Origin of the sequence: Microbacterium sp. ZW T2_14 (assembly GCF_044987405.1) — a bacterium.
Taxonomy (GTDB): domain Bacteria; phylum Actinomycetota; class Actinomycetes; order Actinomycetales; family Microbacteriaceae; genus Microbacterium.
In genome coordinates this window covers 1-49,862 of record NZ_JBJDRK010000039.1, presented here as the reverse complement: position 1 = coordinate 49,862, position 49,862 = coordinate 1, and the positions used below count along the sequence as shown (strand labels likewise).

The window sequence follows — 49,862 nt, the reverse complement described above, 5'->3', positions numbered from 1 at the left end:
GCTGGGCGCCGGGACGCGCGCCGATCAGTACCTCGGACTCAGCGGCGGCGCGGGAGCGCGGCTGCACCGGGCCGCCGTTGAGCAGCAGCGTCCGCCGGGGCGTGCCGAACGCCTCTGCCGCGGCATCCAGCTCATGCGCCACCTGCGCGCGCAGCAGGACGTCGCTGCCGAGCAGCTCCTCGAGCTGAGCGATCTCCTTCTTGAGGTTGTCGCGCTCGGTCTCCAGCTCGATGCGGGAGAACTTCGTCAGCCGGCGCAGACGCAGCTCGAGGATGTACTCGGACTGCGCCTCGGACAGGTCGAAGACGCTCATCAGTCGCTGACGCGCCTGCTCGCCGTCGTCGGAGGTGCGGATGACCTGGATGACCTCGTCGATGTCCAGGATCGCGATGAGGAGGCCCTCGACCAGGTGCAGCCGTTCCTTGCGCCGGGTGAGGCGGTAGCGGCTGCGCCGCGTGACGACGCTGATGCGGTGGTCGAGGTAGACCCGCAGGAGCTCCCGGAGTCCGAGCGTCTGCGGCTGTCCTTCGACGAGGGCGACGTTGTTGATGCTGAACGAGTCCTCGAGCGGCGTCAGCCGGTAGAGGTGGTCGAGCACCGCCTGCGGGTCGAAGCCGGTCTTGATGCCGATGACCAGGCGCAGACCATGGTGGCGGTCGGTGAGGTCGGTGACATCTGAGATGCCCTGCAGCTTCTTGGCGTTGACGGCGTCCTTGATCTTCTCGATCACACGCTCCGGGCCGACGAGATACGGGAGCTCGGTGACGATGAGACCCGTGCGCCGCGGGCCGAGGGACTCGATCGACACCTTGGCCCGCGTGCGGAAGCTGCCGCGACCGTTCGCGTAGGCATCCTTGATGCCATCGAGACCGACGATGATGCCGCCACCGGGAAGATCGGGGCCGGGTACGAACTCCATCAGCTCTTCGACGGTCGCCTCGGGGTTGTCGAGCAGATGCGTCGCCGCGCCGACGACCTCGATGAGGTTGTGCGGGGCCATGTTCGTCGCCATGCCGACGGCGATGCCGGTCGTGCCGTTGACGAGCAGGTTGGGGAACGCCGCCGGCAGCACTTCCGGCTGCTGGAACTGGCCGTCGTAGTTCGGGATGAAGTCGACGACGTCCTCGTCGAGGTTCTCGGTCAGCGCGAGCGCCGGAGGGGCGAGACGAGCCTCGGTGTACCGGGGCGCGGCCGGCCCATCATCGAGGGAGCCGAAGTTGCCGTGTCCGTCGACCAGGGGGACCCGCAGCGAGAACGGCTGTGCGAGTCGCACCAGCGCGTCATAGATGGGGGCGTCACCGTGCGGATGCAGCTTCCCCATCACCTCGCCCACGACGCGGGCGCTCTTGACATGACCGCGGTCGGGCCGCAGGCCCATGTCGGCCATCTGGAACAGGATGCGTCGCTGCACCGGCTTCAGCCCGTCGCGCGCGTCGGGGAGCGCGCGCGAGTAGATCACCGAATAGGCGTATTCGAGGAACGACGTCTGCATCTCGGAGGAGACGTCGACGTCCTCGATGCGTCCGTGGTCGGCGGGTGAGGAATCGGTGCGGGAAGCGGGCATGTGTCGATGAAGCCTCGGGTGACGGCGGGAGCGGTGGGGCTCGGCTGCGGTGTGCGAGACTGGCCCCGATGTCCCTCAGCCTACCCGCGGACCCGCCGCGCGCCCGGAGCCTCACCCGTGTCGTGCCCGAGATGTCGGCGGCGCTGGAGGGCGGATCGGAATGGTTCGCCCCGGCGCGCAGCGCCATCGTCTGGGTGATCGACGGCCTCGGCGCGTTCAACCTCGGCGCCCGCGCCGGTCACGCCCGATTCCTCAGTGAGGCGCGCACGAAGCGCGATGCCGCCCGCACCGTCTTCCCCTCGACCACGGCGGCCGCGCTGACCAGTCTGCTCACAGGTGCCCTGCCGGGGGAGCACGGCATCGTCGGCTATCGCGCCCGCGTTCCCGGCACCGATGACGTCGTCAACATGCTGCGCGGGTGGGACACCGATGGCCTGCCGCTGTCCTTCCAGCGCTCCGCGCCGCTGTCGGCCACACTCGGGCGGCCCTTCTTCGCCGTGTCGCGCAACGAGTACGCCCGCACCGGCTTCACGGCGGCGACCCTCGGCGACGCCGAGTTCCACGGTGTCGACGACCTCGACGAACGCGTGCGCGTCGCCGCCGACCTGGCGGCGCGGCATCCGGGCTCGCTCGTCTATCTGTATGCGGCGGACCTCGACGCGGTGGGCCACAAGCGCGGCTGGGAGTCAGACGAGTGGGTGGCCGCTCTGGAACGGGTGGATGCCGCGGCCCGCCGGCTCGCGGCATCGGTCGACCGGGGCACCGGTGTCGTCGTCACCTCCGATCACGGCATGATCGACGTTCCCCGGCACCGCCACATCCTGCTCGACGACGCCGGTGACCTGCTCGACGGCGTCCGGCTCATCGGCGGCGAGCCGCGCATGCTGCAGCTGTATGCCGAACCCGGGCAGGCGGATGCCGTGCTCGCACGGTGGCGCGAGTCCGAGGCTTCCCGCTCCTGGGTCTTCTCGCGAGCCGAGCTCGCGGCATCGGGACTCATCGGCGCGGTGGACCCGGAGGTCGCCGCACGCCTCGGCGACGTGATCGTCGCCGCACGCGCGGGGATCGCCTACTACGACGACCGGCTCGCCGACAAGGCACCCCAGAAGATGGTCGGGCAGCACGGCTCGCTCACCGATGAGGAGCGCGTGGTGCCCCTCATCCGGCTCGGCGCTTTCGCCTGACCGCGCGTCAGTCCTCCGAGCGGGCGCCGAAGACGATCTCGTCCCACGACGGCATCGACGTGCGGCCCTTGCGACGGCCCGCCTCCGCGACAGCGGCAGGGGTGGGCTGGTGCTCGGATGCCGGCGGCTCGTCGTCGCCGGACGCCTCGTCGTAGCCCGGCTCGAGGGCGTCGAACAGCGCGACCGGCGCGGAAGACCGCTGCGGTGCCGCCGCTTCGTCGGCGCCCGGCAGCGGCTCGCGCTGACCACGGCGGCGGCGCAGCGCCTCGAGCAGATCGGCCGTCTCGGCCGAGGTCACGACCGTGGGCTCAGTGGCCCGCTTGATCGCGGCCTGCTGGACGGCCGGCGCGGCGGGTGCCGGGATCTCCGGCGACTCGATGTCGGCGTCGGGAAGCCCTCGCGGCCCGAAAGCGCCGCTGTCGAATCGTGAGTCATCCTTCGCCGGCACCGCGTCGAGCGCGCGCAGCCGGGGGATCAGCCCTTCGGGCAGCGCGCCCTGACGGGACAGCTGGATGGCATCGGAATTCAGCGGTGAGAGCGTGCTGCGGCGCGGATCGAAGCCCCAGCGAGCATCGTGCCCGATGTCGTTGGCCGTGAACTCCAGCTTGACGGTCCAGCCGGTCGGCGCCTTCCAGCTGGTCCACCGTTCGCCGATGGCACCGGCCTCGGCCAGCTTGGCGCGCACGGCCGAGCCGAACGTGGTCTGGCCGTCGCCCTCGAAGTCGCCGCCGAGGAGCACGGGGACCGCGAGCGCCTGGCCCACGACATGCTCGCGCTCCGCCAGTACCGGGCCTTCGAACCGGACGACATCCTCCACACGGGCGCCCAGCAGCTCGGCGACCTCCCGCGCTGACAGGCCCGAGCGGATGTGGGCCTGGATCTCGCGCGGGCTCGCGCGCGGCGTCTGCACGTCCGCATCGCGATCGCGGCCGACCTTGCGCAGCTCGCCACGCAGCACGTCGTCGACATCGAGCGAGAATCTTTCACCGGACTCGGTCGCCAGGATGAGCTTGTCGTCCTCGGTTCCGATGACCTTGAGCTGTTCCATGCGAACGCCCCCTAGTTTTCCCTCGGGCTCACGGCTGTACTTGCGCTTCGGGCTCAGAGCAGTGGTTCGCTGCCTGATCCGCCCCATCGTGTCACAGGGAAGTACGGTGATCGGGAATATCCGGCGCGTGCCGCGAGTTTCACGCGACGCACGGGGGCGACACCGCCGGACGCATTTGCGAAAAGGGGAACCGTCGTGCAAACTATCGCCGCCCGCAAGGGCGAGCGCAATCCGCGATACCCGGAAGTTGAGACGTTCACGCATGGCCACCGATTACGACGCCCCCCGCAAGACCGAGGATGACAGCGAGTCGATCGAAGCGCTCAAGGAGCGCGTCCCCGACAAGCTCTCGGGCTCGGTCGACGTGGAGGATTCCGACAACCCGTCGGGGTTCGAGCTGCCCGGCGCCGACCTGTCGGACCTCGAGCTCGACGTCGTCGTCCTCCCTCCCCAGGAGGATGAGTTCACCTGCTCGAACTGCTTCCTCGTGAAGCACCGTTCGCAGCTCGATCACGAGACCGCCGACGGCCCTATGTGCGTGGAGTGCTCCGCGTGATCTGAGCCCGCCGCACAGCGGCGGACAGTCGATCCGGCGTCCGCGAGGAGATCACCCACGCGGTCGTCGGGTCGTCGGCATCGGTCACCGGGATGACGACGAGTCCGTCGATCCCGCCCCGGATCAGATGCCACGACCGCGGGTCGAGACCCGCACCGCGCGCATGGCGCGCATCGTCGCCGAGGTGCACCTGCGGCATTCCGAGGAACTCGACGTCGATGTGAGCGCGCCCCGCGCGCAGCTCGCCGTCCCGCACCTCGACCACCGGAGCGGCTGCGATCATCAGCGCGATCAGCACCACGCCGACTGCAGCACCCACCACGAGCGCGATCGTCCGGTCGATGGGGCTGATCACGAGCGCCGCCATCGGGGCCACCAGCGCTGCCGCCACGAGGATCCAGAGCGAGGGCCCCAGTCGCTCGCGGTAATGCGGCTCCTGATGGCCGTGAGTGAGCCCGCTGCGGGCATCGGCGTGACGCATGGAGTTCTGCATTACCCTCGTTGGGTGACTGAAACGGTGGACGTCCCCATTATCGCCTCCGACGTCCCGGTGTACGCGCACCCCGGTGATGCCGGCGCCGACCTGGTCGCCGCCGAGGCGGTGCACCTCGAGCCGGGCGGCCGCGCAATGGTCGGCACCGGCGTGCGCATCGCCCTCCCCGACGGTTACGTCGCCTTCGTCGTGCCCCGGAGCGGCCTGGCCGCCAAGCACGGCATCACGATCGTCAACGCCCCCGGCACGATCGATGCCGGATATCGCGGTGAGATCAAGGTCATCCTGCTCAACACCGACCGCGAGCACGCGCACGACATCTCGGTGGGCGATCGCATCGCCCAGCTCATCGTCATGCCGGTGCCCCGCGCCGTATTCATTCCCGTGGAGACCCTGCCCGACAGCGTGCGCGGCGAGGGCGGGTTCGGCTCCACGGGCTACCAGAAGGACGGAGTCCTCGCATGACAGACCCCTCATCGGCCGACGGACCGCGCAAGGTCGCGCCCGAGGACCGCGCCAGCACCGGCCCGTTCGACGAGTCCGAGGCCAACCCGGTGCGGCCGTACATCGACCTCGGCGGCATCAAGATCCTGCCGCGCGAGGGCCTCAACCTGCGACTGGAGGTCGAGGAGCAGACCAAGCGCATCGTCGCCGTCGGTCTCGACTACTCCGGCTCGACGCTGCAGGTGCAGCCGTTCGCGGCACCCCGTTCGGCCGGCCTCTGGGAAGAGACGCGCGAGCAGATCCGTCAGCAGATCCGGCAGCAGGGCGGCCGCGTCGAGGAGCGTGAGGGCCCGCTCGGCCCCGAGCTGCTCGCCGAGGTGCCCGTCATCGCCGGACCGGACGGCACCGCGGGCAAGCGTCTCGCGCGCTTCGTCGGTGTCGACGGCCCCCGCTGGTTCCTCCGCGGCGTCATCGGCGGCGCCGCGACGTCCGACGTCGAGGCGGCTGCGGCCGTCGAGGATCTGTTCCGGTCGATCGTCGTCGTCCGCGGCGGATCTCCGATGCCGCCGCGCGATCTCATCCCGCTCCGCATGCCCGCCACGCCGGGCTCGGCGTGAGCGACGCCGCGCGCCCCGGCGACGCGGATCCCGAGCGGACCCCGGACGCTTCTGCCGACGCCGTGGAGGCGACGCCGGATGACACCGCCGCTGCGGCGTCCACGTCGGAGATGCTCGGCGCCGCGCTCGGCGGTGCCGCCCGGCGCGCCGGGCTCGACCCGGCCGAGGGCGCCAGCACCGGCCACGTCGTCTGGAAGGCGATGGGCGGCTGGCGCGGCATCCTGGAATCCGTCCTTCCCGGGGTCGTCTTCCTCGTGGCGTGGACGTTCACGTACGACGCGGACACCCGCTCCGGCAACCTGCTGCTGAGCCTCGGCCTGTCGGTCGGCCTCGCCGCCGCGTTCACGATCGTGAGGCTCATCCAGCGTCAGTCCGCGAGCGCGGCCATCGGCGGTCTGATCGCGGCCGCTGCCGCGGCCGGACTGTCGCTGTGGACGGGCAGGGGAGAGGACAGCTTCATTCCCGGCTTCCTCACGAACACGCTCTACGGCACGGCGTTCCTCGTGTCGGCGCTCGTGGGATGGCCGCTCATCGGCCTCGCGGTCGGATTCCTGATGGGGGAGGGCACGGCGTGGCGGGCAGATCGTCGCAAGCGACGCGTCTTCTTCTGGTTGTCGCTCGCGTGGGCCGCCCTCTTCGCGCTGCGCCTCATCGTGCAGCTGCCGCTCTACTTCGCGGGCGACGTGACGGCGCTCGGCACGCTCAAGCTCGTGATGGGACTGCCGCTGTTCGCACCGCTGGTCGCGGTGACGTGGCTCGCGGTGCGCGCGCTCTATCCTCGCGCGCCGAAGTGATACATTTATCTTGACATCAAGATAGTTTTCCCCCGATCCGTTAGGTCGACCTCACTAGCCGCGGGCTTCGGGGCGGGGGAAGATGGGGATGCCGGACTCCGGCACGATCCCGCCGCCGACGAAGGAGACAGACGTGTCCACGGTTGACAGCTTCGGTGCGAAGAGCACCCTGACGGTCGGCAGCACCGACTACGAGATCTTCCGCATCGACAAGGTCGCGGGCTACGAGAAGCTCCCGTTCAGCCTGAAGGTGCTGCTCGAGAACCTGCTGCGCACCGAGGACGGCGCCAACGTCACCAAGGAGCAGATCGAAGCTCTCGGGTCGTGGGATGCCGCAGCCGAGCCGAACACCGAGATCCAGTTCACGCCCGCTCGCGTCGTGATGCAGGACTTCACCGGCGTTCCGTGCATCGTCGACCTCGCCACCATGCGCGAGGCGGTCACCGCACTCGGCGGCGACCCGACGAAGATCAACCCGCTGTCGCCGGCCGAGATGGTCATCGACCACTCGGTCATCGCCGACCTCTTCGGCACCGAGAACGCCCTCGAGCGCAATGTCGAGATCGAGTACGAGCGCAACGGCGAGCGGTACCAGTTCCTGCGCTGGGGCCAGACCGCGTTCGACGACTTCAAGGTCGTCCCTCCGGGCACCGGCATCGTCCACCAGGTGAACATCGAGCACCTCGCGAAGGTGATCTACGACCGCTCCGTCGGCGGCGTCCTGCGCGCCTACCCCGACACCTGCGTCGGCACCGACTCGCACACGACCATGGTCAACGGGCTCGGCGTCCTCGGTTGGGGCGTCGGCGGCATCGAGGCAGAGGCGGCCATGCTCGGCCAGCCGGTGTCGATGCTCATCCCGAAGGTCGTCGGCTTCAAGCTGTCGGGCGCGATCCCGACCGGCGTCACGGCCACCGACGTCGTGCTGACCATCACCGACATGCTGCGCAAGCACGGTGTGGTCGGCAAGTTCGTCGAGTTCTACGGCGAGGGCGTGGCCTCGGTGCCGCTCGCCAACCGCGCCACCATCGGCAACATGAGCCCCGAGTTCGGCTCGACCGCCGCCATGTTCCCGATCGACAGCGTGACCGTCGACTACCTGCGCCTCACCGGCCGTGACGAGCAGCAGCTCGCCCTGGTCGAGGCGTACGCGAAGGAGCAGTCGCTCTGGCACGACCCCTCGCGCGAGCCGGTCTTCAGCGAGTACATGGAGCTGGACCTGTCGACGGTCGTCCCGTCGATCGCCGGTCCCAAGCGCCCTCAGGACCGCATCGTCCTCTCGCAGGCGAAGCAGCAGTTCGAGACCGACCTCACCAACTACGCCGAGGTCGACCACGACCTGGTCGACCTCGAGGGCTCGGAGTCGTTCCCGGCCTCCGACCCGCCCGGAAACTCGCCCGAGGACGAGTACAGCAGCCACGAGCACCACCACCACAGCCACGCGCCGGCGACGGCGTCGAAGCCGACCCCGGTGACGCTGGAGGGCGGCGAGAAGTTCGTGCTCGACCACGGCGCGGTGACGATCGCCGCGATCACCTCGTGCACGAACACGTCGAACCCGTCGGTGATGCTCGCCGCCGGCCTGCTGGCTCGCAACGCGGTGAAGAAGGGGCTCAAGGCCAAGCCGTGGGTCAAGACCACGCTGGCCCCCGGGTCGAAGGTCGTCACCGACTACTACGAGAAGGCCGGCCTCACCAAGGACCTCGAAGAACTCGGCTTCTTCACCGTGGGCTACGGCTGCACCACGTGCATCGGCAACTCGGGCCCGCTCATCGAGGAGGTCTCGGCGGCGATCAACCAGAACGACCTCGCCGTGACTGCCGTTCTCTCCGGCAACCGCAACTTCGAGGGCCGCATCAACCCCGACGTGAAGATGAACTACCTTGCGAGCCCGCCGCTCGTGATCGCCTACTCGCTCGCGGGTTCGATGAACTTCGACTTCGAGGTCGACGCGCTCGGCACCGACCAGGACGGCAACGACGTGTTCCTGCGGGACATCTGGCCCGACTCGGCCGAGGTGCAGGCCACGATCGACTCGTCGATCAACAAGGACATGTTCACCCACCAGTACGCGAGCGTCTTCGAGGGCGACGAGCGGTGGCGGACCCTCCCGACCCCGACGGGCGATGTGTTCGAGTGGGATGATGCGTCGACGTACGTGCGCAAGCCGCCGTACTTCGACGGCATGACGATGGAACTGACCCCGGTCACCGATATCTCGGGTGCCCGTGTGATGGCCACGCTGCTGGACTCGGTCACCACCGACCACATCAGCCCGGCCGGAAACATCAAGGCCGACAGCCCGGCGGGCAAGTACCTCGCCGAGCACGGCGTCGATCGCAAGGACTTCAACTCGTACGGCTCGCGCCGCGGCAACCACGAGGTGATGATCCGGGGGACGTTCGCGAACATCCGCCTGAAGAATCAGCTGGTGCGCGCGGTCAACGACGGCGCCGAGGTCGAAGGCGGCTTCACCCGCGACTTCACGCAGGAGGGTGGCCCGCAGTCGTTCATCTACGACGCCAGCCAGAACTACCAGGCCGCGGGCACGCCGCTCGTCATCTTCGGCGGCAAGGAGTACGGCTCCGGCTCGTCCCGCGACTGGGCGGCCAAGGGCACGAGCCTCCTGGGCGTCAAGGCGGTCATCACCGAGAGCTTCGAGCGCATCCACCGCTCGAACCTCATCGGCATGGGCGTCGTCCCGCTGCAGTTCCCGGCCGGTGAGAGCTGGGCGTCGCTCGGACTCGACGGCACCGAGATCGTCTCGATCTCCGGACTCGAGCAGCTCAACGAGGGTGTCACCCCGAAGACGGTGCGCGTCACCGCCGAACCGAGCGAGTTCTCTGCGCCCGGCAAGGCCACTGTCGAGTTCGACGCGGTCGTCCGCATCGACACGCCCGGTGAGGCGGATTACTACCGCAACGGCGGCATCCTGCAGTACGTGCTGCGTTCGCTGGTCTGACAGCTGATTCACGGGGGACCGGATGCCGCGGCATCCGGTCCCTCCTTCATGCCCCGGGTAGACTTGCAGAGCCCTTCCCGGGCCGGAAAGGAGCGGGGATGTCGCTGCTGTCGTCCATCACCGGACCCCGCGATCTCGACGGACTGACCGCCGATCAGCTCGAGCAGCTCGCGAGCGAGATCCGCGGGTTCCTCGTCGAGAACGTCGCACGCACCGGCGGTCACCTGGGCCCCAACCTCGGTGTCGTCGAGTTGACCATCGCCCTTCACCGCGTCTTCGATTCGCCGAACGACCCGATGATCTTCGACACCGGGCACCAGTCGTACGTCCACAAGCTCCTTACCGGGCGACAGGACTTCACCAATCTGCGCGCGCGTGACGGTCTGGCCGGCTACCCCCAGCGCTCGGAGAGCCCGCACGACGTCGTGGAGTCCTCCCACGCGTCCAGCTCGCTCAGCTGGGCGGACGGCGTGTCCCGCGCGCTCACCCGCACCGGGCGCAAAGACCGGCACGTCGTCGCCGTCGTCGGCGACGGTGCGCTGACCGGCGGCATGACGTGGGAGGCGCTCAACAACATCTCCGACGACAACGACCGCAACCTCGTGATCGTGGTGAACGACAACGGCCGGTCGTACGCCCCCACCATCGGGGGCATGGCCCGCTATCTCAACCGGGTCCGCACGGCGGAGTCCTACCGCACCCTTCATCGCGGCTCCGACGACCTGTTCCGCAAGCTCGGTCCCGCCGCACGGGCGGTCTACCGCGGCGTGCGCGGCGGCACCCACGGGTTCCTCTCGCGATTCACGAACAACGCGGCGCTCTACTCGAACCTCGACATCAAGTACCTCGGCCCCGTCGACGGTCACGATCTGCCGACGCTGATCGAGACCCTCGAGCTCGCGAAGTCGTACGGCGCTCCGGTCATCGTCCACGCCATCACCGAGAAGGGCCGGGGCTACGCTCCGGCGCTGGAGGACGAGGCCGACCAGTTCCACGCGGTCGGCAAGATCGACCCGATCACGGGCGAATCGCTCGGCGCGACCGGCGGCCTCAGCTGGACCGACGTCTTCGCCGAAGAGCTCGTCACGGTGGGTGATGCGCGCGACGACGTGATCGCGATGACGGCGGCCATGCTGCGCCCGACGGGGCTCCTGCCGTTCGCGCAGCGCTTCCCGGACCGCGTGTACGACGTCGGGATCGCCGAACAGCATGCCGTCGCGTCCGCGGCCGGTCTCGCGTTCGGCGGGCTGCACCCCGTGGTCGCCATCTACGCGACGTTCATGAACCGGGCGTTCGACCAGGTGCTGATGGATGTCGCCCTCCACCGCGCCGGCGTCACCTTCGTGCTCGATCGTGCCGGGGTGACCGGTCCCGACGGCCCGAGCCACCACGGCATCTGGGATCTGGCGATGCTGCAGATCGTGCCGCACATCCGCATCGCCGTGCCCCGCGACGGCGTGCGCCTGCGCGAGGAGCTCCAGGAGGCGGTCGCCATCGACGATGCGCCCACGGTGATCCGCTTCCCGAAGGGCGCGGTCAGCCCGGAGCTGCCCGCCGTCGAGCGCCTGCACGACGGCGTCGACGTGCTGGTGCGTTCCGACGCGGACGACGTGCTGCTGATCGGCATCGGCCCCATGGCGCACACCGCCGTCGAGGTCGCCGAGCGCCTGCGGGCACAGGGCATCGGCGCCACCGTGGTCGACCCCCGGTGGGTCGTGCCGGTACAGCCCTCCATCGTCGAGCTCGCGGCATCCCACCGTCTCGTCATCACGATCGAGGACGGCATCCGCGTGGGCGGCATCGGCACGCGCGTACGCCAGGTGCTGCGCGAGGCCGGCGTCGACACGGCGGTCGACGAGCTGGGCGTGCCCGACGAGTTCATCGACCATGCGAGCCGCGAGCAGATCCTCGACGGGGCGGGACTCACGCCCGCCAAGATCGCGCACGACGTCGTGGCGCAGGTGCTCGGCACCCGCATCCCGGTGGCCCGCGGCGCCCAGAGCGGCGACCCGACACGGACCGGTGAGATCCCCACGCTCCCCGATCTCGCGCGCAGCCGCGACGACCGGGCCTAGACGGACGAGAGCCGCGTCGCGAGGACGGATGCCGCGGCATCCCATTCCGCGTTCTGCGGGTCCGCCGGGCGCGGCGTGATCGCCTGCGACAGCAGGTAGCCGTCGGTGAGCGCGTCGCCCGTCACGATGACGCGCAGCAGCTCGATCCCGCAGTCCGTGCGCACGAGGTCGGCGCACGCCGCGACGAGGCGCGGCGACAGCAGGTCGTTCGGCGGCAGCACCGCACCGTCGAGCTCGTGGACGAGGTCGCGCAGCGCCGCCCCCACGATGTTGCCCGCGCGCTCCTTCACGTTGACCACGTCGAGCTCGAGCACGCGGAGGTCGTGCCCCGAGACGATCGGCCGCCAGTCGAAGGACGCGTGCACGAGATGCTGGTGCCCGCTGGCGGCGGTGAGGCTCCGTGCGGGAAGGTCGGTCGATCGCGCCCGCACATCGACCATCCGGTACCAGTACACGATCGGGAACGCACCGTGGGTTCCGGGCCGCAGCACCATGACCTCACCGCGCCCGTCGTCGGCGCCGCGGACGCGTCGGATGATCGGCTTGCCGTTGCGAGTCCGGATCGCGGTCGATCCCTCGTCCACCGTCACCAGGAACAGCTTCATGAGCGCGGGTACGACCACGAGCAGCGTCAAGGCGGCGCCACTCGTCTTCACCAGGACTCCCAGCGCGCTGCCGCTGAACATCCCCGAGATCACATCCAGCATCCGGACACCTCCCGTTCTGACCACCGTTCAGGGACAGGATGCCCTGCGCGCCGGTGTCCGATCGCCCGAGAGGCGGCCTGGCGCCGACTGTTCACGCATCGGACGGATCACGTTCCGCGAATCGAGGTCGGGCGTTCCCCGCATTTCTCGCCCCGACGCGCCACCCGCATCACCCTGCCCGTGCGCACACAAGCGCGCAGGGCGCACCCTCCTCGGAGGATGCGCCCTGCGCGAGACCGACGCGCGGTGTCAGCCGGCGATGCCCTTGATCACCGGGTGGTGGAAGGTGTCACCGAAGACCCGCTCGGATGCGCCCTCGCGGTCGAGGTACGGTGACGCGCCGCCGTCGATGAACGGCCAGCCGGCACCGAGGATGAGGCAGAGGTCGATGTCCTCGACCTCGGGGACCACGCCCTCGTCGAGCATGATCCTGATCTCCTGCGCGAGGCCGTCCTGCACGCGGGCGAGAATCGTCGCAGCCGACGCGGGCGACGAGCCGACGGCCGGCTTGAGCAGCTTCTCGGCCGCCTTCGTCCAGCCGGTGACGCGGCCGCCCCTGTCCTTCTCGACGACCTCCGGCAGCTCCGCGAGGGCATGGAAGTTCTCGTTCGCGTAGAACCGGTCGGGGAACGCGTGCACCATCGTGTCCTGGACGTGCGCGGCCACCTTCCAGCCGACGAGGTCGATGAGCTGGAAAGGGCCCATCGGCAGACCGAGAGGCGCGAACGCCTTCTCGACGTCGGCGATCGGGGTGCCCTCGTAGACGGCGCGCGCCGCCTCGCCCATGACCTTCGCCAGCAGGCGGTTGACCACGAAGCCCGGCGCGTCGCCCGTGAGCACCGCATTCTTCCCGAGGTTCTTGGCGACCACGAACGCGGTCGAGAGTGCGGCATCCGACGTCTGCGGCGTCTTCACGATCTCGATGAGCGGCATGACCGCCACCGGGTTGAAGAAGTGGAAGCCCACGAGACGCTCGGGGTGAGCCAGCTTCGCGCCGATCTCCTCGACCGACAGCGACGAGGTGTTGGTTGCGAGGATCGCGTCCTCGGCGATGATCTGCTCGATCTCGCCGAACACCTGCTGCTTGACGCCGACCTCCTCGAACACCGCCTCGATGACGAAGTCGCAGTCCGCGTACAGGCTCTTGTCGGTCGTGCCGGTCACGAGCGCCCGCAGCCTGTTCGCACTGTCGCCGTCCAGGCGTCCCTTGGCCTCGAGCTTGCCGATCTCATCGTGGATGTACGCCACGCCCTTGTCGACACGAGCCTGGTCGAGGTCGGTGATGAGCACCGGAACCTGCAGCTTGCGCACGAACAGCAGGGCGAACTGGCTCGCCATGAGGCCGGCCCCGATGATGCCGACCTTCGTCACCTTCTTGGCGAGGGCCTTGTCGGGCGCGCCGACGGGGCGCTTGGCCCGCTTCTGCACAAGATCGAACGCGTACATGGATGCCGCGAACTGGTCGCCCGTGACGAGCTCGGCAAGGGCCTCGTCCTCACGCGCGAAGCCTTCGGCCTTCGTGCCGCTCTTCGCCTTGTCGAGGAGCTCCAGCGCCGCGTACGGGGACTTCGGAACCGTCCCGATCTTGGACTCGAGCATGCCCCGAGCCATCTTGATGGCGATCGGCCACTTGGTGAGCCGCTCGATCTTGCCGGGCTCGTTCTTGCGGTCGACCTTCGTCTTGCCGGTGAGCACGCCGTCCGCCCAGGCCAGGGAGTCCTCGAGGTAGTTCGCGGCGGGGAAGATCGCGTCGACGATGCCGTAGTCGTACGCCTGCTGTGGCTTCAGCATGCGGTTCTGCTTGAGCGGGTTCGAGATCACCACCTCGAGTGCGTTCTCGATGCCGATGAGGTTGGGCAGCAGATACGCGCCACCCCAGCCGGGGATGATGCCGAGGAACACTTCGGGCAGCGCGATCGCGGCGGCCGAGGCATCCACCGTCCGATACGTGGAGTTCAGCGCGATCTCGAGGCCACCACCGAGTGCGAGGCCGTTCACGAAGGCGAACGTCGGCACGCCGAGCTCGGACAGCTTGCCGAACACCTTGTGGCCGAGCTGCGCGACCAGCCGCGCGTTGTCCTTCGAGCCCACCTTCGAGATGTCGGACAGGTCGGCGCCGGCGGCGAGGATGTACTGCTTGCCGGTGATGCCCACCGCCTGGATCTCGCCGGCGGACGCGCGCGCTTTGAGGGCGTCCAGCGTCTCGCCGAGCTGGGACATCGTGGCCGGGCCCAGCGTGTTGGGCCGGGTGTGGTCGCGCCCGTTGTCGAGCGTGACGAGGGCGAGCACCTTGCCGGAGGCGAGACGGATGTCGCGCACGCGCGAGTGCGTGATCACCTCGCCTTCGGTGACGGCGAGGATGGGGGAGAAGTCGATCCCCGCGTACTGTTCGGAAACGGTGTTCGTCATTCGTGCCGGCCCTTACTTCTTCCGCTTGCCGTCGTAGTGGGGGTTCTCCCAGATGACCGAGCCGCCCTGACCGAGGCCCACGCACATCGCGGTGAGGCCGTAGCGGACGTCCGGGCGCTCGGCGAAGTGCGCCGCGAGCTGGATCATCAGGCGGGCGCCCGACGCTGCGAGCGGGTGTCCGAAGGCGATCGCGCCGCCCCACGGGTTCACGCGAGGATCGTCGTCGGCGATGCCGAAGTGATCGAGGAGCGAGATGACCTGGATCGCGAACGCCTCGTTCAGCTCGAACAGTCCGATGTCGTCGATCGTGAGGCCGGCCTTCTTCAGCGCCTTCTCGGTCGACGGGATCGGACCGATGCCCATGATCTCGGGCTGCACGCCCGCGAACGCGAACGACACCAGCTTCATCTTGGGGGCGAGGCCGAGCTCCTTGACGGCGTGCCCGCCGGCCAGCAGCGACATCGTCGCACCGTCGGTGAGCGGCGACGAGGTGCCCGCCGTCACGCGCCCGTGCGGGCGGAAGGGCGTCTTGAGCGCCGCGAGATCCTCCATCGTGGTCTGCGGCCGGCGACCTTCGTCCTCGGTCGCGAGAGCCCACGAGCCGTCGGCGTCCTTGATGGCGACGGGGACGAGGTCGGGCTGGATCTTGCCGGCGTCGTATGCGGCCTGCACCTTGTGCTGGCTGAGCATGCCGTATCGGTCGGAGCGCTCCTTGGTCAGGTGCGGGAAGCGGTCGAAGATGCGCTCGGCCGTGACCCCCATGTTGAGGGCGCCCGGGTCGACCATCTTCTCCGCCACGAACCTCGGGTTGGGGTCGGCGTTCGCGCCGATCGGGTGGTGGCCCATGTGCTCGACGCCGCCCGCGAGGGCGACGTCGTACATCCCGATGCCGATCGAACCGGCCATCGTGGTCACGCTCGTCATCGCCCCCGCGCACATGCGGTCGATCGCGAAGCCCGGGACCGTCTCGGGAAGCCCGGCCAGGATCGCGACGCTGCGGCCGAGGGTGAGCCCCTGGTCGCCGGTCTGCGACGTGGCGGCGATGGCCACGTCATCGATGCGGTCCTTGGGAACGCCCGGGTTGCGCTCCATCAGTCCGATCGTCGCCTTGACGGCGAGGTCGTCCGCGCGGGTGTTCCAGTACATGCCTTTCTCGCCGGCGCGCCCGAAGGGGGTGCGCATTCCATCGACGAAGAAGACGTCCGAGATCTCGGCCACTCTGCCTCCAAAAATAGGGATGCCGTCAGCCTAGGAGGGGCCCGCGAGCGGCTGGAATCGGGTGGCGGAAACCTACGAAGCCGGTTCGGACGCCTCCGCGGGCTCTTGCACGGAATCGACAAAGGCATCGGCGATAACCTGTGCAGTCTGCTCAATCTGCCACGGCCGTGCGCCGAGAGACGCGAGCGCATCGCCGACGGACGCGGCGGTCGGCGGCTGCGGGGGAGACCACGCGACCCGGCGCAGCAGCTCCGGAGTCAAGAGGTTCTCGGTCGGCATGTGCAGCTCCTCGGCACGGTGCTCGACGACGGGCCGGGCCGCCTTGAGCCGCGCATCCGCCTCGGGGTTGCGGTCGACCCACGCGCGCGGCGGGGGCAGCGTATCGCCGCCGGTGGCGCGCTCCAGGGGCAGCTCGGTCACGGCGCGACCTGCCTCGATCGCCGCCCACCAGCGATCGAGCTGGGAACGGCTCGCCCGCCCGGTGAAGTCCTTCAGCGCCCCGAGAGCGCTCTTGGATGCCGGATCCGCCAGCACGGCGGCGACGAGCGCCCGGTCGGGCACGAGCCGCCCCGGCGCCACATCCTCCGCCCGGGCGTACTCCTCGCGTGCGATCCACAGTTCACGCGCCACAGCGAGTGCCTTGCGGCCGCGCACCGTATGCAGGCCCGACAGGCGCCGCCACGGCTCCTCGCGCGCCGGCTTGGGCTCGCGATCGAGCACGGCACGGAACTCCTCGTCGGCGAAGCGGACCTTGTCCTGCTCCACGAGCTCCGCGGCCAGCTTGTCGCGCACGTCGACGAGGTGCTCGACATCGAGGGCCGCATACTCCAGCCACGACTGCGGCAGCGGACGGGTGGACCAGTCGGAAGCAGAGTGCGCCTTCGCGAGGGTGATGCCCAGCGTGTCCTCGACGACGGCGCCGAGGCCGACCCGTTCGTGACCCAGAAGGCGCGCGGCCAGCTCCGTGTCGAAGATGCTCGCCGGCTCCAGTCCGAGCTCCCGCAGCGACGGCAGGTCCTGGCTGGCGGCATGCAGTACCCATTCTTCGCCGCCGATGGCCTCCTGGAGCGCGCGGAAATCGCCGATCGGCGGTGGATCGAACAGGAACACCCCGGCGCCGCGGCGGAAAACCTGCACCAGATAGGCGCGCTGCGAGTAGCGGAAGCCCGACGCGCGCTCGACGTCGACGGCGACGGGTCCCTCGCCTTCGGCCAGCACGAGGGCGGCCTCCTCGGCGCGCTCCAGCTGGTCGATCACATCGTATTCAGCCACGCGGCGACCTGTGCGAACCGAGCATCGCGATCCCTTCCGAGCCGGGGGGAAGACCGGCCAGCATGCAAACCAACTCCGCCCATGCTTCCACGTGCGCGGCGATCGCGCCTTCCGGCGACCAGGATGCGCGCAGTTCGATCTGCGCCCCATCGCCCTCGGCCGCCAGCGCGCCGAAGCCTTTCGAGAGCGTCTTGGTGGCGGTGCCCGACGCCGAGTGGAAACCGGCGCCCCGCGACTCGAGCGCGTCGGTGAGCCACGTCCACGCCACATCGGCGAGGAGGGGATCGACGCCGATCTCGGGCTCGAGCGGCGCCTGTGCGAAGCACACGATCCGCCAGGGGCCGTTCCAGGGTGCAGGTTCGTCCGGATCGTGCAGCAGAACGAGGCGACCGGTGCCGTACGGAGAGTCGGTGTCGTCGGGAGAGGAGCGCACATCGCCCGCGATCGCGATCGCGTCGGGCGCCAGACCCTGCGGCGCGGCGATCTCACGCACCGTGAGGTCTGCGCGGAAGCGGATGTCGCGCACCGCCTGCGCGGCCTGCTCGAAGGCGCTCGATGCCGCGGGGGGACGCTGCTCAGCCACGCGGACAGACTAGGATCGTTCCTCGATGGTCGCCTCCAGGCGCGCCGCAGTGCGCGCCGCATCCCCTGCTCTCGTCGCCGGCGTGAAGGCAGCGCTCACCGTGCTGAGCGTCGCCCTCGCCGGTGCGCTCGGCGCCCTGGCCGCCGGCTCCGTGCTGATGGCACGGAAGGTCGTCACCCCGGCACGCCGTATCGCCGACACCCGCATCCTCGCGCTCGACACGGCCGCGCAGACCATCACGCTGTCGCGGACCGCGGACACCGAGCTGCCCGGTCGCTACGGACTGTTCACGACGGGGTCCACCGACTACATCAAGCTCGGCTCGGTGCTGTCGGAGGATGCGACCAGCGTCAAGCGCAAGCTCCTCACACACGTCCCGGCAGAGGCGCGGCTGGAGCCCGACGCGGCGTTCAGCGGCTGGTACTACGACCATCCCGAGCAGCTGCACCTGCCGTTCACGCCGGAGCTGATCGGCTCGACGGTCGGTCCGTGCCCGGCGTGGCTGTTCCCCGCGGGCCAGGGCGATACCTGGGTCATCCAGGTGCACGGTCGCGGTACGACACGCGCGGAGTGCCTTCGCGCGGTGCCGGTCTTCCACGCGCTGGGCATCACCTCGCTGGTCGTCTCGTACCGCAACGACGCCGAGGCGCCCCGCAGCCGTACCGGCACATATACGCTCGGCGCGACCGAATGGCGCGACGTCGACGCGGCGGTCGGCTTCGCCCGCCGCCGGGGCGCGCGGCGGATCATCGTCATGGGCTGGTCGATGGGTGGCGCGATCGCACTGCAGCTCTCCCTCAACTCGCCGCACGCCGACGCGATCGCCGGCCTGATCCTCGAGTCGCCGGTCGTCGATTGGCGTACGGTGCTCACCTACCACGCACGGGCCGAGCGCGTACCCGGCGCTGTGAGCCGGCTGGCGATGGAGGCGCTGCAGGTCGAATGGGCGTCTCCGCTGACGCGGGCGAGCGCGGGGATCCGCCTGGATCAGCTCGACGTCGTGGCCCGGGCGGCCGAGCTGCGGCATCCGATCCTGATCCTGCACAGCGACGACGACGGCTTCGTGCCGTCCGACGCGTCGCACCGCCTCCTCGCGGCCCGACCCGACCTGGTGGAGATGCAGGTCTTCGAAGTGGCGCGGCACACCAAGCTCTGGAACTACGACCAGCAGCGATGGAGCGACAGCATCGGCGCATGGCTGACCGCGCAGGGAATCACCGCCGACTGAGCGGAGCGCGGTCCGTCAGCGCGCGGAGGCCGCACGGACCTGCCGCTGCGCCCGCAGCAGCATGCCGGTCATGCCCGAGATCCGCAGCGGCGACACGACGCGGGTGAGCCCGAGCGTCTGCGGGAAGTCGCCGGGCACCGCGAGCACCTCGGCGGTCGACAGACCGGTGAGTCCCTGCGCCAGGATGCTCGCGAAGCCGCGTGTCGTCGGCGCCTCCGGCGGCGCGGTGGCGTGCATAGCGACGATCCCGTCGTCGTCGACGTCGACCACGATGAAGACGGGCGACTGGCACTCCACCACGCGCTCGTACCGCTCGGGATGGTCCTCGTACTCCGGGGGGACCGGCGGCAGCTCGTAGGAGTACTCCAGCAGCAGTTGGAGCCGGTCGGGCTCGGGCAGCTCGAGGAACTCGTCGCGGATCTCGGCGAGACGGTCGGGCAGGACAGCTTCGGTCATCACTGCCATCCTCCCATGCGACACGTCTACGGGATCCTGCTCGGCGGGGGAAGTCAGCGCAGGGGAGCCGCTCCCGGCTCCGCTCCCGTCACGATCGGCACGCGCACAGCGCTGCCCCACTCGGTCCACGATCCGTCGTAGTTGCGGACATCGCCGAAGCCGAGCAGGTGCCGGAGCACGAACCACGTGTGACTGGACCGCTCGCCGATGCGGCAGTAGGCGACGATCGAATCGCCGTCCTGCAGGCCGACTTCGTCGCGGTAGATCGCGTCGAGCTCGGCGCGCGTCTTGAATCCGCCGTCCGCGGCGACCGCGCGGGCCCACGGCACGCTCTGCGCCGACGGGATGTGGCCACCGCGCAGCGCACCCTCCTCCGGGTAGGCCGGGGCGGTGGTGCGGGAGCCGTCGTACTCCTCGGGCGAGCGGACGTCGATGAGCGGCCCCTTGCCCAGGTGCGCGAGGACATCGTCCTTGTAGGCGCGCAGCGCCGTGTCGTCGCGCTCCACGACCGGGTACTCGGCCGGCGTCGGATCGGGTTGTGCGGTGGTGATCGGGCGCCCCTCGGCGATCCATCGGTCGCGTCCGCCGTCGAGCAGCCGGACGTCCTCGTGACCGAACAGCGAGAACACCCACAGCGCGTAGGCCGCCCACCAGTTGCTCTTGTCGCCGTAGATCACGACGGTGTCGCCGCGTGAGATGCCCTTGCGGCTGAGGAGGGCGGCGAACCCCTCGCCGTCCACGTAGTCGCGCACCACAGGGTCGTTGAGCTCGGTGTGCCAGTCGACCTTGACCGCGCCGGGGATGTGACCGGTCTCGTAGAGCAGGACATCCTCGTCGGACTCGACGATCGCCAGCCCCGGCCGGCCCAGATGCGCCTGCAGCCACTCGCCTGTGACGAGCCGTTCCGGCTGGGCGTACTCGGCGAACTTCGGCGAGGAGGTGTCGGTCTCGACGGGCATGGGGTCTCCTGATGTCGGGTGCGGTTCGATCGGGCGGCTGTCATCCGGCGTCAGGCGAGGCAGGCGCACACGGGCGACGGTTAGGGTTGAACCGTCGCCTCCGACCATAGATTCCCGGAGCGGCGTGCACAGCCCCTCTGTAAGACTCCGACACAGGATCCGCATGACCGCCTCCGCCACACGCACCGGCGTCGTCCATCTCGCGGAGCGCGCCCCTCAGCTCGCCGGCGCGGAGATGGTCGCCGCACTGGTCCCGCCTCCGCAGTTCGCCGACGCAACGTTCGACACGTATCGCGCAGATCCCGCGTACCCGTCGCAGCAGCAGGCGAAGGATCTGCTCCAGGCCTTCTCCGGCTCGTCGACGCCCGCCAAGGGCGGTCTCTTCCGACGCGCCAAGCGTCCCGAGCTCAAGCCGGGCGTCTACCTCGACGGCGGCTTCGGCGTGGGCAAGACCCACCTCCTGGCCTCCGTGTATCACGCGATGTCGGCACGCCGGAAGTACTTCGGATCGTTCATCGAGTACACGGCGCTGGTGGGGGCCCTCGGCTACCAGAAGACGGTGGAGCTGTTCCGGGGAGCAGACCTGCTGTGCATCGACGAGTTCGAGCTCGACGACCCGGGCGACACCATGGTCATGACCCGCCTGCTCGGCGAACTGGTCGGGTCCGGCACGCGCCTGGCGGCGACATCCAACACGCCTCCCAACGCGCTCGGGGAAGGGCGCTTCGCCGCGCAGGACTTCCTCCGCGAGATCCACGCGATGGCGGCGAGCTTCCAGACCATCCGCATCGACGGCACCGACTTCCGCCACCGCGCCCTCGACGGCCACGCCGCCGTGCTGGAGCCGGCCCAGTACGAAGCCGCCATCACGGATGCCGCGGCTGCGGGCCTCGCGTCGGACGACGCGTTCGACGCGCTCGTCGCCCATCTGGCCCGCGTGCATCCGTCGCGCTACATCCGGCTCATCGACGGGCTGTCGCTGGTCGGTCTGCGCGATGTCGCTCCGTTCGCCGACCAGTCCGCGGCCCTGCGGTTCGTGGCGTTCATCGACCGCGTCTACGACGCCCAGCTGCCGATCCGCGCCACCGGCACATCGCTCGACCTGGTCTTCCCCGAGGAGATGCTGGCCGGCGGCTATCGCAAGAAGTACCTGCGCGCCATCTCGCGACTCGTCGCATCGACGCTGGACTGAGCGACCCGACACCCGGCCGACCGGCCGACTCCGGTCGGATTCCCGGTCGCCGTTCGGCCGTGCGAAACACGATGTTTACGTGCGAGGCCCTCGCGTAACGCGGGAGAAACACGGGTCGACCCGCTGCCGAAACGGACCGTAGTCACACTGAGGGGACCCGACGCTATACCTGCGTCCCTGCAGAGAGGTTCTCTTCGAGATGGATCAAGGCAACACCGCATTCATCCTGATATGCGCGGCGCTCGTCCTGTTGATGACGCCAGGACTCGCGTTCTTCTACGGCGGTCTCGTGAAGGCGAAGAGCGTCATCAGCATGATGATGCTCAGCTTCGGCGCGATGGGCCTCATCGGCGTCCTGTGGGTCGTCTACGGCTATGCGATCGCGTTCCCGGGCTCTGACGGCCTCATCCCGCCGTGGTCGATCGACTGGTCCGCCATCGGGCTCAAGGGCCTGCTCGAGGTGCCGGACGGTGCGGCGTACCCGCCCCTGGCCTTCGTCGCGTTCCAGGCCACGTTCGCCATCATCACCGTCGCGCTCGTCTCGGGCGCCATCGCCGACCGCGCCAAGTTCGGCTCGTGGATGATCTTCGCCGCCATCTGGGCGACGATCGTCTACTTCCCGGTCGCCAGCTGGGTCTTCAACTTCGGCCTCGCCGACGACGGCAGCTTCGCCTACGGCGGCTGGATCACGTACGGCATGCAGGAGTGGTTCGGCGTCGGCGCGATCGACTTCGCCGGCGGCACCGCCGTCCACATCAACGCCGGTGCGGCCGCGCTGGCGCTGGCGCTGGTCCTGGGCAAGCGCCTCGGCTTCCAGAAGGGCGTCCACGTCCCGCACACCCCGCCGTTCGTGCTCCTCGGCGCCGGCCTGCTGTGGTTCGGCTGGTTCGGCTTCAACGCCGGCTCGGAGCTGGCTGCCGACGGCACCGCCGCCCTGGCCTTCGTCAACACCATCGCCGCACCGGCCGCTGCGCTGCTGGCGTGGATGGTCGTCGAGAAGATCAAGGACGGCAAGCCCACGTCGGTCGGTGCCGCCTCGGGCGCCGTCGCGGGTCTCGTCGCCATCACGCCGGCGTGCGCCTCGCTCGACCCGATCTGGGCGATCGTCCTCGGTCTCATCGCCGGCGCGGTCTGCGCCCTGGCGATCGAGCTGAAGTACAAGTGGGGCTTCGACGACTCGCTCGACGTGGTGGGCATCCACCTCGTCGGCGGCCTGATCGGAACGCTCTACCTGGGCTTCTTCGCCACCGCAACCGGCCTGTTCTGGACCGGGGACGCCACCCAGCTGCTGGTCCAGGCCATCGCCGCCGTGTCGGTGCTGGTGTACTCGTTCGTGCTCGCCTACGTCATCGGCTTCGCGATCGAGAAGACGATCGGCTTCCGCGTCAAGAACGAGGACGAGGTCGCCGGCATCGACACCGTCGTCCACGGCGAGGAAGGCTACGTGCTCGAGGGCGCGCGCGCCTGACACGCACGGCAATGCCCCGAAGGGGCGCCGCGGTTCCCCCCGCCGCGGCGCCCCTTCGGCGTGTCACGGCACCCGACGGCGCGTGTGGGGGAAGACGTCCCCGCTCCTAGGATGGCGATCGTGACACAGCGAAACGGGCTGTTCGGCATCCTGAACGGCATCCTGCGCCCCCGGCGGCGACCCGCTCCCTCGGACGCGCCCGCCGGTGCCGTGCCCGCGGAGAGCCGCACCGGCCCCGCCGCGACCGTGGAGGTGCCGCCGCCTGCGGCCGACGCACTGCGGATCACGTACGCGCCCGACAGGGACGGCGATCCCGATGCGGGCGAGATCGTCTGGACCTGGGTGCCGTACACCGAGAACGACGGTCGAGGGAAGGATCGCCCCGTTCTGGTGATCGCCCGGCAGAGCGAGGACCGCGTCTACGCCGTCCGCCTGACCAGCAAGGCGCACGACGGCGACCGGGACTTCCTCGCCATCGGCCCGGGGGAGTGGGACGCGCAGGGCCGCCCCTCGTGGATCGACATCGAGCAGCTCTACAGCGTGCATCGTCGAGGCATGCGCCGCGAGGCATCCGCTCTCGATCTCGACCGCTTCGTGCGCGTGGCCGACGCGCTGCACCGCCGCTACGGCTGGAACGTCGGGGGCTGAGGGGACGAAAAAGGCCCGGTCACTCACGTGACCGGGCCGATATGGTGGGCGATACCAGACTCGAACTGATGACCTCTTCCGTGTGAAGGAAGCGCGCTACCAACTGCGCCAATCGCCCGTTCCCCGAGGGGGACGACTACCGATCCTACCGGATGCCGGAGCGTGCCTCGGACCACGTCAGGGTGACACGCGCGGGGCGCGCCTGGTTTGGCAGGACGCCGCGGATCGGTTAGAGTCTTTCAAGTGCCCGGGTGAACAACCCGGGAACGAAATGCGGATGTAGCGCAGTTGGTAGCGCACAACCTTGCCAAGGTTGGGGTCGCGAGTTCGAGTCTCGTCATCCGCTCAAGTGCAGGGATCCTCTCCAGGGATCACAGCACGTGGGGTCAAACCACACGCGGTGGCGTGGCCGAGCGGCTAGGCACCGGCCTGCAAAGCCGTTTACACGGGTTCGAATCCCGTCGCCACCTCGCCGACAACTGAACAGCCCCTTTGGGCGCGATTGGCGCAGCGGTAGCGCGCTTCCCTGACACGGAAGAGGTCACTGGTTCGATCCCAGTATCGCGCACCACCTGAAACCCCCGGTTCACCCGGGGGTTTTCTCATTCCCGGATCACCGGACGTGCTCGGACGGATAGACGTCCCGGATCCGCTCGCGGAAGAACCGGCCGGCACTCTCGGCGGCGCGCAGTCCGCGGTGGATCGAGGGCGGCACGGCGAAATAGCGGTAGACGTCGCCGGACGTGAACTCGATCTCGAGCATCGCCGTGGCGGCGTCGTAGCCGGCCGACGCGATCGCCGTGGAGTCGATGTGGTGCCGCCGCATCCCGCTCAGGCTACTGGGTACACTCGAGGGGTGGAACTCGTCTGGTCGACCGCGACGGCGGCAGTGAAGACCGACACGCGAACGCTCGGCGCCTGAGCGGGCGGGGCGCGTCGTGCGCCCGAAGCTGAGTAGCCTTGATCCGAGCCATTCCCAGGAGAGTTTCCGTGACTGACGCTGTGTCCTATCCGACCGACGGCTTCGCCCTGTTCCCCGACCGCTCCGTGGTCGCACTGCGGGTGAACGGCGAGCTGAAAGACCTCGCGACGGTGGTGAACGACACGGATGCTGTCGAGCCGGTGCCGATCGACAGCCCGGACGGTCTGGCGATCCTCCGGCATTCGGCCGCACACGTGCTCGCACAGGCCGTGCAGCGCATCAACCCGCAGGCGAATCTCGGCATCGGTCCTCCCATCACCGACGGCTTCTACTACGACTTCGGGGTGGAGCATCCGTTCACCCCCGAGGACGTCAAAGCCATCGACAAGGAGATGCAGCGCATCGTCCGCGAGGGGCAGCGATTCGTGCGACGGGTCGTGACCGACGACGAAGCCCGCGCCGAGCTGGCCTCCGAGCCGTTCAAGCTCGAGCTCATCGGTCTCAAGGGCGGCGGTGCCGAGAAGACCGAGGGTGCCTCGGTCGAGGTGGGCGCAGGCGAGCTCACGATCTACGACAACGTCGATCGCGACGGCCAGACGGTGTGGAAGGACCTCTGCCGGGGCCCGCACCTGCCCAACACCCGCATGATCGGCAACGGCTGGGCGCTCCAGCGCATCGCCGGCGCGTACTGGCGCGGCAGCGAGAAGAACCCCCAGCTGCAGCGCATCTACGGCACCGCCTGGCCCTCGAAGGACGAACTGCGCGCCTACCAGAGCCGTCTGGAGGAGGCCGCCAAGCGCGATCATCGCAAGCTCGGCAAGGACCTCGACCTGTTCTCGTTCCCCGACGAGATCGGCTCGGGCCTGTCGGTGTGGCACCCCCGCGGGGGCGTCGTGCGCGGCGAGATGGAGCAGCACGCGCGACGGCGGCACATCGCCGGCGGCTACACCTACGTCTACACCCCGCACATCTCGAAGGAGGACCTGTTCCTCACCTCGAACCACCTCGTCACCTACAAGGAGGGCATGTTCCCGCCGATCGTGATGGACGAGGAGCGCGACGAGAACGGCGAGATCACGAAGCAGGGTCAGGACTACTACCTGAAGCCCATGAACTGCCCGATGCACATCCTCATCTACAAGGAGCGGGCGCGCAGCTACCGCGACCTGCCGATGAGGCTCGCGGAGAACGGCACCGTCTACCGCAACGAGCTGTCAGGCGCGCTGCACGGACTCACCCGCGTACGCGGGTTCACGCAGGACGACTCCCACCTGTTCGTCACCCCCGAGCAGCTGGAGCAGGAGGCCACCAACGTCCTGCAGTTCGTCATCTCGATGCTGCGCGACTTCGGCCTGGACGACTTCGAGCTCGAGCTGTCGATGCGGGACGACGAGAAGGAGAAGTGGATCGGCTCCGACGAGTTCTGGGACTATTCGACCAACGCCCTGCGCAACGTCGCGGTGGCGAGCGGCCTGAAGCTCACCGAGGTGCCCGGCGAGGCCGCCTTCTACGGCCCGAAGATCGACCTCAAGACTCGCGACGCGATCGGCCGCGTCTGGCAGCTGTCCACGGTGCAGGTCGACCCGAACCTGCCGGAGCGCTTCGAACTGGAGTACACGGATCGCGACGGCCAGAAGAAGCGGCCGATCATGATCCACCGTGCGCTCTTCGGCTCGATCGAGCGGTTCTTCGCGATCCTGCTCGAGCACTACGCCGGCGCGTTCCCGGTGTGGCTCTCGCCCGTGCAGGTGGTCGGCATCCCGGTCGCCGAGGACTTCGCGGACTACCTCGGCGAGGTGATCGACCAGCTGAAGGCCGAGGGCGTGCGCGCTGAGCTGGACCACAGCGACGACCGCATGCAGAAGAAGATCCGCACCCACACCACGCAGAAGGTGCCGCTGCAGCTCATCGCCGGTGCGCAGGACCAGTCCGCCGGCACCGTGTCGTTCCGCTTCCGCGACGGCACCCAGGAGAACGGCGTGCCGATCGCCGACGCGGTGCGCCGCGTCCGCGAGGCGATCGCCTCCCATGCCCTGGTGAACACCGCGGAGGACTTCGCGTGAGCGACGACCCGCTTGCGGGGAGTCGCGCACGCGAAGTGACGGTTCCTGAGCCTGTCGAAGGGCGCGTGAGCGACGACCCGCTTGCGGGGAGTCGCGAACGCGAAGTCACGGTTCCTGAGCCTGTCGAAGGGCGCGTGAGCGACGGATCGACGAGCGCGGTCTCCGATGAGGATGCCGCGCTCGTCGACGCCGCAACGCTCCCCGGCGTGCCGGACGAGTTCCAGCGCCTGTGGACGCCCCACCGGATGGCGTACATCCAGGCGGGCCCCGAGGTGCTGCGCAAGGAGTGCCCGTTCTGCGAGGCGCCCCGCAAGTCCGACGAGGACGGGCTGATCGTCTTCCGCGGCCGCACGGCCTACGCCCTGCTCAACCTGTTCCCCTACAACTCGGGGCACCTGCTGGTGTGCCCGTTCCGCCACATCGCGACGTACGACCAGGCGACAGAGGAAGAGGTCGCCGAGATCGGCGCGCTCACCCAGCAGGGCATGCGCGTGCTGCGTCAGGTGTCCCGGTGCGACGGGTTCAACATCGGCATGAACCAGGGCCACGTGGCCGGCGCCGGCGTGGACGAGCACCTGCACCAGCACATCGTGCCGCGCTGGGCGGCCGACGCGAACTTCTTCCCGATCATCGCCAAGACCAAGGCCCTGCCCCAGCTCCTCGGCGACGTGCGCCGCGTCGTCGCGGACGCCTGGCAGGACTGACACCGGGAGCAGATCCTGGAGAGGGAGCGGATGCCGCGGCCCGCGGCATCCGCTCCGTTGCTCGTCAGCGAACCTGCGTGACCTCGAACTGCAGGCGCGGGTGAGCATAGGCCTCCTGCGATTCGACGAGCTGCAGCTCGCGCTCGCCTGACGCGTGCGTGCGCTCGAGCAGGTCGTAGACGCTCGACGTCGTCCGCGCCAGCGCGTCGGCCGCGTCACCGGTGCGGCGGTAGTGCGCCGTGAAGAGCGCGGCCGTGACATCACCCGAGCCGTTGGCTTTCATCGGGATGTGCGGGGTCTGCACGATCCAGGCGCCGTCGTCGGTGACCGCGAGCATCTCGATCGTGCCATCGGGACGATCCGGGCGCTCGACGCTCGTGACCAGGACGGTGCGCGGCCCCATGACGCGCGCGAGGTCGGCCGACGCGAGGGTGGATGCGAGGTCGGCGGGTTCGGTCCCCGTCAGGAAGCCCAGCTCGAACTGGTTGGGGGCGATGATGTCGGCGGCGGGCACGACGCGTTCACGCAGCAGCACGGGGATGGCCGGGGCGACGAAGCATCCCGACTTCGCGTTGCCCATCACCGGGTCGCACGCGTAGACGGCGGCGGGATTGGCCTCACGGACCCGGGCGACCGTGTCGAGGATGACGTCGGCGATGCCCTCACCGCCCTGGTAGCCCGAGAGCACGACGTCGATCTCGGGGAAGACGCCGCGCTCCTCGATGCCGAGGATCACCTCGCGCACATCGTCGGGGCTGATCATCGGGCCGCGCCAGGCGCCGTAGCCGGTGTGGTTCGAGAAGTTCACCGTGTAGACCGGCATGACCTCGACGCCGATGCGCTGGAGCGGGAAGACGGCGGCGGAGTTGCCGACGTGACCGTAGGCGACCGCGGACTGGATCGAGAGGATCTTCACCGCTCGATCATGCCACTTCTCGCGTGACGAGCCGCCCTCCGGCCGCACGGACGGCGGCCGCCACGTCGGCGGCGAGCCGCTCTGCGTCGTGGTCGTCGAGGTCGTGCACGGTGAGGCGCAGCCGCGGCGAGGCGTCGTCCGCGCCGAGCACGAACTCGTCACCCGGCCGTGCCAGCCATCCCCTTCGCATGAGCTGCTCGGCGACGGCTCGTGCGGGGACCGGGAGCGGGATCCAGAGGTTCAGTCCGTCGCCCGTGTCCGCGGGCACACCGGCGGCGGTGAGGCGCTCCACGAATGCCGCGTTGCGCGCCGCGTAGTGCGCACCGGCGCGCTCGATCGCGGCGAGGGTGGCGCCATCCGTCAGCAACGCCAGCGTCAGTCGCTGCAGCAGGTGACTCACCCACGTCGTTCCGGGGGTGAGCCGCATGGCGAGCCGCTCGGCGGTCTCGGGATCGGATGCCGTCACCGCGAGGCACATGTCGGGTCCGAGGAACTTCGACACCGACCTCACCAGCGCCCACCGCCGATGCCCGGGCGCGATGACGGAATGGAAGGGCTGCTGCGACAGCAGCGAGAAGTGGTCGTCCTCGATCACCAGGACGTACGGGTGGTCGCTGAGCACCTCGCGCAGTTCCTCGGCGCGGCGACCCGACAGGCTCGCTCCCGTCGGGTTCTGCGCGCGCGGCGTGAGGATGACGGCCCGCACGCCCTGATCGAGGGCAGCCCGCAGTCCTGCGGGCGTCATCCCCTCGGCATCCACCGGCACCGGGACAGCGCGATACCCGCCGATGCGCACGGTATGGATGCTGGTGAGGAAGCAGGGATCCTCGAGGGCCACCGCGTCGTCGCGCGTCAGCGCCTGGGCGAGCAGCCGCTCGACGGCGTCCGCCGCACCGCTCGTGATGGTCAGGCGCAGGTCGGCGGCCGCCGTAAGGCCGTCGCGCATCCACTCCTGCGCCCAGCGCTCGAGGCCGGGGTCGATGACCGGCTCGCCGTAGAGCACGGGGCGGCCGGCCATCCGGGCGAGCGCGGGGGAGAGGTCGGGGATGAGTTCGGGGTCAGGGTTGCCGGTGCCGACGTCGCGGAGCACGCTCCCTGCGGCGAACCCCTCCTGGGCGACCGGCGAGGGGTCGGCCACGCGCGTGCCGCCACGCCCGCGCGTGACGATCACGCCCGCCTGGGTCAGCTGCCGGTACGCGGCGACGACGGTGTTGCGGTTGACCCCGAGATCGTCGGCGAGAGACCGCACGGGGGGCAGCGCGCTGCCGGGGAGCAGGTCGCCGCGCTCGATGCGCGCGCGCACGCTGTCGGCGATCTCGGAGGCGGATCGCCCGCTGATGTCGAGGGTCATGTGCCGCCCCTGCTGATCGTCCGTCACTCGCCGATCGGTGAGCCCCCCCATGCTATCTTTTGGCCTAGGTCAATACCCGCATTGTCCTCACCCGTTGCGCTCCGGCGCCTCCGATCGAAGGGAAAGCTCGTGACCACCGACACGGGAACCGACCGCGTCAAGCGCGGCCTCGCCGAGATGCTCAAGGGCGGCGTCATCATGGACGTCGTCACCGTCGACCAGGCGAAGATCGCCGAGGACGCCGGCGCCGTCGCCGTCATGGCCCTCGAGCGCGTGCCGGCCGACATCCGCGCACAGGGCGGCGTCTCGCGCATGAGCGACCCCGACATGATCGATGGGATCATCGAGGCGGTCTCGATCCCCGTCATGGCCAAGGCCCGCATCGGGCACTTCGTCGAGGCGCAGGTCCTGCAGGAGCTGGGCGTCGACTACATCGACGAGTCCGAGGTGCTCTCGCCCGCCGACTACGTCAACCACATCGACAAGTGGAACTTCACCGTGCCGTTCGTCTGCGGTGCCACCAACCTGGGCGAGGCGCTGCGGCGCATCAACGAGGGCGCCGCGATGATCCGATCGAAGGGCGAGGCGGGCACCGGCGACGTGTCGGAGGCGACCAAGCACATCCGCAAGATCACGAGCGAGATCAACGTCCTGCGCTCGATGTCGAAGGACGAGCTGTACGTCGCCGCCAAGGAGCTGCAGGCGCCCTACGACCTGGTTGCGGAGATCGCCGAGACCGGCAAGCTGCCGGTCGTGCTGTTCGTCGCGGGCGGCGTCGCCACGCCGGCCGACGCCGCGATGATGATGCAGATGGGAGCCGACGGCGTCTTCGTCGGCTCGGGCATCTTCAAGTCGGGCAACCCCGCCCAGCGCGCCGCCGCCATCGTGAAGGCCACGACCTTCTACGACGACGCCAAGGTCATCGCCGAGGTCTCGCGCGGGCTCGGCGAGGCGATGGTGGGCATCAACGTGTCCGACCTCCCTGCTCCGCACCGGCTCGCCGAGCGCGGCTGGTGAGCACAGCGGCTCCGCGGGTCGGCGTCCTCGCGCTGCAGGGCGATGTCCGTGAGCACGTGCGCGTGCTCACGGACCTCGGCGCCGAGGTGACGGCGGTGCGCCGCCCGGCGGAGCTCGCCGCGATCGACGGGCTCGTGCTCCCCGGCGGCGAGTCGAGCGTCATCGACAAGCTCTCGCGCGCGTTCGGGATGCGGGAGCCGGTGCGCGACGCGATCGCGGCCGGCATGCCGGTGTACGGCACGTGCGCCGGCCTCATCCTGCTCGCCGACCGCATCACCGACGGCATCGCGGGTCAGCAGACCTTCGGCGGCCTGGACGTCACGGTGCGCCGGAACGCCTTCGGCAGCCAGGTGGACTCGTTCGAGGTCGACCTCGATGTGCCCGCCCTCGGAGAACCGCCCGTCCACGCGGTGTTCATCCGAGCCCCCCTGGTCGAGGAGACCGGCGACGGCGTCGAGCGCCTCGCCGTGCTCGAGGACGGGCGGATCGTCGCGGTGCGCCAGGGCGCTCTCCTCGGCACCTCCTTCCATCCCGAGATGACAGGGGAGCACCGCTTCCACGCGCTCTTCCTCGACATGGTGCGCGACCGCGGTCGGTGAGCGTGCCAGGGCGACCCGGCGGGGTAGATTCTGACTCATGACGATCAACGACTGGTGGCGCGAGCACCCCGAGGAGCGCTACTGGATGATCGCCCCGTCCCGCGGCGTGGTCGGGGACGCGCTGTCGGCCCCGAAGTCCGCCGAGGAGCGACGGTTCGAGTGGTCGCACGAGCTGGTCGGATTCACCGAGCCGGGTGACACCCTCTTCGTCTGGGACCGGACCCTCCCCATCCCCGGTATCGCCGCCTGGGGGCGTGTGCTGGGCCCGCTCGGCGAGGAGACCCGCGCCCGTCGCGGCGACGAGCTGCCGCACTGGCGGATGCCGATCAGCGACACGCTGCGCCTGGCATCGCCGATCACGCTGCCGAGCCTCCGACGGGTCGGAGGCGAGATCGTGGCCGTGCGAGACCGCGTGGAGCAGCTGACCGAGGGGCCGGTCTACTTCCCCTTCATCGGCTCCGCCGACACCCTGGCACCCGCGCCGGCCTATCTCACGAAGGTGCCGCGGGATCTCGTCGCGCTGCTGTCCTCACGGTTCGGCTTCGAGTTCGCGCTCTAGGAGCCCGCTCCGCGCCGCACATCGTGAACCAGATGTGTCGCGGGGAATAGAATTGTTCGTCGGCGGTGCTCGTGCGCCAGGGTGCGGACCGACGCGACCCGCCGACGAGCGTGAATACAGGAGGACCATGTCCGGGCATTCCAAGTGGGCAACGACCAAGCACAAGAAGGCGGTCATCGACTCCCGCCGTGCGAAGTCGTGGGCCAAGCTCATCAAGAACATCGAGGTGGCGGCCAAGCTGGGCGGCCCCGATCTCCAGGGCAACCCGACCCTGTTCGACGCGGTGCTGAAGGCGAAGAAGACCTCGGTCCCGAAGGACAACATCGACCGTGCCATCAAGCGCGGCGCGGGCATCGGCGGCGAGTCGGTCGAGTACTCCTCCATCACGTACGAGGGCTACGGTCCCAACGGCGTCGCGCTGATGATCGAGTGTCTGACCGACAACAAGAACCGCGCCGCGGCCGAGGTGCGCACGGCTCTCACCCGCAACGGCGGCACGCTGGCCGACCCGGGCAGCGTCGCGTACAACTTCACCCGCAAGGGCGTCATCGTCGTGGGCGGTGAGACCACCACCGAGGACGACGTCATGCTGGCCGTGCTCGAGGCCGGCGCCGAAGAGATCGAGCCGCACGCACAGGGCTTCGAGGTCATCACCGAGGCATCCGACCTGGTGACGGTCCGCACGGCCCTGCAGGAGGCAGGCATCGACTACGAGTCGGCCGACGTGGAGTTCGTCCCCAACCTCAAGGTCGAGGTCGACGCCGACACCGCCCGCAAGGTCTTCCGCCTCATCGACGCGCTCGAAGACAGCGACGACGTCCAGAACGTCTATAGCAACTTCGACCTCACCGCCGAGGTCCAGGCCGAGCTCGAGAACGACGACGAGTGAGTCTCGGATGCCGCGGCCAGGCGCGCCTGGCCGCGGCTTCCGTCCTCCTCGCCTAGCGTGGGGGAGTGCCATCCGGAACCTCACGCGGTCTTCTGCGCGTCCTGGGGATCGACCCTGGTCTGACGCGCTGCGGCGTGGGCGTCGTCGACGTCGCCCCGGACCGTTCCGCGACCCTCGTGCACGTGGGCGTGGTGCGGTCCGATCCCGGCTCCCCGATCGAGGAGCGCCTGGCGCTGATCGCCGCAGGGCTCCGCGCCGTCCTCGATGCGCACGAGCCTGATGTGGTCGCGGTGGAGCGCGTGTTCGCGCAGCACAACCGCACCAGCGTGATGGGCACCGCCCAGGCGAGCGGCATCGCCCTGCTCGTCGCGGGGGAGCGCGGCATCGCCGCCGCCACGCACACGCCGTCCGAGGTGAAGGCCGCGATCACCGGCTACGGCAATGCCGACAAGCGGCAGGTGCAGACCATGGTCGCCCGCGTGCTGCGGCTGGCGGAGCTGCCGCAGCCGGCCGACGCCGCGGACGCCCTCGCGCTGGCGCTCTGCCACGCGTGGCGTGGGGCGCCTGCCACCGGCGCCGCTTCCGGACCGCTGACTCCCGCGCAGCGGGCGTGGGCCGACGCGGAGCGCCTCTCGCGCCGGTGAGCCGCACGGCGACGGCACTGCGGGGCGGCTGCGTGTCGCTCGAACAAACGTCCGAACCGCATCGTAGGCTCGAGCCATGATCTCCTCAGTCCGCGGCACCGCCGTGCACGTCGATGCGGATGCGGTCGTGGTCGAGGTCGGGGGCGTCGGCCTCCACGTGGCCGTGACGCCCCAGGTCGCGCGCAGCACCCACCTCGGGGACGTCCTGACCCTTCACACCTCACTCATCGTCCGCGAGGACGCACTGTCGCTGTTCGGGTTCGAGACGCGCGAAGAGCTGACGGTGTTCGGTCTGCTGCTGGGCGTGACCGGCGTCGGTCCGAAGTCCGCGCTGGGGGTGCTCGCCACGCTGACCGTGCCGCAGATCGCCGACGCCGTGGCGGCCGACGACGATGCGCCGTTCCGCCGCGTCTCGGGCATCGGCCCCAAGACCGCCAAGCTCATCGTGCTGCAGCTCGCGGGCAAGATCGCGGTGACGCGGACCGCCACGACGGGTGGGACGGATGCCGCGACCGCCGCGGCGATCCCCGCACAGGTCGTCCAGGCGCTGGTCGGACTCGGCTGGTCCGAGCGTGTCGCGATCGAGGCCGTCGACGCCGTCGCGGCGGACGCCCCGGACCCCGATCGATCGTCGGTGCCGGCGCTGCTGCGCCGCACTCTCGCCGCATTGGGGCCCGCACGGAAGGAGCCCGTGAGTGGTTGACGTGCGCGAAGCCGGCGAGCCCGTCGACGAGACCGAGCTCGCCATCGAGGGTGCGCTGCGGCCCTCCTCGCTGGCCGAGTTCGTCGGACAGCAGAAGGTGCGCGGCCAGATGCAGCTGCTGCTCGATGCGGCGCGCATCCAGCAGCGTCCGGCCGATCACATCCTCCTCTCGGGCCCCCCGGGGCTCGGAAAGACGACGCTCGCGATGATCGTCGCGTACGAGAGCGGCCGCCCACTGCGTCTGTCGAGCGGTCCGGCCATCCAGCACGCGGGCGATCTCGCCGCGCTGCTGTCGAGCCTCACGCCGGGCGAGGTGCTCTTCATCGACGAGGTGCACCGCATGGCGCGCTCCGCGGAGGAGATGCTGTACCTCGCGATGGAGGACTTCCGCATCGACATCATGGTCGGCAAGGGCGCCGGAGCGACGAGCATCCCGCTGGATCTCGCCCCGTTCACGCTCGTCGGCGCGACGACGAGGTCGGGACTCCTCCCCAATCCGCTGCGCGACCGCTTCGGCTTCACGGCCCACCTCGAGTACTACGAGCCCGAAGAGCTCGAGCGGGTCATCGAGCGGTCCGCGGCGATGATCGGCGTCACCCTGCCCCCGGCCGCGCGCGCCGAGATCGCGCGACGCTCGCGCGGCACGCCCCGCATCGCGAATCGCCTCCTGCGCCGGGTGCGCGACTACCTCGTGGTGCACGGCCGGACCGGTGCCGACATCGCCGCGGTGGACGCCGCCCTGGACCTCTACGACGTGGACCGTATCGGGCTGGACCGGCTCGACCGGGCCGTGCTCGACGCGCTGGTGCGCCGTTTCCGCGGCGGGCCGGTGGGCCTCGGGACGCTGTCGGTCGCCGTCGGGGAGGAGGCCGACACGATCGAGTCCGTCGTCGAGCCGTACCTCGTCCGCATCGGCTTCATGGGACGCACCCCCCGCGGGCGGATCGCGATGCCCGAGGCGTACGCCCACATGGGGGTGCCGGCCGCCGACTCGGTGCTGGGATTCGATGACCTATAATCGCTGGAGGCTCTCGCCCACCCCCGCCTGCAAGGCATCGCCGCCCTCGGCGGCTGCCTCCTCCGAAAGGTGCTTCCAGCTCCCATGGACTTCGCTACGTTCCTGAGCAACTACGGCCTCATCATCCTGCTGGTCGTGCTCCTCGTCTTCATGTTCTGGAGCTCCCGCCGCCGCATGCAGAAGCAGAAGGCGGAGCAGGAGCAGAAGGCGCGCCAGACGGTCCCGGGCTCCGAGGTGCTGCTGCAGGGCGGTCTCTACGGCACGATCGTCTCGTACGACGCCGAGAACCTCGACCAGCCGGCCATCGTCGAGCTCGCGCCCGGCGTGCAGATCAAGGTGCACAGCCAGGCGATCCTGCGCGTGGTGACCCCCGAGGTCGGCACGGTCACGGAGGACGAGTACCTCGCCGCCGAGGAGAGCCACGCCGAGTACGCCGAAGGCGTCGCGAACGGCGACATCACTTCGATCAGCGATGACCAGACCGCCGCCGCCGGCAAGGACAAGATCGATCCCGACGCCGAGCCCGGCACCAAGTCGCAGAGCTGAAGCACGTCCGTTCGCCCGTTCGGGCTCTCAAGAAAGCAAAGACGTGGCGACATCCACTCCCGTCCGGCATGCATGGCGCGCGCTGACCGGACTTCTCGCGATCACCGCGATCCTGTTCGGCATCAACGCGCTCGGCGTGTACGTGTTCGGCCAGAGCTCCTGGACGCCCGCGCTGGCGCTCGACCTGCAGGGCGGCACGCAGATCGTGCTCGAGGCGCAGACCGAGGACGGCGCCGACCCGACTCCTGAGCAGATGCAGCAGGCCGTCACGATCATCCGTCAGCGCGTCGACGCCTCCGGTGTCGGCGAGGCCGAGGTGACGACGCAGGCGGGCAACCAGATCGTCGTCCAGATCCCCGGCCAGGCCGACGAGGAGACCCGCAACCGCATCGAGGCGTCCGCGCAGCTTCAGCTGCGGGCGGTGCTCTACGCCGGCGAGCCGGCGAACACGTTCGTGGGCGACGACGGCAACGCCACGCCGTACCCGACTCCCGACCCCTCGCTCCAGGCGACGCCGACGACCTCGCCGACCAACGGCAGCGACACGGCGTGGATCACGCCGGCTCTGCAGGCGCAGTTCGCGGCCTACGACTGCGCGGACCCGGCGAACGACCCCGCGAACGCCCCGGCGGACCAGCCGCTGATCACGTGCGACGCCGACGGCACCGTCAAGTACATCCTCGGCCCGGTCGAGCTCGACGGCTCGTCGATCGACGACGCGACCTTCGGCCTGCAGCAGACCAACAACCAGTGGGCGGTCAACCTCTCGTTCGACGCCGACGGCACGCAGACGTTCGGCGAGATCAGCCAGCGCCTGTACGGTGCGCAGGCGCCGCTCAACCAGTTCGCGTTCGTGCTCGACGGCTACGTCCTCTCCGCGCCGTCGATGAACGGCGTGATCCTCGACGGCAAGCCGAGCATCACCGGCAGCTTCACGCAGGAGAGCGCGAAGGTGCTCGCCGACCAGCTGAAGTACGGCGCGCTGCCGCTGAGCTTCACGGTCGAGAGCTCCAACTCGATCTCCGCGACCCTCGGATCCCAGCAGCTCCAGATCGGCCTCATCGCCGGTCTGATCGGTCTGCTCCTCGTCGCGATCTACTCGCTGATCGTGTACCGGGCGCTGGGCTTCATCATCATCGCGTCGCTGGCGGTGATGGCGGTGCTGACGTACGTCACGCTGTGCATCCTCGCCTGGCGCATGGGCTTCCGGCTGTCGCTCGCCGGTGTCGCGGGTCTGATCGTCACGATCGGCTTCACCGCGGACTCATTCATCGTGTACTTCGAACGCATCCGAGACGAGCTGCGTGATGGCAAGTCCATCACCGCGGCCGTCGAGGACGGCTGGGGTCGCGCCAAGAGGACGATCTACATCTCGAAGTCGATCAACATCCTCGCCGCGGTCGTGCTGTACATCCTGGCCGACTCGACGGTGAAGGGCTTCGCGTTCACGCTCGGCCTGACGACCGCGATCGACGTCCTGATCTTCATCCTGTTCACGCACCCCGTGCTGCAGCTGCTGGCACGCACGCGTTTCTTCGGGTCGGGGCATCCGCTGTCCGGGCTCGACCCGACGGCGCTCGGAGCGGTGTACCGCGGCCGCGCCCAGTTCCGGGAACCCGTGCTCGCCACCGGCGCCGCGGGTCGACGCAACGCCAAGTCGCGCGCCGAAGCCGTCCGCCGCCAGACGATCGCCGAGCGGAAGCAGGCCGAACTGGCCGCCGCCGACAACGCGAAACCCGGCACGACCGTCAAGGAGGGAGACGACTGATGCGCTCCATGAGCCAGCTCGGCAACGACCTCTATACCGGCAAGACCTCTTTCCCCTTCGTGGGGCGGCGTCGGCTGTGGTTCCTCATCGCCGCCATCCTCGTCGTCGGCTCGGCCCTCGTGCCGCTGTTCCGTCCCATCCAGTTCTCGATCGAGTTCACCGGCGGATCCCAGTTCACGGTGAGCGGCGTGGCATCGCCCGTCGACCAGTCGCTCGCGACCGATGCCGTCATCGGCGTCGTCCCCGATGCGACGACGAAGGTCGTCACGATCGGTGACGACGCGGTGCGGGTCCAGACGGATCAGGTGACGGATGCCGAGAGCCGCGAGATCTCGGCGGCCCTCGCCGAGGCCTACGACGTGCCCGAGAGCGAAGTCAGCTACGCGTTCATCGGCCCGAGCTGGGGGGCCGACGTCACCCGTCAGTCGCTCTGGGGTCTGGCGATCTTCCTCGCCCTGACGTTCATCATCCTGGCGCTGTACTTCCGCACCTGGAAGATGTCGGTCTCGGCCATCATCGGCCTGGTCGACGTGCTGGTCATCACGATCGGCGTGTACGCGCTGTTCGGCTTCGAGATCTCGCCGGCCGCCGTGATCGGCTTCCTGACGATCCTCTCGTATGCGCTGTACGACACGACGGTGGTGTTCGACAAGATCAGGGAGAACACCAGCGAGGACGGCGAGGTCTCCGGACGCACGTTCGGCGAGTCCGTGAACCTCGCGGTCAACCAGACGCTCGTGCGCTCGATCAACACGACGATCGTGGCGATCCTGCCCACCGGGGCGATCCTGTTCATCGGCCTCATCTGGGCGGGTGCGCAGACCCTCACCGACCTGTCGCTGTCGATCTTCGTGGGCACGATCGTGGCCGCGTACTCGACGATCTTCGTCGCCGCGCCGCTGTACTCGCTGCTGCGTGAGAACGAGCCGGCCATCAGGACCCGCGACACGCGTGTCGTGGCCGCACGTGAGCTGGCGGGCACGCCGGCCTGAGCCCTCGCCGCCCGGGCGTAGGATTGGGAGGTCTGGCGGAGGGGAGGGGATCGCATGACCGAGACCGTTCCCCCCGCCCAGTCCTCGTCGCTGCGGCGTCTGGTGCCGCGGATCTTCTCGCGTTCGGCGCGACGGGACGACGTCCAGCAGCTGCTGCGGACGGTGCGCACGCACCACCCCAAGGGCGATCTGTCGATCGTCGAACGCGCGTACTCGGTCGCCGAGAACGCCCACTCCGGGCAGGCGCGCCAGAGCGGCGAGCCGTACATCACCCACCCCCTCGCCGTGGCTCAGATCCTCGCGGATCTGGGACTCGGTCCGCGCGCGATCGCGGCGGCTCTCCTTCACGACACTGTGGAGGACACGGACTACTCGCTCGAGATGCTGACGAGCGAGTTCGGCGACGAGGTCGCGATGCTCGTCGACGGCGTCACGAAGCTCGACAAGGTCAAGTACGGCGAGAGCGCTCAGGCCGAGACCGTCCGCAAGATGATCGTCGCGATGTCGCGCGACATCCGCGTCCTCCTCATCAAACTGGCCGACAGACTGCACAATGCCCGCACGTGGGGCTTCGTGCCGCCCGAGAAGGCCCGCAAGAAGGCGACCGAGACACTCGAGATCTATGCGCCGCTGGCGCACCGGCTCGGTATCCAGGCCATCAAGTCCGAACTCGAGGACCTCTCGTTCGCGGTGCTGCATCCGAAGCTCTACGCCGAGATCGACAGCCTGGTCAAGCAGCGCACCCCTCAGCGCGAGCAGTACGTGCAGAACGTCATCGACGCGGTGGACAGCGACCTCCGCGAGCTGCGCATCCGCGGCCGCGTGATGGGCCGTCCCAAGCAGCTGTACTCGGTCTACCAGAAGATGGTCGTCCGCGGCCGCGAGTTCGACGACATCTACGACCTCATCGGCATCCGCGTGCTCGTCGGCAGCGTGCGCGACTGCTACGCCGTCCTCGGCGCGATCCACGCCCGCTGGACGCCGCTCCCGGGGCGCTTCAAGGACTACATCGCGACGCCGAAGTTCAATCTCTACCAGTCCCTGCATACGACGGTCATCGGCCCCGGCGGCCGCACCGTCGAGATCCAGATCCGCACGCACGAGATGCACCAGCAGGCGGAGTACGGCGTCGCGGCCCACTGGAAGTACAAAGAGCAGATGAACGGCGCCAAGCCGGACTCCAAGTCGCTCGACACCGACATGGCCTGGCTCGCCCACATCTCCGACTGGCAGGCCGAGACGGCCGACCCCGGCGAGTTCCTCGATTCGCTGCGCTTCGAGATCGGTGCGAAGGAGGTCTACGTCTTCACGCCGAAGGGCCGCGTGATCGGGCTTCCGGCGGGGGCGACCCCGGTCGACTTCGCGTACGCGGTCCACACCGAGGTGGGCCACCGCACCATGGGCGCGAAGGTCAACGGGCGACTCGTGCCGCTGGAGTCCGAGCTCAAGAGCGGCGACGTCGTCGAGGTCTTCACCTCGAAGAACCCCGACGCCGGTCCGAGCCAGGACTGGCTGGGCTTCGTGCGGAGCACCCGTGCGCGCAACAAGATCCGCGGCTGGTTCACGAAGGAGCGCCGCGAGGAGGCCATCGAGCAGGGCAAGGAGTCCATCGCCCGCGCGATGCGCCGCCAGAACCTGCCGCTGCAGCGCCTCATGAGCCAGGACTCGTTCACCGAGGTGGCGCACCTGCTGCGCTACGAAGACGTCTCGGCACTGTACGCCGCCGTCGGCGAAGGCCATGTCTCGACGCAGTCGGTCATCGAGAAGGTCACCGCGCTGGTCGCGGCCAACGACACCACCACCGGTCCGATCGACCTGCCCGTCGTGGGACGCACCCGCGCGCCGCGGGGCGGCGACTCGGGCGTCCTGGTGCGCGGTGCACCCGACATCCTCGTCAAGCTCGCGAAGTGCTGCACGCCCGTGCCCGGTGACGAAGTCGTCGGCTTCGTGACCCGCGGCAGCGGAGTCTCGGTGCACCGCACCGACTGCACGAACGTCGCCGCGCTGATGGCGGACCCCCAGCGCATCATCGAGGTCGAGTGGGCGCCGACGACCAAGAGTGTGTTCCTCGTGCAGATCCAGGTCGAGGCGCTCGACCGCTCGGGCCTGCTGAGCGATGTGACCCGTGTTCTCAGCGAGCACCACGTCAACATCCTCTCGGCGACGGTCTCGACCTCGAACGATCGGCTGGCGCTGAGCCGCTTCGTGTTCGAGATGGGCGACATCGTCCACCTCGATCGTGTGCTCAACGCCGTGCGGCGCATCGACGCCGTCTACGACGTGTACCGCGTCACCTCGTCCTGAGGCGCGGCGACGATCGTGCGCAAGCACGCCAGCGCCACCCGCTTGTGGGGGAGGACGCCTGCCTCCAGCCGCGCGATCGCGCGGGTCGCGGCATCCGGATCCGCGCCGGCCAGCAGGCGCGCGGCACGCGCGTGATCGTCGTCGCCCACCCGGGCGAGGTCGGCGAGGGTGCGTTCGGGGCTGGTGACCAGCACCCCTCCGAGCAGCTGCAGGTCTTCGCCGGCAACAGCGAGGTCGCGGTAGACCAGCTGACGGTGCGGAACGACGTGAAGGCGGCGCGCCACCGCGCGCTGCACCGTGTGGCGCGCCGGCGGCACCGGCAGGCCGCCGTGGATCCACGCCGCCGACAGATGCGTCGCTGCCAGTGTGTCCCCGAGCGTGCGCGCCAGCGAACCGGCACGCAGCGCCGGAGTCTCGACCGCATCGGCGGGCATGTAGGCGTCGCCGAGCGAGACGAGATGCCCGTCGAGGCAGGCCGCAGTCAGCTCGGCGCTCGAGAGCCGCTCATCGGCGAAGTAGAGGAAGGGTGATCCCACGTCCGCAGTCTGCCGCACCGCGCGAGGACGACGGATGCCGCGCACGGCGCCCTGTGGACAACCCCGCTGACGGGCCCGCGGCGACGGGCCCGTGGCGACGGGTCAGCCGCCGAGCGCCTTCAGCCAGGTCCGGCGCGCCTCGAGCGCGTCAGTGGCGTCGGCGATCGCCCGCTTGTCGCCCGACTTCTTGGCGGCCTCGAGTTCGTCCTCGAGCTTGCGGATGGCATCCGTCAGCTGACGCGTCATGTCGTTCGCGCGCGCCTTCTGGGCGGGATCGTTGCGCTTCCAGTCGGCTTCCTCGCGAGAGCGCAGCGCGTTCTCGATGCGACGCAGGTCGTCGTCCAGCGCACGCTCCGTGTCACGCGGGAAGATCCGGCCTACCTCGTCCCAGCGCCGTTGCACGCCGGTCAGAATGGCACGGGCCTTGGCGATGTCGCGTTCGTCCGGGACGACCTTCGCTTCGTCCAGCAGTGCGCGCTTGAGCTCGATCTTCTCGCGGGAGGCTTCGAGGTCTGCCGTCTCGCGCTCGATCCGCGCGCCGTACAGGGCGTCACCGGCGGCCTTGAACCGGGCCCACAGCGCGTCGTCGACCTTCTTGCCGGCCCGACCGGCCGTCTTCCATTCGTCGAGCAGGTCGCGGTAGGCCGGGATGCCGTCCTCACCCTTGGGCGCGAGCGCCTCGGCCCGCTCGACCAGGCGCGTCTTGCGATCGCGAACGCCCTTGTGCGCCTCGTCCAGCTCGGCGTAGAAGGCGCGGCGGTGCTTGTCGACGATCGCTCGCGCGTCGCGGAATCGCTTCCAGAGCTGCTGGGCGGTCGACTTCGGCAGCCGCGGGCCGTTCTGCTGCTGCGACTGCCACTCCTCGAACAGCGTGTTGAGCTCGGAGGTCGCCTGCTTCCACTGCACCGTGCGCGGGTCGCGGGCGGCCAGGGCCTCGGCCTTCTCGACCAGCTCGGTCCGCGCCTTGACAGCGTCGTCGACGGCTTCGCGGGCGGCCACGGCCTCGGTCTCGGACTCGGCGGCGAGCGTGCTCGTCAACGCGTCGACACGGGCGACGAGGCCGGCGAGGTCGCCGACGGCCGCCGCATCCTGAAGCTTGCCGTTGATCGTGCGCGCGGTCGAGCGCAGGTCGGCGACCGATGCGCCGCCGCGGCGGTGGCGCACCTCGAGAAGCGTCACTTCGCTCGCCAGGTCGGCGTACTTGCGCTCGAAGTACGCGAGGGCCTCCTCGGGGGAGCCGTCCGGGTACTGTCCGACCACGCGCCATCCGCCGGCCTCGCGGACCGAGACGGTGCCGTCCTCGTCGACACGGCCCCACGGCTCACCCGACGACGGAGCGGGTTCGGAGACGGCGGGCTTCGCCGCCGCCGGCTTGGGCACCGGGCGCGGTCGCGGCACTGCCGGGGACGGTGCGGCGGGCGTGGGCACGGGCCGGGTCGATGCCGGTGCCTCCGCGGTCTCCGCGGCCGCCTCCTCGGCGGACTCCGCAGCTTCAGCGTCTGCAGGCTCCGCGGCGTCAGCCGCGGCGGGCTCCCCGGTCTCGGCGTCCGCAGGCTCCGCAGCTGCAGCGTCGGCAGGCTCCGCAGTCTCAGCCTCCGCGGGCTCCGCGGCCTCGGCAGGCTCCGCGGCCTCGGCAGGCTCCGCGGCCTCGGCAGGCTCCGCAGCATCGGCCTCCGCGACGTCGTCGTCCGATCCCTCGTCGATGCCGGCCTCAGCGGCGGTCTCGGTCAGAGACTCGGCCTCGGGTTCGAGCTCGGATTCGCCCTGGGCCTCACCGCCGGCGTCGGCCGAGGTCTCGGCATCCTCCACGGCATCCGCTGTGGGCGAGACGTCGTCGACGGCCGAAGTCTCGGTCTCGTCGGTCGCGGTGTTCTCGGCGTCGGTCTCGGGCTGGAAATCTGCTGCGGCAGTCACGGGAATGCACCTCATCGCGGCTTGCGCCGTCTGTAGGGAGTAGGACGGCTCACAGCCTAGTACGGCGGGTGCCGTGTCTCCGATGTCGTTGCGGCCGGACCGCGTGACGTCAGGGCGTCGGCGTGGGAGTCGCGCCCGGTTCCGGCGTCGCGGTCGACGACGGGGTCGGGCCCGGCACCGTGGAGGTCGGGGTGGGCGTCGAGGAGGGAGACGGCACGGGGGCGCCGGGACCGGCGACGAAGTACGCGGTCTGCGCGCCGATGAGGCCCAGGATCAGCAGACCGCCGACGATGCCCGCGATGAGGTTGTCACGCGTGCGACGGCGCTCCTGGCCATCGTGGAACTGGCGTCGCGCTTCGTACAGACGTGTGCGCTCCCGCGCAGCCCGCGTGTCGCGGTCTTTGCCACCGGTCGCCACGTGACCTCCTCGTTCGGTACGCCCGCAGGCTCACCCGGGCGGCTTGATCCTACGGTGCCGCGCGGCGGCGACCAAAACACCGGCCGATCCGGTGTCGTGAGCGCGGGATAGCCTGGTGAGGTGACGAGTCCGACCGCGCTCTTCCAGGGGCTGACCCCCCTGGCTGTGCGCATGCGTCCGACGTCGCTCGATCAGGTCGCAGGGCAGTCGCACCTGCTCCGCGCGGGCTCGCCGCTCGTGACGCTGGCCAATCCGGATGCCGCAGCCCGCGCGGCGACATCGGTGATCCTGTGGGGTCCGCCTGGTACCGGCAAGACCACGCTCGCGCAGGCCATCGCGCGCTCCTCCGGCCGGCGCTTCGTCGAGCTCTCGGCCGTCACGGCAGGCGTGCGCGACGTGCGCGAGGTCATGCAGGAGGCGCTCACTCAGCGCGACCTGTACGGGCAGTCCACGATCCTGTTCCTCGACGAGATCCACCGCTTCACGAAGGCCCAGCAGGATGCCCTGCTTCCCGGTGTCGAGAACGGCTGGGTGGTGCTCATCGCCGCGACCACCGAGAACCCGTCGTTCTCGATCATCTCGCCGCTGCTGTCGCGTTCGCTGCTGCTCACGCTCAAGCCGCTGACCGACGACGACCTCCGCATGCTCCTCGATCGCGCGGTCGCCGATCCGCGAGGCCTCTCGGGCGCCGTGGCGCTCAGCGACGAGGCCCGCGACGCCCTGGTGCGCCTTGCCTCGGGCGACGCCCGCCGGGCGCTGACCGCCCTCGAAGCCGCGGCGTCGCTGGCGGTGCCCGAGGAGGCTGACGGCGACGAAGACCAGGACGAGGACGAGGATGCCGTCGACGGCGTGCCCGTGATCTCGCCCGAGCACGTCGCCCAGGCCGTCGACCGGGCGCTCCTGCGGTACGACCGTCAGGGCGACGAGCACTACGACGTCATCAGCGCCTTCATCAAGTCCATCCGCGGCTCGGACGTCGATGCGGCGATCCACTATCTGGCGCGCATGATCGAGGCGGGGGAGGACCCCCGCTTCATCGCCCGGCGCCTCATCATCTCGGCCGCCGAGGACATCGGTCTCGCCGACCCCCATGCCCTGCCGATGGCCGTGGCCGCGGCCGATGCGGTGCAGTTCATCGGGATGCCGGAGGGCCGCATCCCGCTCGCCGAGGCGACCGTCTATCTGGCGACGACGGCGAAGTCCAACGCGGCCTACCTGGCCATCAACGCCGCGATCGCCGATGTGCGCTCGGGCGGCTTCGGCCGCGTGCCGGTGCACCTGCGGGATGCGCACTACCCGGGTGCGAAGCGCCTCGGTCACGGCAAGGGGTACGTGTATCCGCACGACGCCGAGATCGGCATCGCCGCGCAGCAGTACCTGCCCGACGAGCTCGTGGGCCGCCGGTATTACGAGCCGAAGGCACTCGGTGCGGAGCGCGATGTGCAGGCGCGCCTCGAGAAGATCCGCCGGATCCTCGACGGCGAACGATGACGACGACCCTGTCATGAGGGGCATCCCGCGGATCTGGTAAGGTTGAGGGGCTCGAAACGCAGTTTTCGGGCATCCCCTCTCTTCTTGACCGACCTTCCGGCATGCCCCGGCGTGCAGTCCGGACAGGGCGAAGACAGGGCGATACGTCCGCGAGCCGTGAAAGACACGGCAGCGTCATCGAAAGGAACACTTCGTGGCAACGAAGTCCCAGGACCGCCGCAAGGTCCGCCTCTCCCGCGCCCTCGGCGTCGCGCTGACCCCCAAGGCAGCCAAGTACCTCGAGAAGCGCCCCTACGCGCCGGGTGAGCACGGCCGCACCAAGCGCAAGCAGGACAGCGACTACGCCGTCCGCCTCCGCGAGAAGCAGCGTCTGCGCGAGCAGTACGGCATCCGCGAGAAGCAGATGCGCAACACGTTCAACGAGGCCCGCCGCACCCAGGGCCTGACGGGTGAGAACCTCGTCGAGCTCCTCGAGATGCGTCTCGACGCGCTCGTGCTGCGCGCCGGCTTCGCCCGCACCACCGCGCAGGCCCGCCAGCTCGTCGTGCACCGCCACATCCTCGTGGACGGCCAGCTCGTCGACCGCCCGTCGTTCCGCGTGAAGCCGGGTCAGCTCATCCACGTCAAGGCCAAGAGCGAGGGCATCGAGCCCTTCCAGGTCGCAGCGCTCGGCGGTCACGCCGAGGTCCTGCCGCCCGTTCCCGGCTACCTCGAGGTCGAGCTCGACAAGCTCCAGGCCCGTCTCGTGCGTCGCCCCAAGCGTGCCGAGGTCCCCGTGGTCTGCGAAGTCCAGCTCGTCGTCGAGTACTACGCGGCGCGCTAAGCGTTTCGTCTGGCTTCGTTCGCTCGACGACCGAAGCAGAAGGGCGCCGGGGTTCATCCCCGGCGCCCTTCGTCGTCGCCGGACGGCGCATCCGCATCGGCATCACGACGATCGTTTCGGCATACGATGGGGGGATGCCGCGCCCCGGCGGCCCGCGAGGAAGTGATGACATGAAGAACCTCCTGTGGTTCGTGTTCGGCATCGCCGGCGGATTCGTGCTCGCGCACCTGGTCGACAAGGACCCGCGCGGCCACGAGATCCTCGCCGACGTCGATGCCCGCATCACGGAGTTCACCGACCGCATGGGCGACGCCTACCGCGAGCAGGAAGCGCGGTTCTCGGGCCTGGTCGACGACGTGCGGGATGCTGCCGCCGACGCCGTGGGCTCAGCCCGGACCGCGGCGTCCGATGTCGTCGACAACGCGGCAGGCGCCGTCCAGGGCGCCGCCGACAAGCTCACCGACTGATCCGTCACCCCCTCCCCGGCGTCCGGGCCTCGGCACCGGTCGCCGGATACCCCCCCCCCCGACACGCACGCATTCGCACGCACACGCAAGGACCCGAATGAAGACCGCCGAGATCGCACAGCGCTTCCTCGATTACTTCGAGAAGAACGGCCACACCATCGTCCCCTCGGCATCGCTGGTGACCGACGACCCGGCCCTGCTGTTCACGGTGGCCGGCATGGTGCCGTTCATCCCGTACCTCTCGGGCGACGTGCCCGCGCCGTACGCGCGCGCGGCGGACAACCAGAAGTGCATCCGCACCAACGACATCGAAGAGGTCGGCAAGACGCCGCGTCACGGCACCTTCTTCCAGATGCTGGGCAACTGGTCGTTCGGCGACTACTTCAAGGAAGGCGCGATCCGCTACGCCTGGGATCTGCTGACGAGCCCCGAGGCCGACGGCGGGCTCGGCTTCGACGAGAAGGACCTGTGGGTCACCGTCTACGAGGAGGACGACGAGGCGCACGATCTCTGGCTGAAGCTCACGGACCTGCCCGAGGAGCGCATCCAGCGCCTCGGCAAGGACACGAACTACTGGAGCACCGGCCTGCCGGGACCCGCCGGTCCCTGCTCCGAGATCTTCTTCGACCGTGGTCCGGAGTACGGCATCGACGGCGGTCCCGCTACCGACGACGACCGCTATGTCGAGATCTGGAACCTCGTGTTCATGCAGTACGAGATCACCAACGTGCGTTCGAAGTACGACTTCGACATCGTCGGGGAGCTGCCGAACAAGAACATCGACACCGGCATGGGCCTGGAGCGCATCGCGTTCATCAAGCAGGGCGTCGACAACATGTACGAGACCGACCAGGTGCGGCCGGTGCTCGACAAGGCGGTCGAGCTGTCCGGTCGCACGTACGGCGCGAACCATGACGACGACGTCCGGTTCCGCGTGGTGGCCGACCATGTCCGCTCGTCGCTGATGCTGATGTCCGACGGCGTCACGCCGGCGAACGACGGCCGCGGCTACATCCTGCGCCGCCTGATGCGCCGCGTGATCCGCTCCATGCGCCTGCTGGGCGTCGACGGGCCGACGTTCGGCGTGCTGTTCGAGGCATCCCGCGACGCCATGAAGGACGCCTATCCGGTCGTCGAGACCGACTGGGCGCGCATCTCGCAGTACGCGCTGGCCGAAGAGGCGACGTTCCTCCGCACGCTCGCAGCAGGGGAGTCGCTCCTCGACGAGTCCCTCGCCGAGACGAAGGCGACCGGCGGCACCACGCTCACCGGGTCCGAGGCGTTCCTGCTGCACGACACGTACGGCTTCCCGATCGACCTGACGCTCGAGATCGCCGAGGAGGCCGGCCTCAGCGTCGACCGTGCGGCGTTCGACGGCCTCATGCAGGAGCAGCGCGCCCGCGCCAAGGCGGATGCCCGTGCCCGCAAGCGCCAGCTCGCCGACACCAGCGTGTACCGCGACCTGCGGGCGCAGGGCGAGACCGTCTTCACGGGCTACACCGACCTCGAGGCGGAGTCGCAGGTGCTCGGCATCCTCGTCGACGGTGTCTCTGTCGACCGTGCGAGCGTCGGTCAGATCGCCGAGGTGATCCTGGCCGAGACCGCGCTGTACGCCGAGTCCGGCGGCCAGGTCGCCGACAAGGGCGTCATCGTCGGCCCCGGCTACGAGCTCGAGGTGCTCGACGTGCAGAAGCCGGTTGCGGGGCTCATCAGCCACACCGTCGAGGTGTCGACCGGCGAGGTCGGCGTGGGTCAGCCCGCGACGACGGTGGTGGATGCCGCGAACCGCCGTGCGGCGCGCCAGGCCCACTCCGCGACCCACCTCGTGCATGCGGCGCTCCGCGACACGCTGGGCAAGACCGCGACGCAGGCGGGTTCGCTGAACCGGGCGGGTTACATGCGCTTCGACTTCTCGTGGGGTCAGGCGCTGTCCGACGCCACGAAGACCGAGATCGAGGAGATCGCCAACAACGCCGTGCGCGACAACCTCGAGGTCACCACGCGGGTGCTGCCGCTCGACGAGGCGAAGTCGCTCGGTGCGATGGCGCTGTTCGGCGAGAAGTACGGCGACACGGTGCGCATGGTCGACATCGGCGGCCCGTGGTCGCGCGAGCTCTGCGCGGGCACGCACGTCTCCACCAGCGCCGAGATCGGGCTCATCAGCCTGCTCGGCGAGTCGTCGGTCGGCGCCGCCAACCGACGGGTCGAGGCGCTCGTCGGCCTCGATGCGTTCCGCTCGCTGGCGGCCGAGCGCGCCATCGTGTCGCAGCTCACGACGTCGCTGAAGGCGCCACGCGACCAGCTGCCCGCGCGCATCGCGGAGCTCCAGGCCAACCTCAAGGCCGCGGAGAAGAAGATCGCCGCATTCGAGTCCAAGGCGCTCGGCGACCGGCTGCCCGCACTGGCAGCCACCGCGACCCGGGTGGGCGAGACGCTCGTCGTCGCCGAGCCCCTCGGCACGGCGGCCTCCGCCGACGACGTGCGCTCGCTCGCGCTGCAGGTGCGCGAGCGTCTCGGCTCGGACGCCGCCGTCGTCGCGCTGGGCGCGGTCGTCAACGACCGGCCGGTCGTCATCGTCACCACCAACGAGGCGGCCCGCACCGCGGGAGCCAAGGCGGGCGTGCTCGCGAAGGGCGCGGCCGGCGTCCTCGGCGGCGGCGGCGGCGGACGCGACGACGTGGCACAGGGCGGTGGGACGGATGCCGCGGCCCTGCCCGCGGCGCTGACCGCCGTGAAGGACGCACTCGGCGCGTGAACGGCGGGCGCCGGTGAGCGGGTTCAGACGGGGCAGACGCCTCGGCATCGACGTCGGCAAGGCGCGGGTGGGTGTCGCGACGTGCGATCCCGATGGTCTGCTGGCGACGCCGGTCGAGACGGTGCCACGCAACGACGCCTCGGTGGCGCGGATCACCGCCCTCGCCGAGGAGTACTCGGCCGTCGAACTGCTCGTGGGCCTGCCGATGAATCTCCGGGGTGAGGACACCGCCTCCACGCAGGACGCGCGTGACTTCGCGGCCGCGCTGGCGGCGGCATCCGCTCTTCCCGTACGCCTCGTCGACGAGCGCCTCTCGACCGTCTCCGCACACGCGGCACTGCGCAGTTCGGGCAGATCCCAGCGATCTTCGCGTAGCATCGTTGACCAGGTCGCCGCGGTCGTCCTGCTCCAGCAAGCGCTCGACGTCGAGAAGAGCACCGGACGACCCCCCGGAACCCCCGTCCCCCAGGAGCCCGCCTGATGCCCGACTCATCGCCTGACGGCGACGCCGTACCCTCGTCGCGCCGCGCGGCGCGACGAGGGTACGGCGTCGCCGTCAGGCGATGAGTCGGGCATCAGGCGGGCT

Annotated in this window: 45 protein-coding genes and 4 tRNA genes; 32 read left to right on the top strand and 17 right to left on the bottom strand. The window is 69.8% G+C overall.

Annotated elements, in window-relative coordinates; all coding sequences use genetic code 11:
- A partial coding sequence (locus ACI3KY_RS13845) for a DNA topoisomerase (ATP-hydrolyzing) subunit A (RefSeq protein WP_404930737.1) occupies positions 1–1,564 on the bottom strand: 1,564 nt, incomplete at its 3' end.
- Positions 1,565–1,632: 68 nt separating this feature from the next.
- Between ACI3KY_RS13845 and ACI3KY_RS13840 the strand changes: the two genes are divergently transcribed.
- On the top strand, positions 1,633–2,748 hold the full coding sequence (locus ACI3KY_RS13840) for an alkaline phosphatase family protein (RefSeq protein ID WP_404930736.1): 1,116 nt from the start codon (positions 1,633–1,635) through the stop codon (positions 2,746–2,748).
- 7 nt (positions 2,749–2,755) lie between these two features.
- Here the strand turns inward: ACI3KY_RS13840 and sepH are convergent, their stop codons facing one another.
- Complete coding sequence (gene sepH / locus ACI3KY_RS13835; protein WP_404930735.1) at positions 2,756–3,796, bottom strand: septation protein SepH; 1,041 nt, start codon at positions 3,794–3,796, stop codon at positions 2,756–2,758.
- A 262-nt stretch (positions 3,797–4,058) separates the two neighbouring features.
- Here sepH and ACI3KY_RS13830 point away from each other — a divergent pair, with 262 nt between their 5' ends.
- Positions 4,059–4,352: a DUF4193 domain-containing protein gene (locus ACI3KY_RS13830; RefSeq protein ID WP_194415375.1), complete on the top strand. Its 294-nt coding sequence runs from the start codon at positions 4,059–4,061 to the stop codon at positions 4,350–4,352.
- Here ACI3KY_RS13830 and ACI3KY_RS13825 read toward each other — a convergent pair.
- A complete protein-coding gene (locus tag ACI3KY_RS13825; RefSeq protein WP_404930734.1) occupies positions 4,327–4,845 on the bottom strand; it encodes a DUF3093 domain-containing protein in 519 nt (172 codons plus the stop codon). The genes ACI3KY_RS13830 and ACI3KY_RS13825 overlap by 26 nt on opposite strands.
- Positions 4,846–4,857: 12 nt before the next feature.
- Here ACI3KY_RS13825 and dut point away from each other — a divergent pair, with 12 nt between their 5' ends.
- The 5 genes from dut to dxs all read left to right on the top strand — a co-directional run bounded on the left by dut (position 4,858) and on the right by dxs (position 11,737).
- Positions 4,858–5,310, top strand: a complete 453-nt coding sequence (gene dut, locus ACI3KY_RS13820) for a dUTP diphosphatase (RefSeq protein WP_404930733.1) — start codon at positions 4,858–4,860, stop codon at positions 5,308–5,310.
- Positions 5,307–5,906: a DUF3710 domain-containing protein gene (locus tag ACI3KY_RS13815; RefSeq protein ID WP_404930732.1), complete on the top strand. Its 600-nt coding sequence runs from the start codon at positions 5,307–5,309 to the stop codon at positions 5,904–5,906. The genes dut and ACI3KY_RS13815 overlap by 4 nt, the downstream gene beginning before the upstream one ends.
- The gene (locus ACI3KY_RS13810; protein ID WP_404930731.1) at positions 5,903–6,700 is read left to right on the top strand and encodes a DUF3159 domain-containing protein; all 798 of its coding nucleotides are present in this window, start codon (positions 5,903–5,905) and stop codon (positions 6,698–6,700) included. The genes ACI3KY_RS13815 and ACI3KY_RS13810 overlap by 4 nt, the downstream gene beginning before the upstream one ends.
- A gap of 133 nt (positions 6,701–6,833) precedes the next feature.
- The gene (gene acnA, locus ACI3KY_RS13805) at positions 6,834–9,662 is read left to right on the top strand and encodes an aconitate hydratase AcnA (protein WP_404930730.1); all 2,829 of its coding nucleotides are present in this window, start codon (positions 6,834–6,836) and stop codon (positions 9,660–9,662) included.
- 98 nt (positions 9,663–9,760) lie between these two features.
- The gene (gene dxs, locus ACI3KY_RS13800) at positions 9,761–11,737 is read left to right on the top strand and encodes a 1-deoxy-D-xylulose-5-phosphate synthase (RefSeq protein ID WP_404930729.1); all 1,977 of its coding nucleotides are present in this window, start codon (positions 9,761–9,763) and stop codon (positions 11,735–11,737) included.
- Here dxs and ACI3KY_RS13795 read toward each other — a convergent pair.
- The 5 genes from ACI3KY_RS13795 to ACI3KY_RS13775 all read right to left on the bottom strand — a co-directional run bounded on the left by ACI3KY_RS13795 (position 11,734) and on the right by ACI3KY_RS13775 (position 17,926).
- Positions 11,734–12,444, bottom strand: coding sequence for a hypothetical protein (locus tag ACI3KY_RS13795; RefSeq protein WP_404930728.1), 711 nt, complete (start codon positions 12,442–12,444; stop codon positions 11,734–11,736). The genes dxs and ACI3KY_RS13795 overlap by 4 nt on opposite strands.
- A gap of 249 nt (positions 12,445–12,693) precedes the next feature.
- Positions 12,694–14,853, bottom strand: a complete 2,160-nt coding sequence (locus ACI3KY_RS13790) for a 3-hydroxyacyl-CoA dehydrogenase NAD-binding domain-containing protein (RefSeq protein WP_404930727.1) — start codon at positions 14,851–14,853, stop codon at positions 12,694–12,696.
- 12 nt (positions 14,854–14,865) lie between these two features.
- Positions 14,866–16,071: a thiolase family protein gene (locus tag ACI3KY_RS13785; protein WP_404930726.1), complete on the bottom strand. Its 1,206-nt coding sequence runs from the start codon at positions 16,069–16,071 to the stop codon at positions 14,866–14,868.
- Between the two features lie 72 nt (positions 16,072–16,143).
- Positions 16,144–17,343 (bottom strand): ribonuclease D, encoded by a 1,200-nt coding sequence (locus tag ACI3KY_RS13780; RefSeq protein WP_404930725.1) that lies wholly within the window; start codon positions 17,341–17,343, stop codon positions 16,144–16,146.
- Positions 17,336–17,926, bottom strand: coding sequence for a DUF3000 domain-containing protein (locus ACI3KY_RS13775; RefSeq protein WP_404930724.1), 591 nt, complete (start codon positions 17,924–17,926; stop codon positions 17,336–17,338). The genes ACI3KY_RS13780 and ACI3KY_RS13775 overlap by 8 nt, the downstream gene beginning before the upstream one ends.
- Before the next feature lie 25 nt (positions 17,927–17,951).
- On the opposite strand from ACI3KY_RS13775, the gene ACI3KY_RS13770 reads away from it, so the two are divergent.
- The gene (locus ACI3KY_RS13770) at positions 17,952–19,154 is read left to right on the top strand and encodes an alpha/beta hydrolase family protein (protein WP_404930723.1); all 1,203 of its coding nucleotides are present in this window, start codon (positions 17,952–17,954) and stop codon (positions 19,152–19,154) included.
- A gap of 15 nt (positions 19,155–19,169) precedes the next feature.
- Here ACI3KY_RS13770 and ACI3KY_RS13765 read toward each other — a convergent pair whose 3' ends face one another.
- Complete coding sequence (locus ACI3KY_RS13765; protein WP_404930722.1) at positions 19,170–19,610, bottom strand: SufE family protein; 441 nt, start codon at positions 19,608–19,610, stop codon at positions 19,170–19,172.
- A 53-nt stretch (positions 19,611–19,663) separates the two neighbouring features.
- A complete protein-coding gene (locus ACI3KY_RS13760; RefSeq protein WP_404930721.1) occupies positions 19,664–20,569 on the bottom strand; it encodes a sulfurtransferase in 906 nt (301 codons plus the stop codon).
- Between the two features lie 163 nt (positions 20,570–20,732).
- Here ACI3KY_RS13760 and zapE point away from each other — a divergent pair, with 163 nt between their 5' ends.
- The 3 genes from zapE to ACI3KY_RS13745 all read left to right on the top strand — a co-directional run bounded on the left by zapE (position 20,733) and on the right by ACI3KY_RS13745 (position 23,877).
- Positions 20,733–21,761, top strand: a complete 1,029-nt coding sequence (gene zapE / locus ACI3KY_RS13755; protein ID WP_404930720.1) for a cell division protein ZapE — start codon at positions 20,733–20,735, stop codon at positions 21,759–21,761.
- Positions 21,762–21,960: 199 nt separating this feature from the next.
- Positions 21,961–23,229: an ammonium transporter gene (locus tag ACI3KY_RS13750; protein WP_404930719.1), complete on the top strand. Its 1,269-nt coding sequence runs from the start codon at positions 21,961–21,963 to the stop codon at positions 23,227–23,229.
- Between the two features lie 120 nt (positions 23,230–23,349).
- Positions 23,350–23,877, top strand: a complete 528-nt coding sequence (locus tag ACI3KY_RS13745) for a type II toxin-antitoxin system PemK/MazF family toxin (RefSeq protein ID WP_404930718.1) — start codon at positions 23,350–23,352, stop codon at positions 23,875–23,877.
- Positions 23,878–23,919: 42 nt separating this feature from the next.
- On the opposite strand, the gene ACI3KY_RS13740 is transcribed toward ACI3KY_RS13745, so the two are convergent.
- A tRNA-Val gene (locus ACI3KY_RS13740) sits at positions 23,920–23,995 on the bottom strand.
- A gap of 155 nt (positions 23,996–24,150) precedes the next feature.
- Here ACI3KY_RS13740 and ACI3KY_RS13735 point away from each other — a divergent pair.
- The 3 genes from ACI3KY_RS13735 (at position 24,151) to ACI3KY_RS13725 (ending at position 24,448) form a co-directional block, all read left to right on the top strand.
- Positions 24,151–24,223, top strand: a tRNA-Gly gene (locus ACI3KY_RS13735).
- A gap of 53 nt (positions 24,224–24,276) precedes the next feature.
- Positions 24,277–24,347: transfer RNA gene (locus ACI3KY_RS13730), tRNA-Cys, on the top strand.
- 26 nt (positions 24,348–24,373) lie between these two features.
- Positions 24,374–24,448: transfer RNA gene (locus ACI3KY_RS13725), tRNA-Val, on the top strand.
- A 42-nt stretch (positions 24,449–24,490) separates the two neighbouring features.
- Here the strand turns inward: ACI3KY_RS13725 and ACI3KY_RS13720 are convergent.
- Positions 24,491–24,703, bottom strand: a complete 213-nt coding sequence (locus ACI3KY_RS13720) for a KTSC domain-containing protein (protein ID WP_404930717.1) — start codon at positions 24,701–24,703, stop codon at positions 24,491–24,493.
- 164 nt (positions 24,704–24,867) lie between these two features.
- Between ACI3KY_RS13720 and thrS the strand changes: the two genes are divergently transcribed.
- Both thrS and ACI3KY_RS13710 read left to right on the top strand, forming a co-directional pair.
- Positions 24,868–26,862 carry a threonine--tRNA ligase gene (thrS, locus tag ACI3KY_RS13715; RefSeq protein WP_404930716.1) on the top strand — a complete coding sequence of 665 codons (1,995 nt, stop codon included), beginning with the start codon at positions 24,868–24,870 and terminating at the stop codon, positions 26,860–26,862.
- A 134-nt stretch (positions 26,863–26,996) separates the two neighbouring features.
- Positions 26,997–27,566: an HIT family protein gene (locus ACI3KY_RS13710; protein WP_404930715.1), complete on the top strand. Its 570-nt coding sequence runs from the start codon at positions 26,997–26,999 to the stop codon at positions 27,564–27,566.
- Between the two features lie 64 nt (positions 27,567–27,630).
- On the opposite strand, the gene pdxY is transcribed toward ACI3KY_RS13710, so the two are convergent.
- Together pdxY and ACI3KY_RS13700 are read right to left on the bottom strand one after the other, a co-directional pair.
- Positions 27,631–28,482, bottom strand: a complete 852-nt coding sequence (gene pdxY, locus ACI3KY_RS13705) for a pyridoxal kinase PdxY (RefSeq protein WP_404930714.1) — start codon at positions 28,480–28,482, stop codon at positions 27,631–27,633.
- A 7-nt stretch (positions 28,483–28,489) separates the two neighbouring features.
- A complete protein-coding gene (locus tag ACI3KY_RS13700; RefSeq protein ID WP_404930713.1) occupies positions 28,490–29,833 on the bottom strand; it encodes an aminotransferase class I/II-fold pyridoxal phosphate-dependent enzyme in 1,344 nt (447 codons plus the stop codon).
- A gap of 129 nt (positions 29,834–29,962) precedes the next feature.
- On the opposite strand from ACI3KY_RS13700, the gene pdxS reads away from it, so the two are divergent.
- The 11 genes from pdxS to ACI3KY_RS13645 all read left to right on the top strand — a co-directional run bounded on the left by pdxS (position 29,963) and on the right by ACI3KY_RS13645 (position 40,872).
- Positions 29,963–30,850, top strand: a complete 888-nt coding sequence (pdxS, locus tag ACI3KY_RS13695; protein ID WP_194415407.1) for a pyridoxal 5'-phosphate synthase lyase subunit PdxS — start codon at positions 29,963–29,965, stop codon at positions 30,848–30,850.
- Positions 30,844–31,449, top strand: a complete 606-nt coding sequence (pdxT, locus tag ACI3KY_RS13690; RefSeq protein WP_404930740.1) for a pyridoxal 5'-phosphate synthase glutaminase subunit PdxT — start codon at positions 30,844–30,846, stop codon at positions 31,447–31,449. The genes pdxS and pdxT overlap by 7 nt, the downstream gene beginning before the upstream one ends.
- 37 nt (positions 31,450–31,486) lie before the next feature.
- Complete coding sequence (locus ACI3KY_RS13685; protein WP_404930712.1) at positions 31,487–32,008, top strand: hypothetical protein; 522 nt, start codon at positions 31,487–31,489, stop codon at positions 32,006–32,008.
- 127 nt (positions 32,009–32,135) lie between these two features.
- Positions 32,136–32,897 (top strand): YebC/PmpR family DNA-binding transcriptional regulator, encoded by a 762-nt coding sequence (locus ACI3KY_RS13680; RefSeq protein ID WP_404930711.1) that lies wholly within the window; start codon positions 32,136–32,138, stop codon positions 32,895–32,897.
- Positions 32,898–32,962: 65 nt separating this feature from the next.
- The gene (ruvC, locus tag ACI3KY_RS13675; protein WP_404930710.1) at positions 32,963–33,541 is read left to right on the top strand and encodes a crossover junction endodeoxyribonuclease RuvC; all 579 of its coding nucleotides are present in this window, start codon (positions 32,963–32,965) and stop codon (positions 33,539–33,541) included.
- A gap of 76 nt (positions 33,542–33,617) precedes the next feature.
- Positions 33,618–34,244 (top strand): Holliday junction branch migration protein RuvA, encoded by a 627-nt coding sequence (gene ruvA / locus ACI3KY_RS13670; protein WP_404930709.1) that lies wholly within the window; start codon positions 33,618–33,620, stop codon positions 34,242–34,244.
- Positions 34,237–35,262: a Holliday junction branch migration DNA helicase RuvB gene (gene ruvB, locus ACI3KY_RS13665; protein WP_194415412.1), complete on the top strand. Its 1,026-nt coding sequence runs from the start codon at positions 34,237–34,239 to the stop codon at positions 35,260–35,262. Before ruvA ends, ruvB begins: the two co-directional genes overlap by 8 nt.
- Before the next feature lie 84 nt (positions 35,263–35,346).
- Complete coding sequence (yajC, locus tag ACI3KY_RS13660) at positions 35,347–35,808, top strand: preprotein translocase subunit YajC (protein ID WP_404930708.1); 462 nt, start codon at positions 35,347–35,349, stop codon at positions 35,806–35,808.
- A 43-nt stretch (positions 35,809–35,851) separates the two neighbouring features.
- Complete coding sequence (secD, locus tag ACI3KY_RS13655; protein ID WP_404930707.1) at positions 35,852–37,576, top strand: protein translocase subunit SecD; 1,725 nt, start codon at positions 35,852–35,854, stop codon at positions 37,574–37,576.
- The gene (gene secF, locus ACI3KY_RS13650; protein WP_194415415.1) at positions 37,576–38,568 is read left to right on the top strand and encodes a protein translocase subunit SecF; all 993 of its coding nucleotides are present in this window, start codon (positions 37,576–37,578) and stop codon (positions 38,566–38,568) included. The genes secD and secF overlap by 1 nt, the downstream gene beginning before the upstream one ends.
- A 54-nt stretch (positions 38,569–38,622) precedes the next feature.
- Positions 38,623–40,872, top strand: a complete 2,250-nt coding sequence (locus tag ACI3KY_RS13645) for a RelA/SpoT family protein (protein ID WP_404930706.1) — start codon at positions 38,623–38,625, stop codon at positions 40,870–40,872.
- On the opposite strand, the gene ACI3KY_RS13640 is transcribed toward ACI3KY_RS13645, so the two are convergent.
- From ACI3KY_RS13640 to ACI3KY_RS13630, 3 genes are all read right to left on the bottom strand, one after another.
- Complete coding sequence (locus ACI3KY_RS13640) at positions 40,842–41,408, bottom strand: hypothetical protein (protein WP_404930705.1); 567 nt, start codon at positions 41,406–41,408, stop codon at positions 40,842–40,844. The genes ACI3KY_RS13645 and ACI3KY_RS13640 overlap by 31 nt on opposite strands.
- Positions 41,409–41,510: 102 nt before the next feature.
- Complete coding sequence (locus ACI3KY_RS13635; protein WP_404930739.1) at positions 41,511–42,788, bottom strand: DUF349 domain-containing protein; 1,278 nt, start codon at positions 42,786–42,788, stop codon at positions 41,511–41,513.
- A gap of 643 nt (positions 42,789–43,431) precedes the next feature.
- Positions 43,432–43,740: a dioxygenase gene (locus tag ACI3KY_RS13630; RefSeq protein ID WP_404930704.1), complete on the bottom strand. Its 309-nt coding sequence runs from the start codon at positions 43,738–43,740 to the stop codon at positions 43,432–43,434.
- A gap of 171 nt (positions 43,741–43,911) precedes the next feature.
- Between ACI3KY_RS13630 and ACI3KY_RS13625 the strand changes: the two genes are divergently transcribed.
- The 5 genes from ACI3KY_RS13625 to ruvX all read left to right on the top strand — a co-directional run bounded on the left by ACI3KY_RS13625 (position 43,912) and on the right by ruvX (position 49,757).
- The gene (locus ACI3KY_RS13625) at positions 43,912–45,231 is read left to right on the top strand and encodes a replication-associated recombination protein A (RefSeq protein ID WP_404930738.1); all 1,320 of its coding nucleotides are present in this window, start codon (positions 43,912–43,914) and stop codon (positions 45,229–45,231) included.
- A gap of 193 nt (positions 45,232–45,424) precedes the next feature.
- Positions 45,425–46,054, top strand: a complete 630-nt coding sequence (gene rpsD, locus ACI3KY_RS13620; RefSeq protein ID WP_194415420.1) for a 30S ribosomal protein S4 — start codon at positions 45,425–45,427, stop codon at positions 46,052–46,054.
- A gap of 170 nt (positions 46,055–46,224) precedes the next feature.
- Positions 46,225–46,521 carry an ATPase gene (locus tag ACI3KY_RS13615; RefSeq protein ID WP_404930703.1) on the top strand — a complete coding sequence of 99 codons (297 nt, stop codon included), beginning with the start codon at positions 46,225–46,227 and terminating at the stop codon, positions 46,519–46,521.
- A 97-nt stretch (positions 46,522–46,618) separates the two neighbouring features.
- Complete coding sequence (gene alaS, locus ACI3KY_RS13610; RefSeq protein WP_404930702.1) at positions 46,619–49,276, top strand: alanine--tRNA ligase; 2,658 nt, start codon at positions 46,619–46,621, stop codon at positions 49,274–49,276.
- A 13-nt stretch (positions 49,277–49,289) separates the two neighbouring features.
- Complete coding sequence (gene ruvX / locus ACI3KY_RS13605) at positions 49,290–49,757, top strand: Holliday junction resolvase RuvX (RefSeq protein ID WP_404930701.1); 468 nt, start codon at positions 49,290–49,292, stop codon at positions 49,755–49,757.
- The last annotated feature ends 105 nt before the right edge of the window (positions 49,758–49,862 follow it).

Bases quoted from the DNA above. Each gene is read 5' to 3' on its own strand.
- ACI3KY_RS13840 (WP_404930736.1), top strand. From the start codon at position 1,633: ATGTCCCTCAGCCTACCCGCGGACCCGCCGCGCGCCCGGAGCCTCACC.
- sepH (WP_404930735.1), bottom strand. From the start codon at position 3,796: ATGGAACAGCTCAAGGTCATCGGAACCGAGGACGACAAGCTCATCCTG.
- ACI3KY_RS13830 (WP_194415375.1), top strand. From the start codon at position 4,059: ATGGCCACCGATTACGACGCCCCCCGCAAGACCGAGGATGACAGCGAG.
- ACI3KY_RS13825 (WP_404930734.1), bottom strand. From the start codon at position 4,845: ATGCAGAACTCCATGCGTCACGCCGATGCCCGCAGCGGGCTCACTCAC.
- ACI3KY_RS13815 (WP_404930732.1), top strand. From the start codon at position 5,307: ATGACAGACCCCTCATCGGCCGACGGACCGCGCAAGGTCGCGCCCGAG.
- dxs (WP_404930729.1), top strand. From the start codon at position 9,761: ATGTCGCTGCTGTCGTCCATCACCGGACCCCGCGATCTCGACGGACTG.
- ACI3KY_RS13795 (WP_404930728.1), bottom strand. From the start codon at position 12,444: ATGCTGGATGTGATCTCGGGGATGTTCAGCGGCAGCGCGCTGGGAGTC.
- ACI3KY_RS13790 (WP_404930727.1), bottom strand. From the start codon at position 14,853: ATGACGAACACCGTTTCCGAACAGTACGCGGGGATCGACTTCTCCCCC.
- ACI3KY_RS13770 (WP_404930723.1), top strand. From the start codon at position 17,952: ATGGTCGCCTCCAGGCGCGCCGCAGTGCGCGCCGCATCCCCTGCTCTC.
- ACI3KY_RS13765 (WP_404930722.1), bottom strand. From the start codon at position 19,610: ATGACCGAAGCTGTCCTGCCCGACCGTCTCGCCGAGATCCGCGACGAG.
- ACI3KY_RS13760 (WP_404930721.1), bottom strand. From the start codon at position 20,569: ATGCCCGTCGAGACCGACACCTCCTCGCCGAAGTTCGCCGAGTACGCC.
- zapE (WP_404930720.1), top strand. From the start codon at position 20,733: ATGACCGCCTCCGCCACACGCACCGGCGTCGTCCATCTCGCGGAGCGC.
- ACI3KY_RS13750 (WP_404930719.1), top strand. From the start codon at position 21,961: ATGGATCAAGGCAACACCGCATTCATCCTGATATGCGCGGCGCTCGTC.
- ACI3KY_RS13720 (WP_404930717.1), bottom strand. From the start codon at position 24,703: ATGCGGCGGCACCACATCGACTCCACGGCGATCGCGTCGGCCGGCTAC.
- ACI3KY_RS13700 (WP_404930713.1), bottom strand. From the start codon at position 29,833: ATGACCCTCGACATCAGCGGGCGATCCGCCTCCGAGATCGCCGACAGC.
- ACI3KY_RS13685 (WP_404930712.1), top strand. From the start codon at position 31,487: ATGACGATCAACGACTGGTGGCGCGAGCACCCCGAGGAGCGCTACTGG.
- ACI3KY_RS13680 (WP_404930711.1), top strand. From the start codon at position 32,136: ATGTCCGGGCATTCCAAGTGGGCAACGACCAAGCACAAGAAGGCGGTC.
- ruvA (WP_404930709.1), top strand. From the start codon at position 33,618: ATGATCTCCTCAGTCCGCGGCACCGCCGTGCACGTCGATGCGGATGCG.
- yajC (WP_404930708.1), top strand. From the start codon at position 35,347: ATGGACTTCGCTACGTTCCTGAGCAACTACGGCCTCATCATCCTGCTG.
- secF (WP_194415415.1), top strand. From the start codon at position 37,576: ATGCGCTCCATGAGCCAGCTCGGCAACGACCTCTATACCGGCAAGACC.
- ACI3KY_RS13645 (WP_404930706.1), top strand. From the start codon at position 38,623: ATGACCGAGACCGTTCCCCCCGCCCAGTCCTCGTCGCTGCGGCGTCTG.
- ACI3KY_RS13625 (WP_404930738.1), top strand. From the start codon at position 43,912: ATGCGTCCGACGTCGCTCGATCAGGTCGCAGGGCAGTCGCACCTGCTC.
- ACI3KY_RS13615 (WP_404930703.1), top strand. From the start codon at position 46,225: ATGAAGAACCTCCTGTGGTTCGTGTTCGGCATCGCCGGCGGATTCGTG.
- alaS (WP_404930702.1), top strand. From the start codon at position 46,619: ATGAAGACCGCCGAGATCGCACAGCGCTTCCTCGATTACTTCGAGAAG.